This window comes from Kitasatospora sp. NPDC127067 (assembly GCF_042724755.1).
GTDB classification, from domain to species: domain Bacteria; phylum Actinomycetota; class Actinomycetes; order Streptomycetales; family Streptomycetaceae; genus Kitasatospora; species Kitasatospora lactacystinica.
The window spans coordinates 1-41538 of the sequence record NZ_JBHXEM010000048.1 but is presented as its reverse complement, the minus strand read 5'-3'; the positions used below and the strand labels follow the sequence as shown (position 1 = coordinate 41538).

General features: G+C 74.5%; 39 protein-coding genes. 15 read left to right on the top strand and 24 right to left on the bottom strand.

Going from position 1 to position 41538, the window contains the following annotated elements:
* Positions 1 to 211: 211 nt before the first annotated feature.
* Together ACFWJ4_RS20430 and ACFWJ4_RS20425 are read right to left on the bottom strand one after the other, a co-directional pair.
* On the bottom strand, positions 212 to 709 hold the full coding sequence (locus ACFWJ4_RS20430; RefSeq protein ID WP_380545771.1) for a GNAT family N-acetyltransferase: 498 nt from the start codon (positions 707 to 709) through the stop codon (positions 212 to 214).
* Entirely contained in the window at positions 706 to 2052 is a 1347-nt protein-coding gene (locus ACFWJ4_RS20425; RefSeq protein ID WP_380545769.1) for a DUF6271 family protein, read from the bottom strand. The genes ACFWJ4_RS20430 and ACFWJ4_RS20425 overlap by 4 nt, the downstream gene beginning before the upstream one ends.
* 358 nt (positions 2053 to 2410) lie before the next feature.
* Here ACFWJ4_RS20425 and ACFWJ4_RS20420 point away from each other — a divergent pair, with 358 nt between their 5' ends.
* The 3 genes from ACFWJ4_RS20420 (at position 2411) to ACFWJ4_RS20410 (ending at position 5538) form a co-directional block, all read left to right on the top strand.
* Positions 2411 to 3604, top strand: coding sequence for a peptidoglycan-binding protein (locus ACFWJ4_RS20420; RefSeq protein ID WP_380545767.1), 1194 nt, complete (start codon positions 2411 to 2413; stop codon positions 3602 to 3604).
* A gap of 159 nt (positions 3605 to 3763) precedes the next feature.
* A complete protein-coding gene (locus ACFWJ4_RS20415) occupies positions 3764 to 4459 on the top strand; it encodes a DUF2269 domain-containing protein (RefSeq protein WP_380545765.1) in 696 nt (231 codons plus the stop codon).
* A gap of 71 nt (positions 4460 to 4530) precedes the next feature.
* Positions 4531 to 5538, top strand: a complete 1008-nt coding sequence (locus ACFWJ4_RS20410) for an LLM class flavin-dependent oxidoreductase (RefSeq protein WP_380545790.1) — start codon at positions 4531 to 4533, stop codon at positions 5536 to 5538.
* Positions 5539 to 5626: 88 nt separating this feature from the next.
* Here the strand turns inward: ACFWJ4_RS20410 and ACFWJ4_RS20405 are convergent, their stop codons facing one another.
* Both ACFWJ4_RS20405 and ACFWJ4_RS20400 read right to left on the bottom strand, forming a co-directional pair.
* The gene (locus ACFWJ4_RS20405; protein WP_380545763.1) at positions 5627 to 7183 is read right to left on the bottom strand and encodes an APC family permease; all 1557 of its coding nucleotides are present in this window, start codon (positions 7181 to 7183) and stop codon (positions 5627 to 5629) included.
* Positions 7184 to 7355: 172 nt separating this feature from the next.
* On the bottom strand, positions 7356 to 9002 hold the full coding sequence (locus ACFWJ4_RS20400; RefSeq protein WP_380545761.1) for an amidohydrolase: 1647 nt from the start codon (positions 9000 to 9002) through the stop codon (positions 7356 to 7358).
* 205 nt (positions 9003 to 9207) lie between these two features.
* Here ACFWJ4_RS20400 and ACFWJ4_RS20395 point away from each other — a divergent pair, with 205 nt between their 5' ends.
* The 5 genes from ACFWJ4_RS20395 to ACFWJ4_RS20375 all read left to right on the top strand — a co-directional run bounded on the left by ACFWJ4_RS20395 (position 9208) and on the right by ACFWJ4_RS20375 (position 12915).
* Positions 9208 to 9816, top strand: coding sequence for a TetR/AcrR family transcriptional regulator C-terminal domain-containing protein (locus ACFWJ4_RS20395; RefSeq protein WP_380545759.1), 609 nt, complete (start codon positions 9208 to 9210; stop codon positions 9814 to 9816).
* 633 nt (positions 9817 to 10449) lie between these two features.
* Positions 10450 to 10833: a hypothetical protein gene (locus tag ACFWJ4_RS20390; protein ID WP_380545757.1), complete on the top strand. Its 384-nt coding sequence runs from the start codon at positions 10450 to 10452 to the stop codon at positions 10831 to 10833.
* Positions 10834 to 10837: 4 nt separating this feature from the next.
* Entirely contained in the window at positions 10838 to 11992 is a 1155-nt protein-coding gene (locus ACFWJ4_RS20385) for a hypothetical protein (RefSeq protein ID WP_380545756.1), read from the top strand.
* Positions 11993 to 12074: 82 nt separating this feature from the next.
* Positions 12075 to 12470: a roadblock/LC7 domain-containing protein gene (locus ACFWJ4_RS20380; RefSeq protein WP_380545754.1), complete on the top strand. Its 396-nt coding sequence runs from the start codon at positions 12075 to 12077 to the stop codon at positions 12468 to 12470.
* Positions 12471 to 12540: 70 nt separating this feature from the next.
* Positions 12541 to 12915, top strand: coding sequence for a hypothetical protein (locus ACFWJ4_RS20375; RefSeq protein ID WP_359898244.1), 375 nt, complete (start codon positions 12541 to 12543; stop codon positions 12913 to 12915).
* A gap of 147 nt (positions 12916 to 13062) precedes the next feature.
* Here the strand turns inward: ACFWJ4_RS20375 and ACFWJ4_RS20370 are convergent, their stop codons facing one another.
* From ACFWJ4_RS20370 to ACFWJ4_RS20345, 6 genes are all read right to left on the bottom strand, one after another.
* Positions 13063 to 14238: an NUDIX domain-containing protein gene (locus tag ACFWJ4_RS20370; RefSeq protein ID WP_380545752.1), complete on the bottom strand. Its 1176-nt coding sequence runs from the start codon at positions 14236 to 14238 to the stop codon at positions 13063 to 13065.
* Between the two features lie 383 nt (positions 14239 to 14621).
* A complete protein-coding gene (locus ACFWJ4_RS20365; RefSeq protein WP_380545750.1) occupies positions 14622 to 15500 on the bottom strand; it encodes an SGNH/GDSL hydrolase family protein in 879 nt (292 codons plus the stop codon).
* Positions 15481 to 16788 (bottom strand): glycosyltransferase, encoded by a 1308-nt coding sequence (locus ACFWJ4_RS20360; protein WP_380545748.1) that lies wholly within the window; start codon positions 16786 to 16788, stop codon positions 15481 to 15483. Before ACFWJ4_RS20360 ends, ACFWJ4_RS20365 begins: the two co-directional genes overlap by 20 nt.
* Positions 16785 to 18002, bottom strand: a complete 1218-nt coding sequence (locus ACFWJ4_RS20355; RefSeq protein ID WP_380545746.1) for a glycosyltransferase family 4 protein — start codon at positions 18000 to 18002, stop codon at positions 16785 to 16787. Before ACFWJ4_RS20355 ends, ACFWJ4_RS20360 begins: the two co-directional genes overlap by 4 nt.
* Before the next feature lie 109 nt (positions 18003 to 18111).
* On the bottom strand, positions 18112 to 18300 hold the full coding sequence (locus tag ACFWJ4_RS20350; RefSeq protein ID WP_359898239.1) for a DUF1508 domain-containing protein: 189 nt from the start codon (positions 18298 to 18300) through the stop codon (positions 18112 to 18114).
* A 137-nt stretch (positions 18301 to 18437) separates the two neighbouring features.
* On the bottom strand, positions 18438 to 19115 hold the full coding sequence (locus tag ACFWJ4_RS20345) for a TetR family transcriptional regulator (RefSeq protein ID WP_380545744.1): 678 nt from the start codon (positions 19113 to 19115) through the stop codon (positions 18438 to 18440).
* An 81-nt stretch (positions 19116 to 19196) separates the two neighbouring features.
* Between ACFWJ4_RS20345 and ACFWJ4_RS20340 the strand changes: the two genes are divergently transcribed.
* Complete coding sequence (locus tag ACFWJ4_RS20340) at positions 19197 to 20087, top strand: SDR family NAD(P)-dependent oxidoreductase (protein ID WP_380545742.1); 891 nt, start codon at positions 19197 to 19199, stop codon at positions 20085 to 20087.
* Positions 20088 to 20174: 87 nt separating this feature from the next.
* On the opposite strand, the gene ACFWJ4_RS20335 is transcribed toward ACFWJ4_RS20340, so the two are convergent.
* Complete coding sequence (locus tag ACFWJ4_RS20335) at positions 20175 to 20822, bottom strand: HNH endonuclease family protein (RefSeq protein ID WP_380545740.1); 648 nt, start codon at positions 20820 to 20822, stop codon at positions 20175 to 20177.
* A 189-nt stretch (positions 20823 to 21011) separates the two neighbouring features.
* Complete coding sequence (locus ACFWJ4_RS20330) at positions 21012 to 22412, bottom strand: amino acid permease (protein WP_380352499.1); 1401 nt, start codon at positions 22410 to 22412, stop codon at positions 21012 to 21014.
* A gap of 440 nt (positions 22413 to 22852) precedes the next feature.
* Here ACFWJ4_RS20330 and ACFWJ4_RS20325 point away from each other — a divergent pair, with 440 nt between their 5' ends.
* A complete protein-coding gene (locus ACFWJ4_RS20325; RefSeq protein WP_380545738.1) occupies positions 22853 to 23068 on the top strand; it encodes a hypothetical protein in 216 nt (71 codons plus the stop codon).
* A gap of 43 nt (positions 23069 to 23111) precedes the next feature.
* On the opposite strand, the gene ACFWJ4_RS20320 is transcribed toward ACFWJ4_RS20325, so the two are convergent.
* Entirely contained in the window at positions 23112 to 24104 is a 993-nt protein-coding gene (locus tag ACFWJ4_RS20320) for a deoxyribonuclease IV (protein WP_380545737.1), read from the bottom strand.
* A gap of 227 nt (positions 24105 to 24331) precedes the next feature.
* Between ACFWJ4_RS20320 and ACFWJ4_RS20315 the strand changes: the two genes are divergently transcribed.
* The 3 genes from ACFWJ4_RS20315 (at position 24332) to ACFWJ4_RS20305 (ending at position 28342) form a co-directional block, all read left to right on the top strand.
* Positions 24332 to 25753 (top strand): cytochrome P450, encoded by a 1422-nt coding sequence (locus tag ACFWJ4_RS20315; RefSeq protein WP_380545735.1) that lies wholly within the window; start codon positions 24332 to 24334, stop codon positions 25751 to 25753.
* A gap of 362 nt (positions 25754 to 26115) precedes the next feature.
* Positions 26116 to 27198 carry a nitrous oxide reductase family maturation protein NosD gene (locus tag ACFWJ4_RS20310; RefSeq protein ID WP_380352505.1) on the top strand — a complete coding sequence of 361 codons (1083 nt, stop codon included), beginning with the start codon at positions 26116 to 26118 and terminating at the stop codon, positions 27196 to 27198.
* Positions 27199 to 27307: 109 nt separating this feature from the next.
* The gene (locus tag ACFWJ4_RS20305; RefSeq protein ID WP_380545733.1) at positions 27308 to 28342 is read left to right on the top strand and encodes a methyltransferase; all 1035 of its coding nucleotides are present in this window, start codon (positions 27308 to 27310) and stop codon (positions 28340 to 28342) included.
* 153 nt (positions 28343 to 28495) lie between these two features.
* Here ACFWJ4_RS20305 and ACFWJ4_RS20300 read toward each other — a convergent pair whose 3' ends face one another.
* The 9 genes from ACFWJ4_RS20300 to ACFWJ4_RS20260 all read right to left on the bottom strand — a co-directional run bounded on the left by ACFWJ4_RS20300 (position 28496) and on the right by ACFWJ4_RS20260 (position 35290).
* Positions 28496 to 29176, bottom strand: coding sequence for a class F sortase (locus ACFWJ4_RS20300; RefSeq protein ID WP_380545731.1), 681 nt, complete (start codon positions 29174 to 29176; stop codon positions 28496 to 28498).
* Positions 29177 to 29285: 109 nt separating this feature from the next.
* Positions 29286 to 29777, bottom strand: a complete 492-nt coding sequence (locus ACFWJ4_RS20295; protein ID WP_380545729.1) for a hypothetical protein — start codon at positions 29775 to 29777, stop codon at positions 29286 to 29288.
* A gap of 314 nt (positions 29778 to 30091) precedes the next feature.
* A complete protein-coding gene (locus tag ACFWJ4_RS20290) occupies positions 30092 to 30421 on the bottom strand; it encodes a TcmI family type II polyketide cyclase (RefSeq protein ID WP_359912339.1) in 330 nt (109 codons plus the stop codon).
* Positions 30418 to 30873 carry an SRPBCC family protein gene (locus tag ACFWJ4_RS20285; RefSeq protein ID WP_380545727.1) on the bottom strand — a complete coding sequence of 152 codons (456 nt, stop codon included), beginning with the start codon at positions 30871 to 30873 and terminating at the stop codon, positions 30418 to 30420. Before ACFWJ4_RS20285 ends, ACFWJ4_RS20290 begins: the two co-directional genes overlap by 4 nt.
* Position 30874: 1 nt before the next feature.
* Entirely contained in the window at positions 30875 to 31135 is a 261-nt protein-coding gene (locus tag ACFWJ4_RS20280) for an acyl carrier protein (RefSeq protein WP_359912333.1), read from the bottom strand.
* A gap of 29 nt (positions 31136 to 31164) precedes the next feature.
* Complete coding sequence (locus tag ACFWJ4_RS20275) at positions 31165 to 32403, bottom strand: beta-ketoacyl synthase N-terminal-like domain-containing protein (protein ID WP_380545725.1); 1239 nt, start codon at positions 32401 to 32403, stop codon at positions 31165 to 31167.
* 5 nt (positions 32404 to 32408) lie between these two features.
* Positions 32409 to 33665, bottom strand: a complete 1257-nt coding sequence (locus ACFWJ4_RS20270; protein ID WP_380545723.1) for a beta-ketoacyl-[acyl-carrier-protein] synthase family protein — start codon at positions 33663 to 33665, stop codon at positions 32409 to 32411.
* Positions 33662 to 34087, bottom strand: coding sequence for a cupin domain-containing protein (locus ACFWJ4_RS20265; RefSeq protein WP_359912324.1), 426 nt, complete (start codon positions 34085 to 34087; stop codon positions 33662 to 33664). The genes ACFWJ4_RS20270 and ACFWJ4_RS20265 overlap by 4 nt, the downstream gene beginning before the upstream one ends.
* A 27-nt stretch (positions 34088 to 34114) precedes the next feature.
* Positions 34115 to 35290 (bottom strand): SchA/CurD-like domain-containing protein, encoded by a 1176-nt coding sequence (locus ACFWJ4_RS20260; RefSeq protein WP_380545722.1) that lies wholly within the window; start codon positions 35288 to 35290, stop codon positions 34115 to 34117.
* Positions 35291 to 35593: 303 nt separating this feature from the next.
* Between ACFWJ4_RS20260 and ACFWJ4_RS20255 the strand changes: the two genes are divergently transcribed.
* Positions 35594 to 37219 (top strand): FAD-dependent oxidoreductase, encoded by a 1626-nt coding sequence (locus ACFWJ4_RS20255; RefSeq protein ID WP_380545720.1) that lies wholly within the window; start codon positions 35594 to 35596, stop codon positions 37217 to 37219.
* A 60-nt stretch (positions 37220 to 37279) separates the two neighbouring features.
* Here the strand turns inward: ACFWJ4_RS20255 and ACFWJ4_RS20250 are convergent, their stop codons facing one another.
* Together ACFWJ4_RS20250 and ACFWJ4_RS20245 are read right to left on the bottom strand one after the other, a co-directional pair.
* Positions 37280 to 38941: an APC family permease gene (locus ACFWJ4_RS20250; protein WP_380545718.1), complete on the bottom strand. Its 1662-nt coding sequence runs from the start codon at positions 38939 to 38941 to the stop codon at positions 37280 to 37282.
* A gap of 268 nt (positions 38942 to 39209) precedes the next feature.
* Positions 39210 to 40130: a threonine/serine dehydratase gene (locus tag ACFWJ4_RS20245; RefSeq protein WP_380545716.1), complete on the bottom strand. Its 921-nt coding sequence runs from the start codon at positions 40128 to 40130 to the stop codon at positions 39210 to 39212.
* Positions 40131 to 40407: 277 nt separating this feature from the next.
* On the opposite strand from ACFWJ4_RS20245, the gene ACFWJ4_RS20240 reads away from it, so the two are divergent.
* On the top strand, positions 40408 to 41289 hold the full coding sequence (locus tag ACFWJ4_RS20240) for a DMT family transporter (RefSeq protein WP_380545715.1): 882 nt from the start codon (positions 40408 to 40410) through the stop codon (positions 41287 to 41289).
* The last annotated feature ends 249 nt before the right edge of the window (positions 41290 to 41538 follow it).

The following is a 41538-nucleotide window of genomic DNA, read 5'->3' as shown; positions in this document are numbered from 1 at the left end:
GCCCGGGGCGGGCCCTCCCCCCCCCGGGGGGTGTTTACCCGGGTCCCGCGGGCCGCTACCCGGCGCCCCCCCGCGGGCGGGGGGGGGGGGGGGGGGGTTGGGGGGGGGGGGGGGGGGGGCCCCCCCCCGCCACCAGCTTCACCCGACGGGGTGATCTTCGCCGGTCGAACTAGGCCGAACGAGTGATCATCCGTCCGCGTATCCGCGCAGGTCAGCGCACCGGCATCGACATGTACACCGCCCGTCGCCCGTAGCAGGCGGGCACCGGCACCTCCCGGTGCGCCCGGTAGCCGAGCAGCCGCAGCAGGATGTCCGCCCCGCGCACCGCGACCATCGAGATCCGCTCGTAGCCCTGCCCGCTCGCGTGCTCCCGGAAGTGCCGGATGAAGCCCAGCGCGACCTCCCGTCCGCGCAGGTCCTCGGCGATCACCAGGTCGTGCACGTGCAGGTTGGTCGAGCGGAAGGCCTGCTCCTCCGGGCGGCTGAGGTCCGGGCAGCGCAGCGGCGGGTAGGGCAGGCTCAGCAGGTAGCCGCGCACCACGCCGTGCTGCTCCAGCACGAAGCAGGTGCCGGGCGAGCTGCGGGCGCGCGACTGGAGCGCCTCCCGGCCCTCGGACAGGTCGTCGGCCGCGTAGGCGTCGTGCTCCAGAGCGACCACGGCGTCCCAGTCGTCGTCGGCCAGCTGCCGGATCCGGAGGTCCTCGCTCACCGAGCCGGCGCCTCCCTGCCGGCGTCCGTGCCGTCCCTGCCGGCGTCGAGCCCCTCCGCGCGGGCGGCGGCCACCATCGGCGCCCAGGCCTCCACCAGCACCGCCCACCGCTCGGCGTCCTGCCGGGCCTCGTCCAGGAGCTGCTGCCGCTGCCCGGCCACCACGTCCGCCAGCTCGGCGTACTTGCCGCCCAGCTTGCGGTAGGAGCGGTCCAGGACGTCCAGGCAGTGCACGTTCCCGGCCGGGTCCCAGTCGACGCTGCCCCGCACCAGGTCGAGGATCGGCTCGACCTTCAGCCCGTGCCGCTCGTCCAGCAGCCCGCGGCCGAGGTCGATCATCCCGCCGTAGACCGGGTACAGGTACAGCATCGAGAGCAGGAACTTGACGAACCGCATCTGGTAGGAGACGAAGCCGGTGCCGGTACGGCGCTCGGGCGTGTAGTAGTTGACGATGTGGCGGTTGTGGACGACGCCGGGCAGCCGGGAGTGGACCATGGCGTGCAGCAGGGCGTAGTCGCTGCCGATGGTCTCGATCGAGGGCAGCAGCGGCAGCACCTCGTAGGCCCGGTGGTCCAGGGCGATGTTGCACATGTAGACGTCCCAGATGTCGGGCACGCCGAGGACGGATTCGTCGGTGCTGAACGGCTCGGAGCCGGCGCCCTTGAAGGAGACGTCCACCATCGCGTCCCTCTCCTCCTCCGACCACACCGGCGGGGTCCACAGGCGCACCACGTCGCGGTAGACGGCCGGGTCCATCTCGTGGATCTCGCTGATGTCCACGTTGAGTTCGCCGATGAAGGAGCCGCTGACCAGCATCACCGGCTTGTCCGCGTCGGCCGGGTCGAGCTCGGAGCGGGACACGCCGGCCACCGCCTCGCCGGCCGGGCGGCCGATCGAGAGCAGCTCGTGGTGGATCGGGAAGACCTTCCGGCCGTCGACGACCTGGAAGTCGGCGTCGTCGTTGCGCAGGTGCGCGGAGGTGCAGCCCAGGGCGGCCGCGCCGAGGAAGAGCCGGTTGACGCAGGAACCGTACGCGACGGCCCGCGGGAGCATCAGGTCGAGCAGCAGTTCGGGGTCGGCGGCGCCGGAGCGCTCGGACACCCGGCGCAGGAACTCCCGCTGCCCCGCCTCGCCCAGGTGGTGGACGGCCACGCCGGGGGTCGGCTCCAGCGCGGCCACGGCGCCCGCGTTCTCCGCGAACCCGACGGCGTCGGTGGTGTCGAGGACGAGGAGGTGCACCTCGACCCCGAAGGTCGCGACGGCGTAGGCTGCCTCCTCGGCGAGTTCCGCGATGGTGTCGGGGCAGGGCCGCATGGTGGGCAGGGCGAGGCAGACTCTTTGCATGGTGCGGATTTCTCCATCGGATCGTCAGATTCGGTTCCACGGAGGCCAGTTGGGCGCACCGGGAGGCCCCGGGCGCGGGCTGGTGCCGGTCCGCCGGACTACCGTGGACTAGACCACTTTTGATGTCAACGATTGACAGCGGCGCCCCGACGGGGTGCAATACGCCCCCTCCCGCGCGATCCACCGCCCCCGCACGGGCGCCGGAATCGCACGCGGGGGCGAACGCCCCCTGCAGAGTCGAACGTCCGGACGGGTACGGGGGGTTCACCGCCGGGCATTTGCGCCGCCGGGGTCAATCCGCGAGCCGTACCTGCCGATACCGGAAGTGATGCCCTTACGCCGTTCGGAGGAGCCCGCAATGCCCGAACCGTGGCTGCCCGGTGCCGAGATCCACGACCTCGGCGACCACGCGCCGACCGATCAGCAGTACCCGCCGAAGGCCATCGCCCACATCACCTGGGACCGCAACGCGACCGCCGCCGCACCGCAGGACTGGTGCCCCTACGAGGACCTGGTCGGCTACTTCACCGGCAGCGGCGCCGGCAGCGCGCCGCACCTGGTCTGGGACCCGTTCACCGGCCGCACGGCGCAGCTGTTCCCGGCCGACTCCCGCTCGAAGAGCCTGCTCAGCCCCGCCGAGAGCCCGACCCGCACCAACCGGGCCGGGCGGGTGGTGATCCAGATCGAGGCGGTCTTCTTCCCCTACTGCCGCTACCAGGGCGGCGTCTACCCGCGGCTGGTCGACACCCCCTGCGCGGGCTGGGACCGCATCCACGCCTGGATCTCCTCCTGGGGTGTGCCCGACATCTGGCCGATGGGCCGGCCCACCGACTTCTCCGGCCACCGCGACGAGCGGACCTGGGAGGCCTTCGGCGGCTGGTACGCGCACGCCCACGTGCCCTACAACGACCACACCGACCCGGGCTCCTGGCCCGAATTCACGGCCGGGCCCGGCTCCCCGGACATCCCGCCCTCCCAGCAGCACCCGGTGCCCCCCGCCGCGCCCGCCCGCTACCAGGTCAGCATCAACGGCCTGGCGTACGGCTACGGGGCCCAGGGCTACCAGGTGACGGCCGTCGGGCGGGCGCTGGTCGCGCACGGCTTCGGCGACCACTACCGCTCCGGCCCCGGCCCGAACTGGACGGACGCGGACACCGAGAACTACGCGGACTACCAGGGGAGTCTGGGCTACTCCGGGCAAGCGGCGGACGGCGTCCCGGGCGCGGGCTCGCTGCGCCGCCTGCTCGGCTACCTGCCCGGGCAGCGGACGGTCTCGGTGGCCCACGTGATCGAGGCGGCCCGGACCGACCCGGGGGCCGAGCAGGGGCACCTGACCTACCCGGCCGAGGCGGCCATCGTGGAGCAGGCGCTCGTGGACGAGGGACTGCTCGACCAGCGCTGGGTGGACGGCTCGTTCGGCAGCCGGACGGTCTCCGCGTACGCGGCCTGGCAGCGGAGCTGCGGGTACGAGGCGGGGGCGGCGGACGGGATCCCCGGCCCGGCCTCGCTGCAGCGGCTGGGCGCGGCGCAGGGGTTCGCGGTGACCGACTGAGGGGCGGTGCTGCTACCGGGGGAGGCGTGGCCGGTGCCGCGCCGAGGCTGTGTACTCGCTCGGGAGTAGACGAGGTTACTTCCTCCGTCAGATGCCGGATGAGGCAGGGACGGGAGAGCCTGGGGCCGTCCTGGTGACCCCGACTCGAAGGAGGTACCCGTGCGCTCGCTCACCGGCGCCGTCGCGGCGTCCGAACCGACGCCACGGCGGGTGACGACACCCGCGTCCGGGGGCCGCCGCCTGCCGTCGGCGGTGCGCAAACCGCTGGTCGTCCTGCACGTCGTCGCCTCGGTGAGCTGGCTGGCCTTGATGCTCTGCCTGCTCACCCTGGCGGTGACGGCCCTGACGACCGGGGACGCCGACCGGCTGCGCACCGCCTACCGGGCGATGGGCCTGCTCGGTGACGCGCTGATCCTGCCGCTGAGCCTGCTCACCTTCCTGAGCGGGGTGGCGCTCGGGCTCGGCACGTCCTGGGGGCTGTTCCGGTACTACTGGGTGAGTACCAAGTTCTGGCTGACACTCGGGGCGATGACGGCCTCCGTCCTCGCCCTCACCGATCGGCTGCACGACGCGGTGCGGGTGGTGGACGCGCATCCGACCGGCCCGATCACGGTGGCGGACCTCGGCTTCGTCCGCTACAACACGGTGATCGTTCCGGCGGTGGCGCTGACGCTCTACCTGTTCAACGTGATCCTGTCGGTGTACAAGCCCTGGGGCCGCCGTCAGGCCCACGCCAAGGTCACGGCCCCGGCCAAGGTCACGGCCCCGGCACCGGCACCGGCCCCGGTCAGGGCCGAGGCTGCGGCCGAGGCCACGGACACCCGTCCGGGCCGAATACCCGGAGCGGGCGACTGACCGGCAGGCCGTCGGCCGCGGCCCGGTCGCACGGGGAATGCCCGTGCGGGGCGCAGGCGTTGTCCAACGACGTGACCACTGCCGCGCCCACGACCAGGCTCTCCGTGCTCGACCGTTCCCGGACCAGACAGGGCGAGGAGCCGGCCCAGGCACTGCGGAGCACCGTGGCCTTCGCCCGTGAGGTGGAGCGGCTCGGCTACCACCGGTTCTGGGTCTCCGAGCATCACGGCGTGCCGGGGGTGGCCGGGTCGGCGCCCACCGTGCTCGCCGCGGCGGTGGCGGCCGCCACCACGCGCATCAGGGTCGGTACCGGCGGGGTGATGCTGCCCAACCACCAGCCGCTGGTGGTGGCCGAGCAGTTCGGGGTGCTGGCCGCACTGTTCCCGGGGCGGATCGACATGGGGCTCGGGCGCTCGGTGGGCTTCACCGACGGTGTGCGGCGGGCGCTGGGGCGGGAGAAGGACGCCGCGGACGCGTTCGGTGCCCAGCTGGCCGAACTGCTCGGCTACTTCGACGGCTCGCAGCCGGCGAACCGCGGGGTCCACGCCCGGCCGGCCGAAGGCCTGCACGTCCCGGCCTTCGTCCTGGCCACCGGCACGGGCGCGGACCTGGCCGCCGACGCGGGACTGCCGCTGGTGATCGCCGCCCCGCGCGGAGTGGACCGGATGCTGGAGGCGATCGACCGCTACCGCGCCCGCTTCCGTCCTTCCGCGCAGGCCCCCGAGCCATACGTGGTGGTCTCGGGCACGGTGGCCGTCGCCGACACGGCCGAGCGGGCGTGCGAGCTGCTCGTCCCGGAGGCCTGGTCCGGCGCGTACTCCCGCACCCACGGCGAGTTCCCGCCGCTGACCTCCGCCGCAGAGATCCGGGCCCGGGCGATGACCGCCCGGGAGCGGGCCGCGTTCGAGCAGTCGCTCAAGGGCCACATCGCGGGCACCCCGGAGCAGGCCGCCGCCGAGCTGGCGAAGCTGGTCGAGTGCAGCGGGGCGGACGAGTTCCTGGTCACCACCAGCACCTACGACCGCACCGCGCTGCTCGACTCCTACCGGCTCCTCGCCGAGGCCGTCGGCCAGATCTGACCAGGCCAGGGTCGGTCCGGATCGAGGGCCGGGTCGGAGCTGGTACGTGGGGCCCGGTCGTCACCGGCGCCCGCCCGCGGCCCGCGGCTCAGCCCGCGTCGGCCTCGGTCGTCCCGAGCCGCGCGTACACCTCCGGCCGTCGGGCCCGCAGCCGCAGGGCGATCCCGACGCCGATCAGGAAGACCACCGGCACGATCGCGACCAGCGGCCAGTTGACCTCCGGGCCGGCGCCGGTGAAGAGGTCGAGCCGCCACACCACCAGCGCCGTGGCCCCGCACAGCAGCACGGTGGCGGCGAGCGGTGCCACGACCGTACGGAACACCCCGGCGCTCGCGGCGGCCGCCCGGTTGCGGCGGAAGAAGGCGAACACGGCGAGGCCGGCCAGCGCCTGGAGCACCAGGATGCCCACCACCCCGGGGGAGTTCACCCAGAGGAAGAACTGGTTGTACGGATCCGCCCCGATCAGCGCCGCCACCCCGACGGCCACCGCCGCCAGTACCGACTGCGCGATGCCGCCGATCCACGGCGAACCGTGGCGCGGGTGGATCCGGCCGAGGGCGGCCGGGGCGGCCCGCTCGTTGGCCAGCGCGTAGCCGTACCGGGTGATGGTGTTGTGGAAGGCGAGCAGTGCCGCGAGCAGGCTGGTGACGATCAGCACCCGCTGCACCTCCGTCGCCCAGCCGCCGACGTAGTCGGTCATCGCGGTGAAGAACATCCCGGCGGGGTCGGCGGTGGCGGCGGCGACGGCCTCGGTGTCGCCGAAGGCCTGCACGATCATCCAGGTGACGAAGGTGTAGAAGAGGCCGAGGAAGGCGATCGCGGCATAGGTCGCGCGCGGCACGGTCCGGTGCGGCCGCCGGGCCTCCTCACGGTAGATCGCGGTGGCCTCGAAGCCGATGAACGCGGCGAAGGAGAGTCCGAGCACGCCGCCCATCCCCCCGGAGAACACGTGCTCGGGGGCGAACGAGGACAGGCTCAGCCCGTGCGCCCCGCCCTTGACCAGCACCGCCACCGCGAGCACCAGCAGGATGCCGGTCTCGGCGATCAGCAGCGCCCCGAGCACCTTGGCCCCGAGGTCTATCGAGCGGAAGCCGAGGAACCAGACCACCGCGACCCCGAACAGCGCCCAGACCGGCCAGGGCAGGTCCAGCCCGAGCAGGTCGGCGGCGGTGGTGCGGGCGAAGAACCCGAAGGCGCCGAACATCCCGATCTGGATGGCGTTGTACGAGAGCACCGCGAGCAGCGCCGCACCCAGCCCGGCCGCCCGGCCGAGGCCGCGGGTGACGTACGCGTAGAAGGCGCCGGCGTTGCGGATGTGCGCGGTCATGGCGGTGAACCCGACCGCGAAGAGCGCCAGCACCACGCCGGTGGCCAGGTAGGCGACCGGCGTGCCGATGCCGCCGAAGGAGATCGCGAACGGTGCCACGCCGGCCATCACGGTCAGCGGCGCGGCGGCGGCCACGACGAAGAAGACGATGTCGCCGGTACCGAGCACCCCGCGTCCCAGGCCGCCGGAGCCGCCGGAGCCGCCGGGGGAGCCCGGGGAGCCAGGGGAGGCGGACGTGGAGGTGGCGGAGCCGGAAGCGGCAGCGGAGCCGGGGGGACGGAGCGCGGAGGAGGAGGCCGCGTCGGAGGGCGGGTTCATGGGGGAGCTCTCCTGAGGTCGTGCGAATGAGGAAGCGACGGTCGGCGGCGGACGCGCGCCGGCCGCCGACCGAGGAACGAGGCACGGCCGCCGTGGGGGACGGCCGGAACCGGTCGGGAAGTCCGTCGGGGCGGCTGGGGTTTGCCGGGGCGGCCGGGGGGAGCGGGGCGCCTCAGCGGGTCGAGCGGTCGGCGCCACCGGGCGGGCCGCCGTGGGTGCGCCGCCCGCCGAGCCAGGTGCCCGCCACCTCGATCGAGGCCAGCTCACCGGCCGGCACCGCGTAGGGATCGGTGGCCAGGTGCACCAGGTCGGCCCGCATGCCCGGCCGCAGCACGCCCCACTCGGCCTCCTCGAAGGCCTGGTGCGCCACGCCCGCCGAGTACGCCGCCAGCGCCTCGGTGAGTCCGATCCGCTCCTCGGGCAGCCAGCCGCCGTCCGGCAGGCCGTCCGGGGTCTGCCGGGTGACGGCGGTGGCCAGCCCGGCCAGCGGCTCGTAGCGGGTGACCGGCCAGTCGCTGCCGAAGGACACCCGGGCGCCGCCGCGCAGCAGGGCGGCGATCCGGTACTGCCGGGAGCCGCGCTCCGGGCCGATGCGGGGCAGGGTGAGCTCGGTCATCAGCGGGTCGGTCTGTGCCCAGAGCGGCTCGAAGTTGGCGATCACGCCGAGCTCGGCGAAGCGCGGCAGGTCGTCGGGGTGGACCAGCTGCACGTGGGCGATCACCGGCCGGCGGGTGCGCGGTCCGTTGCGGCGGGCGGCGGCCTCGACGGCGTCCAGCGCGATCCGTACGCCGAGGTCGCCGATCGCGTGGATGTGCGGCTGGAAGCCCAGCGCGTCCACGGCGGTGACGGCCTCCGCCAGTTCGGCGCCGGTCCAGTTGGCGACGCCGTGGGAGTGCGGGCAGTCGCTGTACGGCTCCAGCAGCGCGGCCGTCCCGGACTCGATGACCCCGTCGGCGAAGAACTTGACCGCCCGCGCGGTGAGCCGCCCGTGCCCGGCGGCCTCGACCCGGTCGCGGTCGGCGGCCAGGCGGGGGAGCCGCTCGCGCCAGCCGTCCGGTTCGAGCAGCAGGGCGAGCCCGGCCCGGACCGGCAGGCCCTCCTCGGCGACGGCCGCCAGCCAGGTGTCCACCTGCGCGGGCTCGACCCAGGCGTCCTGGAGCCAGGTGATCCCGGCGGCCGCGAGCGCGGCGGTGCTCTCCCGCAGTGCGGCGACCTGCTCGGCCAACGGCGGCGGCGGGACGAGCGCGAGGACGGGGTTGAGCGCACCGAACTCGCGCAGGGTGCCCAGCGGGCTGCCGTCCGGCCGGCGGACGATCTCGCCGCCCACCGGTTCGGGGGTGTCCGGCCCGTACCCGGCCCGGCGCAGCGCCTCGCTGTTGGCCCAGCCGGTGTGGTGGTCCATGGTGCGCAGCAGCACCGGGCGGTCCGGGACGGCGGCGTCGAGCAGTCGGGCGTCGAACAGTCCGCCCTCGGCCAGCCACGGGTCGACGGCGTCGCCGGTGATCCACTCGGCCTCGGGGTGGCGCTGCGCCCAGTCGCGGACGGCCGCCACGACCTGCTCCAGGCTGGTGCAGTCGCGGACCGGCGCGCCGCGCAGGCCGATGCCGCCGAGCAGCGGGTGGACGTGTCCGTCGCCGAAGGAGGGCAGCAGGGCGCCGCCGTCGAGGTCGACGGTCTCGGTGCCTTCGTCGCGCAGGGCGAGGGCGGCGTCGCCGAGGGCGGCGATCCGCCCCGCGCCGACGGCGAGGGCGTGGGTGCGGGGGACGGCGGGGTCTCCGGTGTGGATCCGGCCGCCGGTGAAGATCGTTTCGGCACGCATGCGGGGGTGTGCGTCCTCTCCGGGGCAGGGCGGGCCGACGGGTGCGCGGCCTGCCTAACCGAATGGGGTTCGGTTACCGTAGGCGCGGCACCGGCGGGTGCGGAAGAGTTTTACTGAAAGCCGTTCAGTAACGCTTGGATAACGACGATCTTGGTCTGCCGGTGCCGACGGGCCGCTCGGCGACCCCGAAGGTGAGGAACCGGGCATGCCCAGGCCGCGCACACCCCTGCTGGACCGGCAGCGCATCGTGGACACCGCGCTGCGGCTGGTCGACGAGGCGGGGGACCTCACCATCCCCGCGCTGGCCGGTGCGCTCAAGGTCAGCCCCTCCGCGCTCTACCACCACGTCGCGGGCCGGGCCGAGATCGTCGCCCTGATGCGCGCCGAGCTGGTGCGCACGATCGGCGAGCAGTCGATGTGGGACCAGTCCTGGGATGCCGCGCTGTGCACCTGGGCGCACGCCTACCGGGACGCCTTCGCCGAACACCCCGGCATCGTCCGGCTGCTCGCCACCGCGCCGCTGGCCGAATCGTTCATGCACGAGCTGTACGAGCGGGCCGTCGCCACCCTGGAGGACGCGGGCTTCGCCGCACAGGACGTGATGGGACTGATCACCGCCCTGGAGAGCTTCGTCCTGGGCTCGGCGCTGGACCTGGTCGCCCCGGACGTCATGGTCGACGCCGTGGACCGGGCCGCCACCCCGCGGCTGGCCGACGCCCTGGACGCCGTCCCCGCCGGGCGCGAGCGCGCCGACCGGGCCTTCGGGCTCGGGCTCACCGCCCTGATCGAGGGCTACCGGGCGCTGCTGGGCTGACCCGGGGCCCGGTCCGGCCCCGGCGCGCAGCCCTGGTCCGGCCCCGGTTCGCCTCCCGCCCGGCCTCGCCCCGTTCGCCCCGGGGTCGCTGCCGTTCGCCCGGCCACGATTTCTGACCAGGCGTGATGTCCTGCTAGTGTTCATCCCGTCGAGAGGAAGTGATCTTCCGGGAAACGGAATCTCGAACAGGCGTCAGCGGTGCTACCAGAGCACGCCCTACTTTCAGTAGGGAGAGTCCGTGCGATCCGGGCCTGGCGCTCTCATCGAAGGGGCTCGTTCCGTCCAGCGGAACGGGCCCCTTTGTCGTGTTCGCCTTCCGTGCCCGCGCCCTCTTATCGTACTTTCGGGCTCGAAACCCTCCCTTGGGGCTCGATACCGGCCAAGGTGCCGTGCCAGGTGGCCGGTGAACGGTACTCCAACCTCCCCGGCCGGCCGATGGGGGCGGGGTCGCATCAGGTCTGATGTGCCGTCAGTTCTTGGCTGGAACTGGCTGTTACTGATGTGAATATGCCATTGGAATGTTCGTCATATGGAATCCGGCAGTAGCCTTCCGTGTCGAACTAGCCACTGCTGGTGGTGAACCGGTCGGTGCCGCGCTGCGGTCGGCCGCCCAGACCCCGCGAAGGAGCCGGTGTGCCCGGTATCGACGAATGCCTCTCCGGAGCGATGGCGATCCCCGGGGCCCGTGCCGCGAGCCTGGTCGACTGGAGCAGCGGGCTCGCCCTCGGCAGCCTCGGGGACAGCCCGACCGGAGAGCACGAGACCTCCGCCGCCGAAGCAACCGACCTGGTGCGGGCGGCCGTTGAGAGCCAGACCTTCACCGTGACGGAGGACCGGCGGGCCCCGCTGGAGGACATCATCGTCACTGCCGGCCGCAGTTACCACCTGATCCGCTTCATCGACACCGTCTTCGACAACAGGCTCGTCCTGCACCTCTGGCTGGACCGCGCGGAGGGCAACCTCGCCGCCGCCCGCTTCCGCCTCCAGGCACTCGCCGAGGAGCTGGTGCTGGGGTGAGCGCGTGACCGCCGCGACCGGCACTGCGCCGCCGCCCCCGGCGGAGGTCGCCACCCCGAGGTCCCCGGGCGAGGCGCTCGCCCTGCTCGCCGACCGCCGCGCCACCGGCGCCCTGCGCGGGCCGCTCGGCAGCCTCCACCTGATCGACGGACGGGTGGCCGCCGCCGAGTCCCTCCGGGCGCCCGGACTGGCCGACCTGCTCATCGGCTGCGGCCGGATCACCCCTGAGGACTGGGCGGAACTGCTCCGGGCTCACGGCCCGAGATCGAGGGTCGGCGAGGCGCTGGTCGAACGGCGGCTGCTCACCCGGGGAGAGCTCGAACTCGGCCACCTGGGAACGCTGTTCGACGCCGCGTTCTTCGTGCTGGCCGACCCGGCCGGCGGCGTCTGGCGGTTCGAGGCCGACGCCCGGCACTGGCTCGGGCCGGTCGCGGAGGTCGACCCGGCCCGGATCCGCCGCGAGGTCGAACGCCGCCGGCAACTGCTCGACGGGATCTGGCCGTGGGCGCAGCTCGACACCGCGCCCGTCCGCCCGGCCGAGTGCGGCCGCCGGTCGTCCCACCGCTCGTGCGGCCGCCGGCGACGTGAGCTGTTGGACCACGCCGACGGTCGCAGGACCCCGGCGGACCTGGCCCGGCTGCTCGGCCGCTCCGGCTTCGGGGTGACGGCCGATGTCCGTCGACTGGCCGCCGCCGGACTGCTGGACGCCCCGTGCCCATCCGCCGTGCCGCGCCCGCCGGACGAGCTGCGCCCGCCGGACGCACCGCACCTGCCCGACGAGCCGCGCCCGCCCGCCGCGGCACCCGCGGCGCCGGAGGTCCCGGCGGCGGCCCTGGTGTCCGAGGCGCGGCCGACGGCCGCTCCCCGGCCCGAAGTCCCCCCGCCGGCCGCGAGCGGACCGGCCGGAGGGCTGCACCGCCGGGTCCCCGGCGCCAGCCTCCGGGGCGCCGGCCTCCCCGGCACCCCGGTCACGGCCGTTCCCGCCCCCGGCGCCGCTTCCACTCCCGCCTCCGCCCCCGAGGCGGCCCGCAGCGGGACCGACGCCCCCACCTGCCCCGAACGCCCGCCCATCACGGCAGCGGCCCACCCGCTGGCCGTCCCCGATCCGGACGTCGCGCTGCTGACCCGGATCCGAGACCTTCTGGAGGCCCGACTTTGACCCACTCCCCGCCCGCGACCCCGTCGTTCCGGCCATGAGGCGGGCACTCAAGCAGCGTGTCGGAAGGAGACAACTGATCGCCTTGGAGACCGAGTTGCTCGCCGAACTGCGTGCCGTCAAGCACCGCGTTCCGCACCTCGCGGGTGGTCTGGTGGCCAGCGTGGACGGCCTGTTGGTCGCGCACGACACCCACGGCACCGAACCCTCGGGACTGGCCGCGATGACGGCGGCCTCGCTCTCGCTGGCCCAGCGGCTCGCCGACACCACCGGTCAGGGCGAGTTCCGCGAGTCGCTGGTGCGCGGCGAGAACGGCTACGTCGCCACGTACGCGGCCGGCGGCAGCTGCGTGCTGACCCTGCTGGCGCACCCCGACGTCAACGTCGGCCGGCTGCACCTGGAGGCCCGCCGCAGCGCCCAGCGCATCGCGGGGCTGCTCAACGACGCCCTCGTGCCCAAGGATCCGCGCGACCCGGGCTGACCCGGGCCGACCACCGAACCATCGTCCCCATCCGTCCCGAACCACCCATCACCGAACGGGAGTTACCCAGATGACCGACGCACCCGGCGCGCTCAAGCAGGCCATGACCAGCATCGAGGGCGCCATCGGCGCGGCCCTGGTGGACTACAACAGCGGCATGGCGCTGGCCACCCTCGACGGCCCCGGCGGCCTGGACCTCAACGTCGCCGCCGCCGGCAACACCGACGTGGTCCGCGCCAAGATGCGCACCATGGACATGCTCGGCCTCCAGGACGGGATCGAGGACATCCTGATCACCCTGAGCAGCCAGTACCACCTGATCCGCCCGCTCACCGGCCGTACCGGCAAGGGCCTGTTCCTCTACCTCGCGCTGGACAAGGCGCGCGCCAACCTCGCGATGGCCCGCCACCAGCTGGGCCGGATCGAGGCCGAGCTGGAGGTCTGACGCGCAGCCCCGGGACACCGCCCCGAGACGCCACCCCGGCGCGTCACCCGGGTGTGCGGGTCGCGGGCGCCCGGGCCGTGGCCGCGCGGGTCACGGGCGAGGCCCCGGCGGTGGTTCGGGCCGCCGCCGGGCTCCGTCCGGCGGGGCTCACCCCCGGGGCAGGTCCGGCCCGGCGGCCTGCCCGCGCACCAGCTCGGCCGGCCCGCCCGACCGCTCCCGGGCGGCCAGCGCGGCGGCCGTCCGGTCCCAGGACGGGCCGGTCAGCAGCGCCCGTGCCTCGGCCGGATCGCAGAGCCGCCACTCCACCAGCTCCTCCTCCGGCAGCACGATCGAGCCGAGCATCCGCTCCGTCACCGTGCCGCCGTCGAACACGTACACCAGGACGGCGGTGTCCCGGCCGGTCGCCGGGTCCGCCGCCGGGTCCGCCGCCGGGTCGGTCGCCGGGTCGGCCGCCGCACCCGGCTGCCAGTCCAGCGCCAGCAGCGGCCCCGGCTCGACCTCCCAGCCGAGTTCCTCGCGGATCTCCCGCCGGGCCGCTGCCCGGGGCATCTCCCGGTCCGCCTCGACCCCGCCGCCCGGCAGCGTCCAGTACGGGACCTGCCCGCGCGGCCCGTCCCACGGCCGCAGCCGCACCAGCAGGACCCGGCCGGCGGCATCGGTGAACAGCGCCCGCGCCTTGGCCCGGATGCGCGGCCGGGTGGCGTAGTAGGTCTCCCGGTCCATCGGCGGCTCCGGCCGCTCCTCGGTCGGCGGGGTCAGCCCCGGTGCCGCGGCCAGCCCGGTGTACGCGGGCACCGGCCCGTCGGCGGGCAGCCGCCGGAGCGTGTGCCCGACCGGCCGGCTGTCCTCCAGCTCCAGCGGCCCGTCGTCCTGCGGCGCCAGCAGGCAGGCCGTCACCCGGCGCGACAACCGGGGCGGCAGCGCGTGCCCGGCCTGCTCCGTCGTCAGCCAGGTCCAGCCGCCGACCTCCGCCGCGTCCGGCCGGAACGCCGCCGCCTGTGCCGCCGTCAGCGGCTCGGCCCAGTACAGGTACGCGACGATCGGCAGGTCGCCGTGGCGCAGCAGCGCCCAGTCCACGCAGGCCAGCGGTCCCAGCCGGGGCGTGAAGCCCAGCTCCTCCCGGATCTCCCGCAGGGCGGTCTCCCGGGGCGACCGGTCCGCCGGCTCCCACCCGCCGCCCGGGATCGCCACCGGGTGCTTCCGGTCGTACGGCAGCCGCACCACCAGTACCCGCCCGGCCCCGTCCGGGAACAGCACCCCCGCCGCCGCAAGGACTTCCCGGCCTGTCGTGCCCGCGCTCTCCACCCCGACTCCCTCCGTCATGTTCTCCCCGGACACGACAACCGGGCCCACCTCTACGGTTCCCACCGGACGGCACTCCCGCCCCCCACGATCGGGCGATCGGGAGGCCCGGCGCCGCCCGGTTCGGCCGCTCGCGGCGTTCGGTCCGGGTCGGCCCACGGTGGTACTCCGGGGCCGTCCGGCGTGGTCGCCGGCACCCGGGCCCCGTCGACGTCGCGGAGCCGGCTCCCGTCCGGACCCGGGTGGTGCGGCCGCTCCGGGTGTCCGCCGGACGCCCGGAAGGGGTTGCTCCCGACGATTCCACGCAGTGTGGCGCGCTCCTCCTCGGACCACGCGCGGTGCCACGTTCCGGCGCCGGTGAACTCCTCCTCGAACATCCGTCGTTCCGGGCCGGCGCTGGCCCCTCACCCCAGGGAGGCCAGCGCCTGTGCCGCCGCGCGCGCCATCTGTTCGTCGTGCCGTCCGCTGCCGCCGCGCAGGTGGGCGACGCCCTCGGCGGCGGCCAGGGCGAGCAGGCCCGGCAGCAGGTCGGTGCTTCGGGCGGCGAGCCAGCGGGTACCCCGGGTGGCCATCCACCAGAGGTCGGCGGCCGGGCCCGGCGGGGCCTCGGCGGGGGCGGCGGCCGGCGGTGGGCCGAGGGGGTGGCCGGCCTCGGTGAGCAGGTCGTGGAACCGCAGGGCGATCAGGTGGTGGCCCTCGGCGCTGGGGTGCAGGCGGTCCACGCTCAGCAGCCGGCGCTCGGCCAGCCACGGCAGTTCGGTGAGGTGCAGGTGTATCGCCCGGTGGCGCTCGGTGAGGGCGTGCACCACGGTGTTGACCGCCCGCATCCGGCGCGCCAGCGGCCGGGCGAGCGGTGCCGGGAGCCGGAGCAGGCTGCCCGGGTCGGGCAGGCAGGCGGTCAGCAGCCTGGCGCCGTGGCCGGACAGTTCCCCCATCGTGGCGTCCAGTTCCAGCGTGGCGCGCCGGATGTCGAAGCCGGTGCGCAGGGTGTCGTTTCCGCCGACCACCACGGCCGCCAGCTGCGGCCGCAGCGCCAGCGCCCGCGGAAGTTGACGGATCGTCAGTTCCGTGGTGAGCGCCCCGCTGTACGCCAGGTTGGTGAACTCCGCGGCCCGCCCCTCGGGTGCCAGCGCGTCGGCCAGGACGGCGGCCCAGCCGCGCCAGCCCTCGCCGACCCGGTCCCCGACGCCTTCCGTCAGCGAGTCCCCGAGTGCGACGAAGCGCAGTGGTTCGCCCGCCGCGGGGCGCTCCCGCGCCGCCCGGTCACGCCCGGCTTCCAGCATGCTCGTCCCGACCCCCGTCCACCGCCTCGTCGTGGTGCGCGCCGTGCGCCGCCAGGAACGCCGCCACCGCCGCCGGCCAGCCGTACCGCTCGGCCTGCGTCCGGGCGGCGGCCCGCCGCAGGTCCTCCGGCCGCCCCAGCAACTGCCGTACCGCGGAGGCGAATCCACTGCCCGTGTCGACGGCCGTCGCTCCGGCGAGCCCGATCAGGCCGGGCAGCGCGGAGGAGCGGCTGACCGCCACCGGGGTTCCGCAGGCCAGGGCCTCCATCGCGGCCAGGCCGAAGGTCTCCACCGGCCCGGGCGCGAGCACCACGTCCGCGCAGCCCAGCAGCCGGGCCAGCTCGGCACGCCCGCCCAGGTGCCCGAGGAAGCGTACGGGCAGTCGCAGCCGTGCGGCCCGGGCCGTCAGCCGTTCCCGCAGCGGGCCGGTCCCGGCGACCACCAGCACCGCGGGGTGCCGGCGCGCGCGCAGTTCGGCCAGGGCCTCGATCGCCCGCTCGGGCCGCTTCTCCGCCGAGAGCCGCGAGCAGAGCACCAGCAGCGTCTCGTCCGGAGCGGCGTAGCGGGCCCGCTCGGCGGCGCGGGCGGCCGGTGGCAGCGGTCGCATCGCCTCCAGGTCCACCCCCAGTGGGGCCCGGACCAGGTTCGGGGTGCCGATCCGCCGGAACTCCGCGGCGGCCCAGTCGGTGGTGCAGAGCACCGCGTCGTAGGCGCGGGCGGTGGCCGCGTTGAGCCGGTCGGCCGCCGTGCCCGCCAGCGGGCCGGGCAGGCCCCAGGTGCGCAGCACCCCGGTCGCGCTCTCGTGCGAGACCATCACCGACCGCACCCCGTGTCGCCGTGCCCAGGCGCCGGTCCAGCGCAGCGTGGTGCGGTCGGACACCTCCAGCCGGTCGGGGGAGAACCTGGTCAGTTCGGCGGCCACCGCCCGCCGGTCGGTGAGCAGCCGGTAGCCGCCGGCGGCCGGCAGCACCGGGCCGGGCAGGGTGACGACCACCCCCTGCTCGGTCTCCTCCTCGGAGCGCCGCTCCCCGGGGACGATCAGCACCGGACGGTGCCCGGCTGCCCGGTACCCGGCGCCGAGGTGGCGCAGCGCGGTGCGCATGCCGCCGGAGACCGGGGTGACGAAGTTGGCCAGCCGGACGATCGTCAGTGCCTCGCCGGCCCTCGGCGCGTCACTCGGCCGCGGCGCGTGGTCGGCCCTCGGCGCCCCGGCGGTCGGCCGAGGAGCCCCGCCGGTCGGCCGAGCCCCGCCGGTCGTCCGTGCGCTGTCGTCGGGAACGGGGGTCATGCCGGCAGCTCCTCCGGCAGGACGGGCGCCACCGGTTCGACCGGCGCGGGGGCGGTGGCCGGCAGCGGCAGCCCGCGGTGTTCCGCCAGCACCTCGGCGTAGTGCCGCAGCAGCAGGTCCCCGACCGCCTCCCAGGTGCGCGCGGTCACCTCGGCCCGGCCGGCCTGCCCGTACCCGGCCCGCCGCGCCGGGTCGGCGGCGAGCTCGGCCACCGCGCGGGCCACCGCCGCGCCGTGCCGGGGCGGTACCAGCAGGCCGGTGCGGTGGTGGGCGACGAGGTCCAGCGGTCCGCCCGCCGCCGGGCCGATCACCGGTACGCCGCTGGCCATCGCCTCCTGGATGGTCTGGCAGAAGGTCTCCAGCGGGCCGGTGTGCACGAAGACGTCCAGGGTCGCGAAGCAGCGGGCCAGTTCGTCACCGGTGCGCCGGCCGAGGAACACCGCGCCCGGCATCGAGGCCTTCAGCCCGGGCGCCGAGGGGCCGTCCCCGACGACCACCACCCGTACGCCGGGCAGTGCCGAGGCCGCGGCCAGCAGGTCGACCCGCTTCTCCGGGGCCAGCCGTCCGACGTACCCGACCAGCACCTCCCCGCCGGGGGCGAGCGCCCGGTGCAGCGCCTCGTCCCGGTGCCTGGGGTGGAACCGCACCGAGTCCACCCCGCGCGGCCACAGCTGCACCCGCGGCACCCCGTGCGCGGTCAGGTCCTGGGCGGCGGGGGTGGAGGGCGCCAGGGTGCGGGCGGCCGCGCGGTGCACGGCCCGGATCCGCCGCCAGGCGGTGGCCTCCCCGAGTCCCCGCCCGGCCCGGTAGGCGTGGGCGTAGCCGGCCAGGTCGGTCTGGTAGACGGCCACGGCGGGCACCCCGAGCCGCGCCGCGACCTGCATCCCGCGCGCGCCGAGCACGAAGGGGCTGGCCAGGTGGACGATGTCCGGACGGTGCCCGGCGATCGCGGCCGACAGCTGCCGGCTGGGCAGGGCGATCCGCACCTGCGGGTATCCCGGCAGCGGGACGGACGGGATGCACACCACGGGAATCTCGCCCGCCGGGGTGCCGCCGAAGGTCTCCGGCGGGCATTCGGCGCCCCGCGCCGGTGCGGGGGTGACGACGAGGGGCCGGTGGCCCCGGCGGACCAGGTGCTCGGCCGTCCGCAGCACGCTGTGGGCGACTCCGTTGACCTCGGGCGGGAAGGATTCGGTGACGATGGCGACGCGCATGCCAGTGTTCTGTCCGCGTCCGGCGTGCACCCGGCCAAAGGGATCTGTCGTAGAGGAGAACGCGGGTCGGCGATTTGCACCGCCGACCCGCGGCGCGGTTCGCGTCCGGTCACACGGACCCGGCGGTCTCCTTGAGCTCCGCGTACGGCGCGAGCTTGCGGATCGACTCGATGCTCCTCAGGCAGTCGTCCTTGCTCTCCTGCGGGTCGCCGGTCACCACGATCGCCCCGTTGCTCGCCTTGAGCCGGAACCGGTGCATGCCGCCCTCGTCCACGTACAGCTCGAATTTGCCAGCCATGCCAGAAACAGCCTTCCGCTCGGTTGACCCCCTGGCACCGGAACCTAGGGTCAAATCCCTTGTGCGGCACGTCAGATGATCCATCCGAGTGCACCGGAACGGGAGTTGGCGCGGGTCGAACGGGCCGGGCGGGCGGGTCAGCCGAGCGGCTCGGCCCGGCCGGCGGCCAGCCCGGTGGCGGTGGCGGTCAGGATGCGGGCGAGCCGGGGTTCGACCTCGATGACGGCGTGCGCCAGCCGGGGGTCGGTGCGGTAGAGGGCGGCGACCTCGGCGCCCGGGTTCGCGATCTGCCACATGGCTCCGGCGAGGGAGACGGCGGTGGCGATCAGGTCGGTGACGTCCTGGTCGTCCAGTGCGGGCAGTTGTTCGCGGACGGCCGCGCCGATCGGTTCGCGGGCGGCCAGCGTGGCGAGCTTGAAGTCGCGCACCGCGTCGAGCGAGACGTTGCGTTCGAGGTTGAGCGGGGTGTGGGCGAGCAGGTCGCAGAACATCCCGCGGGCGGCGAGCGTGGTGGCGAAGGCCCGCGCCACGGCGGCCGGGCCCGGCTCCGCGCTCTCCCGCAGCCGCGCGGTCAGTGCGTCCGACCACTCCGCCCAGCCCTCGGCGGTGAGCCGCAGGAAGATCTCCTCGCGGGTCTCGAAGTACCGCAGCAGCGCCGACTTGTGCATTCCCACCGCGGCGGCGATGTCGGTCAGGGTGACGTCCCTGATGCCGTGCTCGTGGCCGAGCGAGCGGGCCGCGGCCAGGATCGCGGCCTCGCGCCGGCGTTTGGCCTCGGGTGAGCGTGCGCGCTGGAACTCCGATGCTGCATCCACCCGCCCATGGTAGGGCAACACCGTTGCCGTATTACCGCAACACCGTTGTGCTAATAACGCAACGGTGTTTTACTAGAAGCCATGGAGCAGAACACGGAACAGACCTGGTTCATCACCGGCAGCTCGCGCGGCTTCGGTCGCGCCCTCGTCCGCGCCGCACTCGAAGCCGGCGACCGGGTGGCCGCGACCGCCCGCCGCCCCGAGCAACTCGCGGACCTCGCGGAGGAGTTCGGCGACCGGATCCGCCCGATCGCGCTGGACGTCACCGACCCGGCGGCCGCCCGGGCCGCCCTCGCCGAGGCGCACGCCGCCTTCGGCCGGATCGACGTGCTGGTGAACAACGCCGGCTACGCCAACGTCTCGCCGATCGAGACCACCGAGGACGCCGACTTCCGCGCCCAGTTCGAGACCAACTTCTGGGGCGTCTACCACGTCACCAAGGCCGCGCTCCCGCTGCTGCGCGAGCAGAAGGGCGGTCTGGTCGTGCAGTTCTCCTCGATGGGCGGGCGGGTCGGCGGATCCCCGGGCATCGCCTCGTACCAGGCGGCGAAGTTCGCCATCGACGGGTTCAGCCGGGTGCTGCGCGCCGAGACCGCGCCGTTCGGCGTGCGGGTGCTGGTGGTGGAACCCAGCGGCTTCCGCACCGACTGGGCCGGCTCCTCGATGGTCGTCCACGACGTCCCGGAGGCCTACGACGAGACGGTCGGCGCCGTGAACAGGCGGCTGCGGCAGGGGGGCGACGGCGCCGCGGGCGACCCGGTCCGGGCCGCCGAGATCCTGGTCCGGGTGGCCAAGCGGCGCGACATCCCCCACCACCTGCCGCTCGGGGTCAACGCCGTCGAGGGCTCGATCGCCATGGACCGGCGGCTCCTGGAGGAGGACACCAAGTGGCGCGAGGTGGCCCGCTCGGCCGATTTCGCCGAGGCCTACCCGGTCGACTTCCCGGCCGACTCGGCCGACTCGACCGACTGATTGCGCCGCGCCCGGCGCCATCGCCGCGCCCGTGCGCGGCACTGCGGCCCGGCGCGGGGTGAGCGCCGGGCCGCAGGGGTTCTCCGGTCAGCAGTTGGCGAGGATGCCGGTGAGCGCGGTCTTCTCGGCGCTGTCCACGTCCAGGCCGTAGTACTGCTTCACCTGCACCCATGCGCGGGCGTAGGTGCAGCGGTAGGAGGCCTGGGGGAGCCACTCGGCCGGGTCGCGGTCGCCCTTGGAGCGGTTGCTGCTCGCGGAGACCAGCAGCAGCTGGGGGCGGGTGACGTCGTTGGCGAAGGCCTGGCGCTGCGCGGTGGTCCAGGCCCAGGCGCCGGAGGCCCAGGCCTCGGAGAGCGGTACCAGGTGGTCGACGTCGAAGGAGGAGGCGTTGGTGGTGGTCGCGCCGTCGTACGGCGAGGACCAGTTGCCGCTGGTCGCCTTGCAGGAGGTGTCGGTGGCGACGTTGCTGCCGTCCCGCTTGACGACCCACTCGCGGGTGTCGCAGGTGCCGCTGATGGTGATCCAGGTCGGGAACAGCGTGCGGTCGTAGGTGTCCCCGTGGGTCTCCGCGGTGGCGGGCATCGCGGCGAGGTAGCTGCGGGCGGTGGCCGCGGAGATCGGGGTCGGCAGGGCGGCCTGGGCGGGGGTGCCGGCCGTGAGCACGGTCGCGGCGGCGAGGGCGGCGGCAGCCGGTATGCAGGACAGGAACCGGCGCACGGGTGCGGTGGGGGCCATGGCGGACGCTCCATCATCAGATCGGAAGAACTGCTGAATTGCGTGCGCCAGTGTGGCGATCCGGTCACCTACGCGGGTAGACCCGGGAAGTGAAATCCTCGTGCACATCGGACGTGCACCGGACAAGTCCGGCGTACGTCACGGGGGTTCGGGGTGGTGTGTCCGGTTTTCCGGCTGCCGCCGGGGGATTCAGTCGCGGCGGCGGCCCGCCATCCAGACGTAGACCAGGATGCCCGCGAACAGGAACAGCACGCCCTGGTAGACGGCGGCGTAGCCGGCCCCGGCGAGCAGCCAGAGCGAGAAGGCGAAGGCGCCGAGGCCGAGGACGGCGTCGCGCACCAGCCGCCCGCGGTCGACCTTCTCGCCCGCCCCGCGCACCAGCCAGTACAGCTGGGCGGCGGTGGAGAGCAGGTACGGCACGGTGGCGGTGAAGGTGGTGACCAGCACCAGCATGTCGAAGGCGCCCTTCGCGCCGCTGGCGAAGTTGACCACGGTCAGCGCCGAGGCCAGCGCCACGCTGACCAGCACGCCGAAGGTCGGCACCCCGCGCCGCTCCTTGCCGAAGGCGGCCGGGAACAGGCCGTCCTTGGCGGCCGCGTACGGGGCCTGGGCGGAGAGCAGGGTCCAGCCGTTGAGGGCGCCGGTCATCGAGACCAGCGCGGCGACGGCGATCGCCGTGCCGCCCCAGCTGCCGCCGAACATGGCGTCCACGGCGTCCGAGAACGGCGCGGCGGAGTGGACGAGTTGCTGGTGCGCCACGGTGCCGAACACCGCGATGGTGCCGAGCAGGTAGACCACCGCCGCACCGGTGGTGCCGAGCACGCTGGCCCGGCCGACGTTGCGCTCCGGGTCGCGGACCTTGCCGGCGCTCATCGCGGCCGACTCCACACCCAGGTAGCTGAACAGCAGGATCGCCGCGGCGGCGGTCATGCCGCCCGCCCAGCCGTGGCCGGTGGCGTCGAAGGGCCCGAGGTTCTTCGGGTCGAAGAAGAACAGGCCGCCCACCGAGACCAGCAGCAGCGGAATGAACTTCAGCACGGTGGAGACGAGTTGGACGGCCCCGACGTAGCGGGTGCCGGCCAGGTTGGCCAGGGCCGGCAGCCACTGGAAGGCCAGCGCGGCGGTGATCTCCAGCGGGATGGAGTGGTGGAGCGGCAGCAGCACGTCCAGGTACCCGACGGCGGCCACGGCGAGCGCGGCGTTGCTGACCCAGGTGGTGATCCAGTACGACCACGCGGACAGGAAGCCGGCGAAGTCCCCGAAGGCCTCGCGGGCGTAGACGTACGGCCCGCCGGTGCGCGGGTTGCGCCGGGCGAGCTGCCCGAAGACCAGCGCCAGCGCGATCGCGCCCACGGTGAGCACTCCGAAGGCGGCCAGGCTGACCGTCCCGAACGGGGCCACGGCGGCGGGGATCATGAAGATGCCGCCGCCGATGATGTTGCCCATCACCAGGGCGGTGGCGGTCAGCAGCCCGAAACGGCGGCCGGTGGTCCGGGGCGCGGGGCCGTCCGGCGGGGAGCCGACCGGTCCCGGGGTCTCCGGGCCGCTCGGTCGGGTCGCCTGCCGGGGTGCGGCGGGACTGGTCTGCATGAGGGTGGTGCGCCTTTCGTGGTGCTGCTCCTGCTGGTGCTCGCGCTCGGTGGAGCGTCATGGAGCGACCGTTCATGCTCGGACCGGGCGGCACCTTGCACCAAATCGCCGGGATTTGTTCAGTTCGCCCGGTCCAGCACCGCAAGACTTGCGGTCGCGGGGCGGCCGGACGGGTACTCGTCCGGCCCCCTCCGTCCGGCCGTTCGACCGGGTTCACGCGGGTACGCCCGTATTCCTCGACGTACGCCCGGATTCGCCCGGCCGGGGGAGTTGCCTCACCCGAACGCCTCAGCCCGGTTGCGGCGCGCGCCCGAAGCCGCGCGTTCGTGTGCCAACGTTGGCGCGGCGCCCCCGGTGGGGCGCCGCCCGGCCCGTCGGGCGGCCGAACAGGCCGGTCGGGGGCGCGGGTTGAGGACCAGAGACGAACCAAAGGACATCAGATGTCGCTTCGTGGGAAGATCCGCAAGCTCGCCGTGATCGTCGCCGTGGCCGGTGCCGTGGTGGCGGTCCCGACCTCGGCCATGGCGGGGGGCTTCGCTCCGACGCAGTCGGAGGGACAGCACCTGGAGTCCGGCTCCGCGGGCGTCGGCCTGGTCGGCCCGCACGCCACCTGGTTCAACTACTCCGAGCACAGCGAGGGCGACTGCGGCTGCTGATCCCCGCCCCCCGAGCCCGGAGGCCGCCCGTCGGCCTCCGGGCTCACGGCCGTCCCGCGGCGGCCGGCTCCCGCAGGTCCGTCGGACGGGTTCCGGGGCCGCGGACCGCCGCCCGGTCCCGCAGTTCCTTCAGCACCGCGATGTCCATCGCGTGCCCGGTGCCGTCCCCGCCGTGCTTGCGGTCCGGGGTCTCCACCACCAGGGGCACCCCGGCCGTCTCCGGGTGCTCGAACAACTCGCGGAACGGCTCGGCGCCGATCATCCCGGCGCCGATGTTGGCGTGGCGGTCCTTGCGGGCGCCGACCACGTCCTCGGAGTCGTTGGCGTGGATCAGCCGCAGCCGGCCCGGACCGGCCGCGGCGGCCAGGGCGTCCAGCGCGGCCGTCACCCCGCCGGGCTCCGCCAGGTCGTGCCCGGCGGCGAAGGCGTGGCAGGTGTCCAGGCAGACTCCCACCTTCGGGTGATGGTCCAGCGCCGCCATGTACGCGGCCAGCTCCTCCAGCCGCGAGCAGAGCGAGCTGCCCTGGCCCGCCGTCGGCTCCAGCAGCAGCCAGGGCGCGTCGTCGCCCAGCCCGTCCAACTCCTCCAGCAGCGGCCGGACGTCCGTCCGGACCTGCGCCATCGCCTCGGCCCGGCGCGAGCCGCCGCCGGGCGCGGTGCCGACCGCCGAGCCGGTGTGCAGGACGACGCCGAGCGCGCCGATGGCGTGGCCGCGGCGCAGCGAGTGCCGCAGCGACTCGGCGGAGCGTTCGCGGGTGGCCGGGTTGTCCGAGCCGAAGTTGATCAGGTACGGCGCGTGCACCCAGGCCGGGACGCCCTGTTCGGCGCAGGCGGTGCGGAACTCCTCGTCCTGGGCCGGGTTGCCCGGGGGAGTGGCCCAGCCGCGCGGGTTGGCCACGAACACCTGCACCGTCTCCGCGCCGACCCGGGCCGCGTACGCCAGGCCGGTGCCGGCCAGTCCGCGCGCGGCCACCGGGACGTGGGCACCGATCGGGTTGCGGAGGGCGGCGACGGGCGGTACGTGCACGGTGGTCATGGCCCCGAGCATGCCACGCGCCCGGACCGGGGCGTCGGGCGGGCCGGGCCGGGCGGAGCGGAGCGGGGTGGCCGGGGCGGGGTGGCCCGGGAGGGTCGGCCGCGGTCCGGAGAAACGATGCACTGTGCTCGATCGAGTGAATCCGGGCCGGAACCCGGGGACCACCCCGACCGCCTCCGTCACGATCCGTGACCAGATGGACTTCGCGACTCCTTGAGGAGGCAGCCGTGAGCACCGCCGAACCGGTCGAGACCGTCGACCTGCGCGCCGACCACCTGATCCGCGACCCCTTCACCGCCTTCGCCGACCTGCGCGAGCGCGCCCCGCTCGCCCGCGCCACCATCCCCGGCGTGGAGCCCTTCTGGATCGCCGTCCGCTACCAGGACGTCCGCACCGTGCTGTCCGACCCGCGCTTCGTCAACGACGTGAACGCCGTCGACGGCCCCGTCGCCGACGAGCTCGCCACCGCCGCCGTCACCACGGACGCCACCACGGACGTCCTCGCCGCGGAAGCCGTCGGCGCCGTGGGCACCGTGGGCACCGCCACCGACCCGTCCCGCCCGGCGGACGAGCCCGCCGCGCCCGTCCCCGCGCACCGCACCGAGCAGGTCTGGCGCGCCCGCGGCATGCCGCCGGAGTGCGCGAAGTACCTGCGCGCCGGAGTCTTCGGCGCGGACGGCGCCCGGCACCGCCGGATGCGCGGGCTGGTGCACCCCGCCTTCACGGCCGGTGCGGTGGAGCGCCTGCGGCCCCGGATCGAGCGGCTCGCCGAGGAGTACGCCCGGGCGCTGCCCCGGCACGCCGGCCCGGACGGCGTGGTCGACCTGGTGGCGCACTTCGCCTACCCGCTGCCCGTCACGGTGATCTGCGAGCTGCTCGGGATCCCCGAGGCCGACCGCCCGCAGTGGCGTCGCTGGAGCTCCTACCTCGGCCGGGGCGCCGGGCCCGGCCTGGACGAGGCGCTGCGCGCCATGGTGACCGCCGCCCGCGACCTGGTCGAGCGCCGCCGGACCGAACCGGCCGAGGACCTGCTCTCCCGGCTGGCCGCCGCGGAGGGCGACACCCTCGCCCCGGTGGAGACCGTCTCGCTGATCCTCAACCTGATCGTGGCCGGGCACGAGACCACCGCCACCCTGATCGGCAACGGCACGGCCGCGCTGCTCGCCCACCCCGAACAGCTGGCACTGGTCCGGTCCGACCCGGGCCTGCTGCCCGCCGCCGTCGACGAGCTGATGCGCTGGTGCGGCCCGACCATCGGCGGGGTGCCGCGCTACGCGACGGAGGACCTCACCCTGGCCGGCACCCCGATCCGCAAGGGCGAGGCGGTGATGCCGATCCTCGCCGGGGCCAACCACGACCCGCGGGCCTACGCCGAGCCGGAGCGCCTGGACGTCCGCCGGGCGAGCGCGCCGGACCGCGCGGGGCACCACGAGGCGCACCTGGGCTTCGGCCACGGCACCCACCGATGCCTGGGCTCGGTGCTGGCGCACCAGGAGGCCGTCGTCGCCTTCGACACGCTGCTGCGGACGTACCCGCAGCTGGCTCTCGCGGTCGGCCCGGAGGCCGTCGAGCGCGGACCGAACCCGGCCGCCTGGCACCTCGCCGCGCTGCCCGTCCGCCTCGGGCCGCGGGCCCCGGCCGCGGGCTGACCCGGGCCGCCGAGCCCGCTGCCGAAGCGCCCGAAGCGCCCGCTGCCGAAGCGCCCGACGCGCCCGACCGCCCCCGTGGGCGGGCGCGTCGCCACGTCCGCCGCCGCCCACCCGTCGCACGGCACGCCCGACCCCCACCACCCCGCGCCACGCCGGGCCGTCCCACTTCCGGTCGACGCCCCGTCAGTCCCGCAGCCCAGCCCTGGTGGCGGGCCCATCCGGCCGCCCGTACCGTCGACACGGCCGCACCCACCGGCCGTCACCGCCCGCGCACAGCGCGTCAGCCCACACCGCCGGCCCGTGCGGGGGACCACGACACCCGCACGAACACCGCGCGCGCCGAAAGAAACAGGTCACCACTCATGTCCACGCGACGGGTCCACCACCTCGCCGCGGCCACCGCCGCCGCCACCGCCCTGACCACCGTCCTCGCCGCCCTGGCCGCCGCCCCCGCGGCCCGCGCCGACGGTGGCCTCCCGCTGCACCACGTCCGGCCAGGAGAATCGATTCAGCGGGCGGTCGACGCCGCCCGGCCCGGTGACACCGTCCAGCTGTTCCCCGGCACCTACCGGGGCAGCGTCCGCATCACCACCCCCGGCATCACCCTGCGCGGCGCCGGCCGGGACAGCGTGATCGTCCCGGGGGACGGCACCGAGAACGCCTGCGCCGCCGCCGGCCACGGCATCTGCGTGGTCGGCACCGAGGAGCACCCGCTGTCCGACGTCACCGTCCACGGCCTCGCCGTCACCGGCTTCCGCAAGAACGGCATCGACGCCAGCGGCACCACCGGTCTGACCGTCAGCGGCACCTACGTCCACGACAACGCCCAGCAGGGCATCAGCCAGGAGATGTCCACCCGGGCCGTCATCCGCGGCAACCGCTCGACCGACAACGGCCAGTCCGGCGTCTTCCTCGCCAACTACGCGTACCGCGAGGGCGGCTCGCCCGACACCGGCGGCACCGTCGTCGAGGGCAACGAGCTGACCGGCAACCGGGTGGGCGTCACCGTCCGCCGGTTGCGCGGGCTGGCCGTCCAGGACAACGGGATCAGCGGCAACTGCGCCGGCGTCTTCGTGGTCGGCGACGAGGGCGTGCCCCGCGCCGGGAACCTCGACGTCCGGCGCAACACCGTCGTCGGCAACAACAAGTTCTGCCCGGCCAACCCGCGCCTGGGCGCCATCCAGGGCGCCGGCATCGTGCTCACCGGCACCGAGGACACCCGGGTGACGGAGAACGAGGTCCGCGACAACACGGGCACCTCGGACTTCTCCGGCGGCATCGTCCTCTTCCGGAGCGTCGTCGGCGTCTCCAACGCCCGCGCCGTGATCACCGACAACGAACTGAGCGGCAACGGTCCGGCCGACCTCGCCGACCGCGACGCCGGCGCCGACAACACCTTCGCCCGCAACACCTGCGAGCGCTCCGAGCCGGCCGGCCGCTGCTGAGCCCCGGCGCCCCCTCACCCAGGCCGCCGGCCCGCGGCCGCCCGCCTCCCGCCGCCGGCCCGTCGCCGCCCGCCGCCCCAGGAACCCCCAAGGACCCGAGGAACCCGCCATGACCACCGCACCCGCCCATACCAGCCCCCAGGCCGCGATGCGCCTGCGCGAACTCGTCTTCGGCGCCGCCTGCGCCGCCGCCGTCCGCGCGGCCGCCCGGCTCGGTGTCGCCGACGTGCTCGGCGACACCCCGACCACCGTCACCGACCTCGCCGTCGCACTCGACACCGAGCCCCGCCAGCTGCGCCGCCTGCTGCGAGCGCTCGCCTGCTACGGCATCTTCGAGGCGAGCGGCGACGACCGCTTCGAGCACACCGAGATGTCCCGGCTGCTGCGCGAGGACGCCCCCAACTCGCTGCGCTACATCTCCCTCTGGTGCACCGAGCCCTGGACCTGGGAGGCCTGGCCGAGGCTGGACGAGGCCGTGCGCTCCGGCCGCAACGTCTTCCCCGAGCTGTTCGGCAAGGAGTTCTTCGACTACCTGCACAGCGACGCGGGCGACTCGGCGAAGGTCTTCGACAAGGCGATGACCACCTCCAGCCGGCAGTCCGCCGAGGACTTCGCCGAGTACCTGGACCTCACCGGCATCGACTCGGTGGCGGACATCGGCGGCGGCCAGGGCCATGTGCTGGCCAGCCTGCTGGAGAAGCACCCGGCGCTGCACGGCACCCTGCTGGACCTGCCCAAGGTGGTGGCCGGCGCCGACCCGCGGCTCCAGGACGGCGGCGCCTTCTCCGCCCGGGCCCGCCTGGTGCCGGGCGACTGCCGGATGGAGATCCCGGTCCGCGCCGACCTCTACATCATCAAGAACATCCTGGAGTGGGACGACGACAGCACCCGCCGCACCCTCGCCAACGTGGTCAAGGCGGCCAGCTCCGGCGCCCGCGTCGTGGTGGTGGAGAACCTGGTCGACAACAGCCCCTCGATGCGGTTCACCACCGCGATGGACCTGATGCTGATGCTCAACGTGGGCGGTGCCAAGCACTCCGAGGAGAGCATGGTCGGGCTGATGGCGGAGGCCGGACTGACCGTCACCGCGGTCCGCCCGGTCAACCCCTACCTGCACGCCTTCGAGGCCCTCGTGACCGGCTGAGCCGCCGCCGTACGCCGTAGGCCGTAGGCCCGTACGACGGTACGACCACCGGCACGCGCGACCGCCGGCCCCCGAGCGAAGGGGGGCCGGCGGTCGCGCGTGCCCGGGCCGAATCGGGCCGAAGCGGGGCGAATCGGGGCGGACCGGGGTGGGTCAGCCCGGGTGCGAGGACTCCAGGTGGGCGAAGACCACGACGTTGTCGAGGTAGTCCCGCCGCTTCTTGTCGTAGGTGCCGCCGCAGGTGATCAGCCGGAGCTGGGCGTCCGGGGTCCTGCCGTACACCTTGGCGTCGGGGAAGGCGTTCTTGGCGAAGGTCTCCACCGAGTCGACCGAGAACACCGCGACCGTCCCGTCCGCGCGGCTCACCTCGACCTTGTTGCCCGGCAGCAGGAAGCTCAGCAGCAGGAACACCGCCGGGCCCTTGGCGGTGTCCACGTGCCCGGCCAGGACCGCGCTGCCGCGCTCCCCCGGGGTGACGCCGTCCCGGTACCAGCCCACCAGGTTCTTGTCGTCCGGCGGTGGCGCGTCGAGCTGGCCGGCCGGGTTGACGGCCAGTTCGGTGAACGGCGCGTCCACGGCGATCTGCGGGATCCGCAGCCGGGTCGGCTTGGCGCGTTTGAGCGCCGGCGTCTGCGGCGCCGCGTCCGCGTCCGCGGCGCCCGCGGGTCCGGGGACGGTCGGCGCGGCGGCCGCCGGGGGAGCGGGCCGGCCGTCCTCCGTGCCGGAGTCCGCGCCGGTGTCCACCGAGTTGTAGATCAGCAGCAGCCCGACCGCTGCCGCGCCCATCCCCGCGCGCAGCAGCCGGGGTGTTCCAGAGGCGGGACCGCCCGTCATTCCTGTCCTCCGCTCGACCTGTTCCACGACGGCCCACCGCCCCCGGTGCGCCCGCCCCGCGCGGGGAGGCGCCCGGAGGCGGCGGAAGCAGGGTGCCCGGCGTTAGGCGTCAGGCGACCGCGCCGGTGGTACGGCGGCCGCGGCGCAGGGCGTACGCGCCCGCCCCGAGGCCGCCGAGCAGCAGCACCGCGCCGGAGGCGAGCCCGCTGCCGGACAGCGCGAGACCGCCGCCGCCGGTGTGCACGCCGCCGTGCGGGGTCTTGTGGTCCTCGTCCTTGGCTTCGGTGCCCTTGTGCTCGTCGCTGCCCTTGTGTTCGTCATTGCCCTTGTACTCGTCGGTGCCCTTGTGTTCGTCATTGCCCTTGTACTCGTCGGTGCCCTTGCGCTCGTCGGCGCCCTTGTGCTCCTCGGAGGCGGCACCGCCCTTCTTGTCGTCGGTGGCCTTGGAGTTGTCGGAGGTCTTCTCGGACTTGTCCTGCTTCTCCTGCCAGGTCAGGTTCTTGCCCTGGTCGGCGGCACCGTCGGCGAAGGCCATGGGGGTACCGACGGTGATCACGGCGGCGACGGCCGCCCCGGCGAGCAGTGTGCGTGCAGAACGCATGAGGATGATCCTTCCGGCGCGCAGGACCGCGGCTGCCGGCACGGTGCCGGGCAAGGGGACTCGCGGGGGTTGCGCCTGATCCACGGTCATCCACCGTGCGGCCGACTGCCACCGGAGTGTGGCAGCGCCGGTACGCAGCGTGCGCCCTTCGGGTGGAGTCCCGGGAGTGTTCACCCGTACGGCCGGGCGATCCGGGTGAATCCGGGACAGGCGGATCCGGGACGGGCCGATCCGATCCGGGGCGCTGCGGCCGGGCACGCGTGGGCCCGCCCCCGGCACACGGCCGGGGGCGGGCCCATCGGGGAGGCGCCGGGTCAGCGGTCCCAGCGGTAGAACTCCCGCGCCATCGCGTCCTTCGGCTCCCGCCAGGTGGCCGGGTCGTACGCCTGCACGTAGGCGGTCAGGCGGTCGCTGACGGTCCGGAAGTCCGGGTGCCCGACGACCTTGGCGACGGCCGGGCCCGGCGGGCGGTCGGCCTCGATCAGATGCAGGTAGACGTCGCCGAACTGGAAGAGGCTGCGGCCGGTGACGCCGATCAGGTGCGGCAGCTCGCCCTGGTCGGACTCGGCGAACACCTCGGCGATGTCCGGTGCGGCCTCGGGCTTCATCCGGGCGACGATCAGTGCCCGGTGGACGCCGGTCACAGCTCCGCCGCCCGCTTCTCGGCCTTCTCCCGGATCAGCTGCATCTGGATCTTCGAGTTCCGGTTGATGTGGCCGGTCATGCCGGCGTCGTCGACCGGGGCGGTCGGCTTCATCGCGAAGTCCTGGATCCAGCGCATCCTGGTGCCGGCCGGCACCTCGGCGTACTCCCAGCGGATCTCCATGAACTCGAACGGGCCGGGTTCGACCCGGCGGGCGCGCACCGAGAGCGCGTCCCGGTCGGTCTCCCGCTCGGAGACCCAGCTCCACACCTGGCCGTTCTCGTCGGGGTGCATGGTGAGCCGGAACCGGACGAGGCTGTCCTGCCGGTCCAGCACCTCCACCGAGGCGTACTCGCTGAACAGCTGCGGCCAGTTCTCCAGGTCGTTGGTCATCTCCCAGACCAGGTCGAGCGGAGCGGCGATGACGATCTCGTTGTCGGTGTGTCCGGGCATCTCAGGCACCAGCCTTCGTGGCGAGGGAGGAGTTGATCAGCTCCAGGAACTCGGCCGGGGTCTTGGCCGATTCGGCGCCCGAGGTGACCTTGAGGCCGTGCCGGTTCTCCAGCTCGCCGACCACGCCGAGCAGGCCGAGCGAGTCGACGCCGAAGGTGTCGAACTCCGCGCCCGGCCGCGCCAGGTCGCCCGGGTCGACGGCGACGCCCGCCCGGGCCTTGAGCAGCTCGGCGAGTTCCGGATAACTGAGGGTGTTGCTCACAGGGGTGTCCCTTCGAAGGTGTGGGTGGTTCAGGGCCGCACGTGCCGGACGACCAGCGCGGAGTTGGAGCCCATCAGCCCGCGGCTGAGCACCAGGGCGGTGTTCAGCTCGGCCGGGCGGGCGCGGCCGGTCACCAGGGCGAGGTCGTGGCAGACCTCGGTGACGTTGGGGGTGGGCGGCAGCACGCCGTCCTCCATGGCCAGCACGGCGGCGGTCACGTCGAGCAGCGGGGCGCCGCAATAGGCCCGCCCCGTACCGGTCTTGGGTGCGGTGACCGGGACGCGCTCGGCGACCGGGCCGAGGGCGTCGGCCAGCGCCAGGGCCTCCGCCCGGTCGGCGGCCGGCACCCCCAGGGCGTCCGCGAAGACCACGTCGATCTCCTCGGGCGCGATCCGGGCCTCGTCCAGCGCGATCCGGATGGCGGCCGCCAGCCCCTCCCGGGACTCCGCCCAGCGGGAGGCGCCGGTGAAGGTGGCGCCGTGCCCGGCCAGCACTGCCCGGACGCGGGCGCCGCGCAGGCGGGCCGCCTGTTCGTCCTCCAGCAGCAGCATCGCGCCGCCCTCGGCGGGGGCGAAGCCGCAGGCCTGCGCGGTGAACGGCAGGTACGCCAGCTCGGCCCGCTCGGCCAGGCTGAGTTCGGGGTAGCCGAGCTGGCAGACCATCGAGTACGGCGCCAGCGGGGCCTCGGCGGCGCCGGCCACCACCGCGTCGGTGCCGCGCTCGATCGCGCGGACGGCGTGTGCGAGGGCGTCCAGCCCGCCGGCCTCGTCGCTGGCGACCACTCCGCAGGGGCCCTTGTAGCCTCCGCGGATCGAGATCTGTCCGGTGCTGGCCGCGTAGAACCAGGCGATGGACTGGTAAGGGCCGACGAACTTCGGCCCCTGGCCCCAGAGTTGCTGGAGTTCGCGCTGGCCGAACTCGCCGCCGCCGGAGCCGGCCGCGGTCACCACGCCGATCGCGAAGGGCTGTTCCGGGTCGGGTCGGAACCCGGCGTCCGCCACCGCGAGGTCGGCGGCGGCCATCGCGTAGTGCGTGAAACGGTCGGTCTGCACCAGGAAGCGGTTGTCGATCGCCGACTGCGGATCGAACCCGTTCACCTGGCCCGCGATCCGGAGCGGAAGCCCGGTGCAGCCCTCGCGGGATATCCGGTCGAGGACGCTCACGCCCTGCCTGGTGGCCTTCCAGAAGGCGTCGGCCCCGACTCCGTTCGGTGCCACCACGCCGAGGCCGGTGACCACCGCCCGGCGGCCCTGCTGACGTGACGTCATGGAACTCACCCCGTTCTGTTGAGCACGACGGCGGACTGGAATCCGCCGAATCCGCTGCCGACCGAGAGGATGTGGCTCAGCGGCAGCTCGCGCGCGGTGCGCGGCACGTAGTCGAGGTCGCACTCCGGGTCCGGAGTCTCGTAGTTGGCGGTCGGCGGCACGACGCCGTGGGCGAGCGCCAGGGTGCAGGCGACGACCTCGATGGCGCCGATCGCGCCGAGCGAGTGCCCGACCATCGACTTGATCGAGCTCATCGGCGTCCTGAAGGCGTGCGCGCCCAGCGAGCGCTTGACCGCGGCGGTCTCGTGCCGGTCGTTCTGCTTGGTGCCAGAGCCGTGCGCGTTGACGTAGTCCACCTCGGTGCGGTCCACCCGGGCGTGGACGAGCGCGTGGTCGATCGCCCGGGACATCTCCAGCCCCTCCTTGGTGAGGCCGGTCATGTGGTAGGCGTTGCCGAAGGTGGCGAAGCCGCCGATCTCGCCGTAGATCCGGGCGCCGCGGCGGCGGGCGTGCTCCAGCTCCTCCAGTACCAGGACGGCGCCGCCCTCGCCGAGCACGAAGCCGTCCCGGCCGGCGTCGAAGGGACGGGAGGCGTGCTCCGGGTCGTCGTTGCGCTCGCTGGTGGCCTTGATGGCGTCGAAGCAGGCGACGGTGATCGGCGAGATCGGGGAGTCGGAGGCGCCGGCGATGCAGATGTCGGCGCGTCCCTCCTCGACCGCCTGGAAGCCGTAGCCGATCGCGTCCAGGCCGGAGGTGCAGCCGGTGGAGACGGTCTGCACCGGGCCGTGTGCGCCGGTCCGCTCGGCCACCGCGGAGGCCAGGGTGCTGGGCGCGAAGGCCCGGTGCAGCTGCGGCTCGGCCTGCCCGGGGTCCACGTCCCAGCGGGCTCCGGCCGCGCTCACCAGGGCGTAGTCGTGCTCCAACCGGGTGGTGCCGCCGACGGCGGTGCCGAGCGAGACGGCGATCCGCCACGGATCCTCGGCGGCCAGGTCCAGGCCGGCGTCGGCGAGCGCCTCGTCGGCCGCGACCATCGCGAACTGCACGTAGCGGTCGGCCCGTTGGACGTCCGCCGGGCCCAGTCCGTGGGCCGCCGGGTCGAAGTCGACCTCGGCGGCGATCCGGGAGCGGAACCCGGTGGGGTCGAAGAGCGTGATGCCCCGGGTCGCGGTGCGGCCGGCCGTCAGCAGGTCCCAGAACGCCGGGACGCCGACCCCGCCGGGGGCGACCACACCGATCCCGGTGACGGCGACGCGCCGGGTCACGAGCCCACCTTGGCGTGTTCCGGCGGTCCGGACGCCGCGGTCCCCTCGGTGCTCACGTGGCCGAGGTCGGGGCGCGGGGCGAGCGGGCCGAGGTGGAAGACCATCCGGGCCTCGGTGTCGCCGACGTTGCGGAAGCGGTGGCGCATGTTGATCGGGATCATCAGGCCGTGGTCCGGCTTGAGCGGATGGGGCTCGCCGTCCAGGTCCACCTCCAGGTCGCCGCAGACGACGAACACGAACTCCTCGGAGTACGGGTGGTAGTGCTCGCGGATCCGCTCGCCGGGCTTGACGATCGCCAGGCCCATGAAGCCGCTGGTCGCGCCGCAGCTGGTCGGGGTGAGCATGGTGCGCAGCTCGGCGCCGTGGCGGCGGTTCTCCGGCGCGTCGTGGACGCTGACGATCCGTGGGGACTGGGTGGTCATGGAGTTCTCCCGTGAAGTGACGGAGCGTCAGTTGTTGATCGGGTCGGCGGAACTGCGGTCGGTGACCGGGTTCATGGCGCGGGCGGCGAGGAAGGCGCCGAGCCCGGTGGCGGTGCGCAGGTCGCCCTGCGGTCCGAGGTCCAGCAGCCCGGCGAGCACGGCGGCCTGCCGGTCGTCGGCCACGCCGAGGGCGGCGGCCGGGTCGGCCTCGGCCGGCACCCGCAGGTCGACCAGGCGCACCACCACGTCCTCCCGGTGGAAGACGGTGGCGGCCGCGACCGGCCCGGTCGGGTCGGCGGTGGCCAGGTTGTCGTGCTCGGCCAGCAGCTCGGCCACGTCCTGTCCGCGGCCCGGACGGACCGGGTAGAGCACGGCGTGCCGGTGCAGCCGGGCGGAGGCGGGGGAGCTGGCGATCGCCTGGTGCCGGGCGGGCAGCGCGGCCCTGGCGAAGAACGCCCGGGCGGCCTGCGGGTCGCCCAGCTGCCGGGCCTCCTCCAGGTGCGGGTTCAGCGCCTCCTCGACGGCCCGCACCTCGGGCTGCATCGCCACGTGGCGCAGCGCGTCGCCGAGGTTGCCGATCACCTCGACGGCGCGGACCACCCGGTTGCCGAGCATGAACAGCGAGGTGCGGCGCAGCCGGGTGTGCTCGTCGACCTCGGCCCGGGGGGAGGCGTAGCCGGAGAGGATGCGGGCCACCTCGGGCTCGCTGCCGGGCTTGACGGTGAAGGTCAGCGCGTGGCGGACCACGCCGTCCGGGCCCGGCGGGGCCTTGGGCGGGCCGACGTGCCCGGCCGGGGTGGTGCGCGGCAGCCCGGGCGGCACCTCCATCGGTGCCCGGGTGCCGGTGGAGCCGGCGGCGGAGGTCTCGCGCAGCACGGCGTAGCGCAGCGAGCGGAAGTTGTCGCTGACGCAGCCGTGCATCGGCTTGACCATCTCCCGGTGGGCCGGGCTGTCCACCCACTCCAGGAAGGTCTCCTGGTCCTTCCATTCGCTGGTGATCAGCCACTGGCGCGGGTCGTTGATCGACTGGCACAGCTGGTCGCTGACGTGGCCGGCGACCGAGGCCACCTGGTGGCGCAGCTGCTCGTACACGTCGAGGAAGCGCTGCTGGGCGCCGTCCTGGATCTCCAGCATCAGCACCACTCGCAGCCGGGTGTCGGCCTCGTCCTGCTGCTTCGGCTGGGGTTCGGACAGAGTTGTCATGATCCACTTTCTGCTCTGGGCCGCACGCTGCGGGCCGTGTCGGCCGTGCCCGGCGGGTGCTCCCCGGCCTGGGAGGGCGGTGCGACGGCGGTTCGGCCGGGCGAGTCGGCGCCAGGCCTGAGGTCGATCGTGGGCGGCGCACCGGGCGCGGCGCGAGATTTGCGGGCCATCCGGGCGAAGGGGCGGCACGGGCCGCCTCCGGCGGGGGATGGAAGAGCGGGGCCCCGGCTGAGCGGGCCCGCCGAGGTCGGCGCCGAGCCCAGTGGCCGGGCCGCGGAATCCCCTGACAGGGCGGAGCAATCGATGAATCCGAAGGTTGACGACCGGGTGCCGGTCCTGATCGTGGGCGGCTCGCTGGTCGGGCTGTCGGCCTCACTCTTCCTCGGCAGGCTCGGGGTCCGGCACCTGCTGGTCGAGAAGCACGCCGACACCTCGCACCACCCGCGAGGGCGCGGCAACAACGTGCGGACCATGGAGCTGTTCCGGGTGGCCGGGATCGAGCCGGCGATCCGCGAGGCGGCCTCGATCCTGGCCCCCAACCACGGCATCCTCCAGGCGCCCTCGCTGACCGGCGCCGAGCAGGAGTGGCTGTTCCGGGAGATCGACCCGGGCGGCCGGCTGGCCCGCTTCAGCCCCAGCTCCTGGTGCCTGTGCAGCCAGAACGACCTGGAGCCGGTGCTGCGGCGGGCGGCCCGCGAGCTGGGCGGCGCCCTGCGGTTCGGCACCGAGCTGATCTCCTTCGAGCAGGACGCGGACGGCGTCACCTCGGTGCTGCGCAGCCGGGAGAGCGGCGAGGAGCGGGTGGTGCGCTCGGACTTCCTGATCGCCGCGGACGGCCCGCGCAGCCCGGTCCGGGAGAGCCTGGGCATTGGCCGGTCCGGCAAGGGCGAGCTGTTCCACAACGTCAGCATCACCTTCCGGGCCAAGCGGCTGGCCGAGGTGGTAGGCGACCGGCACTTCATCGCCTGCTACCTGACCAACCCGGAGGCGGACGGCGCGCTGCTGCCGGTGGACAACCAGGAGGAGTGGGTCTTCCACGCGCCCTGGCACCCCGAGCACGGCGAGCCGCTGGAGGCCTTCACCGACGAGCGCTGCGAGCGGCACATCCGCACCGCCGTCGGCCTGCCGGAGCTGGACGTCGAGGTCACCGGCCGGGCTCCCTGGCACGCCGCCGAGCGGGTGGCCGAGCGGTACGGCGCCGGGCGGGTCTTCCTCGCCGGGGACTCCGCCCACGAGATGTCCCCGACCGGGGCCTTCGGTTCCAACACCGGCATCCAGGACGCCCACAACCTGGCCTGGAAGGTCGCCGCGGTGCTGTGCGGCTGGGCCGGGCCGCGGCTGCTGGAGACGTACGGGCAGGAGCGCCTCCCGGTGGCCCGGGTGACCGGCGAGCGGGCCTCGGCCCGGTCCGCCGAGCACAGCCACCCGGGTTACGCGGTGGCGCCGGGCGTGGGCCGGCAGGCCGGGGTGCTGGCGGTGGCGCTCGGCTACCGCTACCCGGTGGGTGCGGTGATCGGCGCGGACCGGTCCGGGCCGGTGGTCCCCGAGCAGTTCGAGTCGGCGGGCGAACCGGGCAGCCGGGCCCCGCACCAGTGGCTGCGGCGCGCGGGCGTGAAGCTCTCCACGCTGGACCTGTACGAGCAGGCGATGGTGCTGCTCACCGGTCCCGAGGGCGGGGCCTGGCAGGCGGGCGGCAGGCGGGCGGCCGACCGGCTGGCCGTCCCGCTGGACGGCTTCCGGATCGGCGACGGCGCCGAGGACGACCTGGCGCCGGAGCCGGGGGCGGACTTCGCCGCGCTGCACGGCATCGGCCCGGGGGGAGCGGTGCTGGTCCGCCCGGACGGCTTCGTCGCCTGGCGCTCGCCCGGCCCGGCGCAGGACGCGGAGGCCGAGCTCGTCACGGCGCTGCGGACGGTGCTGAGCCTCTGAGGACGCGGAAGGGCCCGCCGGTCGCACGGCCGGCGGGCCCTTCCTGGCGGTCGTCGGCGGTCAGTGGCCGCCCTCGTCGACCACCTCGACGTCGGCGATCTCCTGCTCGATCGCCTCGGTCGGCAGCGCCACCCGGATCGCCCAGTAGTAGATGACCAGCGAGAACGCCGACACCAGGGCCATGTCGGCCCACATCGGGATGTTGCCGGTGCCGTCCCCGAAGCTGCCCTGCCAGGAGATCAGGCCGAGGCCCACCAGGTAGGGCGGCAGCCACTGGGCGGACTTCCAGCTCAGCCGGGGCGCGTTCGGCAGGCCCTTCTTGATCGCGTACGCGGCGTAGCTGCCGAGCAGGACGTAGCCGAGCACGATCGCGATGCCCAGGCGCGAGAGGGTGTGCCAGCCGGACCAGTAGATGATCAGGCTGGAGACCACGAACGCGGCCGGGGAGATCAGCTGGCCCGCCGGCAGCCGGTAGGGGCGCTCGTGCGCGGGCAGGCGGCGGCGCATCGCGCCGAAGGCCAGCGGGGCGCCGGCGTACATCAGCACGCTGGCGGACGTGATGAAGCCGACCAGCTCCTGCCAGCTCGGGAACGGCAGGAAGCAGATCACGCCGGTGACGAAGGCGATGACCAGGCCGAACCACGGCACGCCGTTCTTGTCGAGCTCCTCGAACCTCTGCGGGGCGTAGCCGTTGCGGCTCAGGCCGTAGGAGATGCGCGAGGTCGAGGTGGTGTAGATCAGGCCGCTGCCGCCGGGGGAGATCACGGCGTCCATGTAGAGCACCCACGCCAGCCAGCCGAGGCCGACCACGGTGGCGAGGCCCGCGAAGGGGCCGTCGATGCCGGGGAAGTCGAGCTTGTCCCAGCCGTTGGCGAAGGAGCTGACGGGCAGCGCGCCGATGAAGACGACCTGGAGCAGGGTGTAGATCAGGCTGCCGATGGCGACCGAGCCGAGCACGGCGCGGGGGATGTCGCGCTTGGGGTTGCGGCTCTCACCGGCGAGCTGGATGGCCTGCTCGAAGCCGAGCAGGGCGAAGATGATGCCGCTGGTGCTGATCGCCGCCAGCACGCCCTGGGCGCCGAACGGCGCGAAGCCGTGCGAGGTGAAGTTGGAGCCGTGGAAGTTGGTCGCGGCCAGCACGAAGATGGTGAGCAGCGGGACGAAGATCTTCAGCCAGGTGGCGATGTTGTTGGTGCGGGCCAGGACGCGCACCCCGAGGAAGTTCACCGCGACGAACACCGCCATGAGCACGGTGGAGACGGCGAAGCCGCTGGCGGTGAGGGTGTTGTTGTCGTTGAGCAGGCCGCCCGCCCAGGACCAGTGCCGGGCGTAGCCGATCATCGCCTCGACCTCGATCGGCGCGACGGTGGCCGCCTGCAGCCAGGAGAACCAGCCGAAGGACATGCCGGCCAGGCCGCCGAAGGCGTAGTGCGGGTACCGCGCGGTGCCGCCCGAGACCGGGAACATGCTGCCGAGCTCGGCGTGCACGAGCGCGAGCAGCACGATCGCGACCGTGCCGATGCCCCAGGACAGGACGGCGGCCGGTCCGGCCGCCATCACGCCCTCCTTCGCGCCGAACAGCCAGCCGGAGCCGATGATCGAGCCGACCGAGGCCCACATGAGGCCGATGAGCCCGACGTGGCGGCGCAGTGAGCGGTGGGGAGTCCCGGAGGAGGAGTCGGTGCCCTGGTCGGGCGGCGAGATCTGGTTGAGGGAAGCCATGAACGATCTCTCTGTGGGTGGGGGCTCCGGGGTGGGCGGAGCGATGAGAGTTGCCACACACTAGGACTTTTCAGGGCCCCCTGCACAGATTTCATTACTGAATGTTTACATTCTTTTCTGGACGTCCCTGCAGGTAGGGGGCGTCATTGTCCCCGATCTCTTACGTATTCGATCGACCCACTCGGAATTCGATCGGCGCCGAGTGGGGCGGCATGATAGACGGTCCTTTCGATGATGGGAATAGTGGTCTCCGTACAGCGGTGCGGTGCTAATCCACCAGATCGGACGGGTCGGTGTTGGCGCCGCAGAGCAGGACGGCGACCCGCTCGCCCTCGGCCAGGCCGACGGCGGCGAGCGCCGTGGCGGCCGCGTACTCGACGGCGATCCGGCGGTCCTCCCAGAGCTGCCGACGGGCGCGCACGATGGCCTCGTCGTCGACCAGCACCGAGCGGACGCCCGCGTGCGCGGCCGCGTCCACGGCGAGGACGGTGGCGCGGCGGGCCCCGAGCGCGTCCTGGGCGACGGAGTCCACCGGGACGTCCACCGGGCGGCCCGCCTCCAGCGCGGCGTTCAGTGCGCGGCTGCCCGACGGCTCCACGGCGAGCACCCGGACGCCGTGCTCACGGGCCGCCACCGCCACCCCGGCGAACAGCCCGCCGCCACCGACCGACAGCACCACGGTGTCCAGCCCGGGCACCCCGGCGCGCATCTCCGCCAGCACCGTCCCGGCGCCGGCGGCGATCAGCGGGTGGTCGTACGCGTGCGAGGACAGCGCCCCGCTGCCGGCCGCGAACTCCTCGCAGGCGCTCAGCGCATCCGCGTACTCCCGGCCCGCCAACCGCACCTCGGCGCCGTACGAGCGCAGCCGCGCCAGCTTCACCGGGGAGGCCGTCTCGGGCAGGAACACCGTTGCCCGGACGCCGAGTTCACGGGCCGCCCAGGCGCAGGCCAGTCCGGCGTTGCCGCCCGAGGCGATGGTCACCCCGCTGTCCGGGAGGGTGCCCGCCTCGGCGTGCGCGAGCAGGAAGTTCTGCGCGCCGCGGGCCTTGAAGCTGCCGGTGTGCTGGAGGAACTCCAGGGCCAGCCAGGTCCGCCCGCCGTCGTCCCCCGGCGCCACCGCCACCGGGCGCACCCGCCCGGCGATCCGCTTCCCGGCGGCCTCGACCTCGTCGTACGTCAGCTGGTCCATCGTGTACCGCTCCTTCGTCGAGTGGGACGTTCCACCGGGAGCCCCCGGCCCGGTCGACCGTACGTCCCGTTCGTGGGCGAGGAAAAGATCGCGAACACCGCGGCCGGGCGGCGTAGGGTGGCCCCGTGCGTCTTGTGATCCTCCCCCCGCCGGCCCGCTAGCGGGCGGCCCACTCCACCCACTCCGGCCCGACGGGACCTGCCCGCGGCCGGGGCGATGACTGCCGCCCGCGTACCCCGCGGACCCGAACCGGCACCTCATCGTGGAGTACCGACGCATGACCCCCTCGTACACCGCCGTGCCCTTCCGGCACGGCCTCCTGTCCATTTCCGCCGCCGCCGTCGCCTGGGGCGTGGGCGGCGCCGTGTCCGCGCTGCTGATGCGCACCGGCGGGCTCGGCCCGGTGGGCGTCTCCTGCTGGCGCTTCGGCGTCGCCGCGCTCTGCCTGGCCCTGCTGCCGAGCCGCGGGCCCCGCGCCGACCGGGGCGCCGCCCGGTGGCGCGCCGCGGCGCTGACCGGGCTCGGCCTCGCGGTCAGCCAGTGCGCCTACTTCGGCTCGGTGCGCTGGGCGGGCCTCGGGCTGGGCACCCTGATCACCATCGGCGCCGGGCCGGTGTTCACCAGCCTCGGCGCCCACCTGCTGCTCGGCGAGCGGCTGACCCGTCGGGCGGCGGCCGCGGTGGCGTTGGCCCTGGCCGGCCTCGCCCTCCTGGTGGCCGCCCCGGCGGCGGGCCCGCGCCCGGCCCTCGGCGTCGCGCTGGCCGTCCTCGCGGGCGCCGGCCAGAGCGGCCTCACCCTCTGGGCCCGCAGCGGCGGCTCGGCCCGGGCCGGCACCGGAGCCTTCACCACCGGCCTGCTCTGCCTGCTCCCGCTCGCGGCCGTCCAGGGCCTCCACGGCCTCCTGCCGACCGGTGGCGACCCGGTGGTGACCGTGCCCGCGCTGCTCTTCCTCGGCACGGTGCCCACCCTGTTCGCCTACCGCTGGTACTTCACCGGCCTGACCACCGTGCCCAGCACCACGGCCGCGGTGCTGGTCCTGCTGGAGCCCGCGACCGCGGCGGTGATCGGCGTGCTGTTCCTCGGCGAGCCGCTGACGGCGGGCCTGCTGGCGGGCTCCGCGCTGCTGCTCGCGGCCATCGCCGTGCTGGCGCGGGAGTAGCCGGGGCGGGAGTGGCCGGGGCGGGCGGCCACCCGGGCGGGCGCTCTGTGGTCGCCGGGGGCCCGGCGGCGTGCTGTCGTGGTCCGCATGAACAGCTCACTCCCGGCCCGGGTGGCCGCCGCGACCGCCTCCGTCCTCCTGCTCACCACCGCCGCCGGGGCCGTGGTGGCCCGCGGCCGGTCGGGGGGGGGGTCCCGTTGCGGGGGGGTGGCGCCGGGCGCGGTGGGGGGGGGGGGGGGGGGCGGCGGG

Excerpts from the sequence above, each read along its gene's own strand:
- ACFWJ4_RS20425 (WP_380545769.1), bottom strand. The coding sequence starts at position 2,052 with ATGCAAAGAGTCTGCCTCGCCCTGCCCACCATGCGGCCCTGCCCCGAC.
- ACFWJ4_RS20420 (WP_380545767.1), top strand. The coding sequence starts at position 2,411 with ATGCCCGAACCGTGGCTGCCCGGTGCCGAGATCCACGACCTCGGCGAC.
- ACFWJ4_RS20405 (WP_380545763.1), bottom strand. The coding sequence starts at position 7,183 with ATGAACCCGCCCTCCGACGCGGCCTCCTCCTCCGCGCTCCGTCCCCCC.
- ACFWJ4_RS20400 (WP_380545761.1), bottom strand. The coding sequence starts at position 9,002 with ATGCGTGCCGAAACGATCTTCACCGGCGGCCGGATCCACACCGGAGAC.
- ACFWJ4_RS20395 (WP_380545759.1), top strand. The coding sequence starts at position 9,208 with ATGCCCAGGCCGCGCACACCCCTGCTGGACCGGCAGCGCATCGTGGAC.
- ACFWJ4_RS20375 (WP_359898244.1), top strand. The coding sequence starts at position 12,541 with ATGACCGACGCACCCGGCGCGCTCAAGCAGGCCATGACCAGCATCGAG.
- ACFWJ4_RS20370 (WP_380545752.1), bottom strand. The coding sequence starts at position 14,238 with ATGACGGAGGGAGTCGGGGTGGAGAGCGCGGGCACGACAGGCCGGGAA.
- ACFWJ4_RS20365 (WP_380545750.1), bottom strand. The coding sequence starts at position 15,500 with ATGCTGGAAGCCGGGCGTGACCGGGCGGCGCGGGAGCGCCCCGCGGCG.
- ACFWJ4_RS20360 (WP_380545748.1), bottom strand. The coding sequence starts at position 16,788 with ATGACCCCCGTTCCCGACGACAGCGCACGGACGACCGGCGGGGCTCGG.
- ACFWJ4_RS20355 (WP_380545746.1), bottom strand. The coding sequence starts at position 18,002 with ATGCGCGTCGCCATCGTCACCGAATCCTTCCCGCCCGAGGTCAACGGA.
- ACFWJ4_RS20350 (WP_359898239.1), bottom strand. The coding sequence starts at position 18,300 with ATGGCTGGCAAATTCGAGCTGTACGTGGACGAGGGCGGCATGCACCGG.
- ACFWJ4_RS20340 (WP_380545742.1), top strand. The coding sequence starts at position 19,197 with ATGGAGCAGAACACGGAACAGACCTGGTTCATCACCGGCAGCTCGCGC.
- ACFWJ4_RS20335 (WP_380545740.1), bottom strand. The coding sequence starts at position 20,822 with ATGGCCCCCACCGCACCCGTGCGCCGGTTCCTGTCCTGCATACCGGCT.
- ACFWJ4_RS20330 (WP_380352499.1), bottom strand. The coding sequence starts at position 22,412 with ATGCAGACCAGTCCCGCCGCACCCCGGCAGGCGACCCGACCGAGCGGC.
- ACFWJ4_RS20325 (WP_380545738.1), top strand. The coding sequence starts at position 22,853 with ATGTCGCTTCGTGGGAAGATCCGCAAGCTCGCCGTGATCGTCGCCGTG.
- ACFWJ4_RS20320 (WP_380545737.1), bottom strand. The coding sequence starts at position 24,104 with ATGACCACCGTGCACGTACCGCCCGTCGCCGCCCTCCGCAACCCGATC.
- ACFWJ4_RS20310 (WP_380352505.1), top strand. The coding sequence starts at position 26,116 with ATGTCCACGCGACGGGTCCACCACCTCGCCGCGGCCACCGCCGCCGCC.
- ACFWJ4_RS20305 (WP_380545733.1), top strand. The coding sequence starts at position 27,308 with ATGACCACCGCACCCGCCCATACCAGCCCCCAGGCCGCGATGCGCCTG.
- ACFWJ4_RS20300 (WP_380545731.1), bottom strand. The coding sequence starts at position 29,176 with ATGACGGGCGGTCCCGCCTCTGGAACACCCCGGCTGCTGCGCGCGGGG.
- ACFWJ4_RS20295 (WP_380545729.1), bottom strand. The coding sequence starts at position 29,777 with ATGCGTTCTGCACGCACACTGCTCGCCGGGGCGGCCGTCGCCGCCGTG.
- ACFWJ4_RS20285 (WP_380545727.1), bottom strand. The coding sequence starts at position 30,873 with ATGCCCGGACACACCGACAACGAGATCGTCATCGCCGCTCCGCTCGAC.
- ACFWJ4_RS20275 (WP_380545725.1), bottom strand. The coding sequence starts at position 32,403 with ATGACGTCACGTCAGCAGGGCCGCCGGGCGGTGGTCACCGGCCTCGGC.
- ACFWJ4_RS20265 (WP_359912324.1), bottom strand. The coding sequence starts at position 34,087 with ATGACCACCCAGTCCCCACGGATCGTCAGCGTCCACGACGCGCCGGAG.
- ACFWJ4_RS20260 (WP_380545722.1), bottom strand. The coding sequence starts at position 35,290 with ATGACAACTCTGTCCGAACCCCAGCCGAAGCAGCAGGACGAGGCCGAC.
- ACFWJ4_RS20255 (WP_380545720.1), top strand. The coding sequence starts at position 35,594 with ATGAATCCGAAGGTTGACGACCGGGTGCCGGTCCTGATCGTGGGCGGC.
- ACFWJ4_RS20250 (WP_380545718.1), bottom strand. The coding sequence starts at position 38,941 with ATGGCTTCCCTCAACCAGATCTCGCCGCCCGACCAGGGCACCGACTCC.
- ACFWJ4_RS20245 (WP_380545716.1), bottom strand. The coding sequence starts at position 40,130 with ATGGACCAGCTGACGTACGACGAGGTCGAGGCCGCCGGGAAGCGGATC.
- ACFWJ4_RS20240 (WP_380545715.1), top strand. The coding sequence starts at position 40,408 with ATGACCCCCTCGTACACCGCCGTGCCCTTCCGGCACGGCCTCCTGTCC.